Consider the following 57,671-nt stretch of genomic DNA (forward strand, 5'->3'; position numbering starts at 1 on the left):
TAGACTCGATAATGATCTGAGAAAATATTACATTAGAAAAGTTGATCAAGGGAAAAACAAAATGAGTGTTTTAAATGCTGTTAGAAACAAAATAATACATAGAGTTTTTGCAGTAATAAAAAACCAAACCTTTTATGAAAAAGATTTGGTTTTATCATAGAAATCGGAATGACAAAAAACGAAATAAATAAAAAAATATGAAATACATTCTAACCTTATTTTTAATTACAACACTTTCTTTATCAGCTCAAGCGGTCGATAACAAATTAGCATTAACCGTTGCTCAAGATGGTTCTGGTGATTTTAAAACCATTCAGGAAGCGGTAAATAATGTCAAAGACAATTCAGAAATACGAGTTGTAATAACAATAAAGCCAGGAAAGTATGTTGAGAAATTAGAAATTCCTGCTTCAAAACCATTTATCACTTTAAAAGGAATTGATAGAAACAAAACCATAATTTCATTTGATGATTATTCTGGGAAACCGCTTCGCGAACCAGATCCATCGGGTAAAAAAGAATTCGGAACTTCAACTTCTTATTCTTTTTTAATTAAAGGAAATGATTGCAGACTAGAAGACCTTACTGTCGAAAACACAGCTGGAAGAGTAGGGCAGGCAGTGGCGCTTCACATAAAGAGTGATAGAGTTGTTGTGAAAAACTGTAATCTTTTAGGAAATCAGGATACGCTTTATCTATCTGAAGGAAATACGCGAACCTACTTTGAAAACTGTTTCATCAACGGTACAACCGATTTTATATTCGGAGCTGCAACGGCTTATTTTTTTAAATGTACAATTGAAAGTTTAATCAATTCATATATCACAGCAGCTTCAACTCCGCAAGGGCAAGCTTACGGTTTTGTTTTTGCTGATTGTAAGCTTATTGCAAATGACAAATCAGTAGACAAAGTATTTTTAGGAAGACCTTGGAGACCTTACGCACAGACAGTTTTTATCAATACAGATCTTGGTTCGCACATTATTCCAGAAGGGTGGAATGCTTGGATTGATACTCGTTTTCCTGACAAAGATAAAACTGCTTATTATGCAGAATTTGGAAGTAAAGGTTCGAGTGCAAAAAATATTTCTCAGCGAGTATCATGGTCACATCAATTGAAAAAAGAAGATCTTAAAAAATACAATCGAGATTTAGTTTTAAACGGATGGGATCCGAAAAAATAACGTTTTAATTTTACCCAAAATAAATAACCTTAAACAGAACAAAATTTTAATTTAACAAAAACCCGCTGACATCAATGTTTAGTGGGTTTTTTGCTTTTTTGAGGTCAGCAAAAAATGGATAAATTATCCTTTAAGTTTCGTTGGTCAGAATTTACTTTTAAAAAATATTTTTTTTAGTAAAAATTATTCAAACTTTTTTTATGCTATCCTGTAACTATCCTGCTTATTTTTTTGTAGGTTTTTTATCGTAAAATAAATATGCTTTTAGTATTTATCTCTATCGATTTCGTTGAAAAAGCGTTTTTTATAAGCTCTTATTTATCAGGTATCAATGTAATAATTTTGAAGAATAAATACTATATGTCTATTTTTGATATAAATCTTATTGGTTTTTAATTAAAATGAGTTTGTAAATTTTCTTTTAAGCAAACATTTGTCTTAAATATTTAGGTTCGTTTATTTTTTCCGTTCGTTTTTTATTAATATTGTTTTTTTAGTCATATTTTTTTTGACATTCTGCCATTAAAACAGGATAGAGCAGGACGGTTGTAATCTATCATCGTCATATTTTTGGAATATTAAAATAAATGTGTTTTTAACATTTAATAATCTTTATTAAGATTTCTTTAAATAAAGTTTTATTATAATTAAGACATGTTTAAAACATGACTAACTAACATTAATAACCTAACCAAAAAAACATTTATGAAACAAGCACTTATAAAAAGATGTAGTTTTCTTTTGTTTACACTGATGAGTGTATTGAGTTATGCTCAAAGTAATCAAGTTACAGTAACAGGAGCTGTTACCGATAATTTATCTGGTCTTCTTCCTGGAGTAAACGTAACTGAGAAATCTACAAAGAATACAGTTACAACAGATTTTAATGGTAAGTATCAAATTAAAGTAAAACCAGGCGCTACTTTGGTGTTTTCATTTATAGGAATGAAAAAATTAGAAATTGCGATTAATGGGCGTACTGTAGTAGATGCTAAATTAGCTGAAGATTCAAACGAACTTCAAAATATAGTTGTTGTAGGTTACGGTACTCAGAAAAAAGAAAAACTTACTGGGGCAATTGCAACGATTAATGCTGCAGATGTTCAAGATTTACCAGTTTCTAACTTATCTGATGCTTTGAAAGGATTAGTTCCTGGATTAGCTGTTATAGATGGAGGAGGACGTCCAGGTGATGCTGCTTCTTTACAGATTCGTCAAACTTTCAGCTTTTCTAAAGATGGAGGATTCAATACACCATTGATTGTTATTGATGATATGGTGCAGGTAGATCCTGTATCGGGTTTCCCTACGTTAGATGCTTTTAACCGTTTAGATCCTTCTGAGATAGAAAGTATTACCGTATTAAAAGATGCTTCAGCAGCTATTTATGGTTCTCGTGCTTCTCAAGGTGCAATCGTTGTAAAAACTAAAAGAGGTAAAGCTGGTGTTACTAAGTTTTCATACTATAGCCAGTTTGCAGTGAATGATGCTGTGAGCCATAGTAAAACTATGAGCGCTTATGAGTACGGACTTTGGTCAAATAGATTTCTATCAGTTAAAAATTTAAGCAACAATGGAGTAGGTTATTTTTCTGATGCTGAATTGGAGCAAATGAAAGGCTTAAATTATGATTGGTTAAAAGAGGCTTGGAAACCTGCAACTCAAGATAAACATACTTTGACTGTTACTGGAGGTAATGAAAAAATGACCTATTTTGCTGGTCTTAACTATTTTACTCAAGGAGCAAACTTAGGTAAGCAGGATTATCAAAAATGGAATTTCAGAACTGGTATTAATGCGAAAATTTCTAATTCATTAGATTTTTCTGCAGCAATTGCTACCAATTCTGGAGATATAGAAAGATCATTTACAAAAGCTTCGGCTAATATTAATGATAGCAGTTACGGAAGTATTGCTGGTGGAGGAGAGCAAGCAGATTACGGTTATTTGCTACATATGCCAAAATATATTCCTTGGGAAACTGTAGTGGACGGAAAAGATTACTATATGTCTCCTTTTCCTAAAACTACTAGAAACTTAGGAAGTGCAAATGCAAATACAACAATTGCAGGATGGAACTATTTTGCAACTTTAAACAATGGTTCTAAACAAGTTTCGGATGATTTCTCATACAACGTGAACATGTCTTTGAACTATAAAGTTCCTTTTGTAAAAGGACTATCTCTTAAAGGTACTTTTGCAAGAACAGAAAGCACTGGATATACAGAACAAGTTCAGTTGCCATTTGATTTAGCTAGAATTAAAAATTACGAACTTCAAGATCGTCACTTAGCTAGTGCAGCTGTTCCAACAACTGCTTCTACAGGAAATTATCAAATTGATACTAACGTTCGTAACTCTCGTGTGTACTATAATACTTCTCTTAGCAGAAATAATCAGAGTAACTTTTTTGCAAATTATGCTAGAGTATTTGGAAATCATGATGTTAGCGGTATGGTTGGTATGGAGCGTACAGAGGCTGAATACAGAACAACACGTTTAGCATATGAAGGTACAGGAAAAGATTATGCTGGAACTTATCAGACAGCTGGAACAATTTCTCCAAACTCAATTAATACAAAAGGAGAATCAGGAACACTTTCTTATTTAGGTAGATTCAATTATAGCTATAAGTCTAGATATTTGTTAGAATTTCTTTTCCGTAGTGATGCTTCAACAAAATTTGCTCCTGAAAACTACTGGGGATTCTTTCCATCAGTTCAGGCAGGATGGATTGTGTCTAAAGAAGATTGGTTTACTAAAGCATTACCAGGCATAGATTTTCTTAAACTTCGTTATTCTATTGGTAAAACTGGTAAAGATAACGTACAGGCTTGGAGATGGATGCAGTACTATGATGTTATAGTTGATAAAGGTTCTGTGTTTGGAACTGGTGCTACTGGTGGATCTTTAGGTGGTGGTGTTACTCCAAAAGTTAATCCAAACAGAAATGTAGGTTGGGATACAACAATCAAAAATAACATTGGACTTGATGTTAATGTATTGAAAAATAGATTACAAATTAATACTGACTTTTATTATGACAGAACAACAGATATGTTAACTAACATGGCAGGTGCTGTTGGTGTGCCAATTTCAGTTGGTGGTGGTTTTGCTGAACAAAATTATGCAGCTGTTGATGCTTGGGGACTTGAGGTAAGTTTGAACTGGAGTGATAAAATCAAAGATGATTTTAGTTATAATGTTGGAGTAAACTTTGGATACTCAGATAATAAAGTAAAAAAATATCCAGACCAAGCTTTACAACATCCATCATTTAATGTAACGCAAACAGGATCTTCTACTTTCTTCCCATATTGGGGATTCAAAACTTGGGGCGGAACATCTACAGGAGACGGAATTTTACGTACAGATGAAGATATTGCAAACTACTGGGCTTATTTATCAGAAAGAGCGGCTGCGGCTGGAACAACACCAAGCTTCAATAAAATTACAACTATGGCTGGAATGGTTAAAGGTATGCTAGCTTACGAAGATGTTGGTGGAGCATTTGATCCTGCAACTGGTAAACAAGCAGGACCTGATGGAAGAATCGATAAAAATTTAGATTATCAGAAATTAGTAAATGCAAATAGAACTTATGGTTTTACTACTAATTTAGGTATGAAATATAAAGGGTTTTATGCTAGAACTCAAATTTCTACATCTTGGGGCGGATTCCGTGAACTTGATGTAGTAAAACAAGGAACTGCAACAGCACACAACATGTGGGCTCACGAAAGCTACTGGACAGATATGTACGGTCCTGATAATGTAAATGGTAAATATCCTAACTTGGCCTTATATGATGATGAGTTGGTTGGTGCTCCTTCAAACTTCTGGCAATTAAATAATTTCCGTTGTTTTGTTCGTAACTTAACTGTAGGTTATGGTTTACCAAAAGACGTTTTAAATAAATTAAATATCAGCAGTTTAGCAATTGGTGTAACTGGAAATAATCTTTGGGATTTCTATAATCCATATCCTAATCATTATCGCAATATGTATGATTCATCGTATGATACTTATCCAACTTTGAGAACTTGGTCTGTTAACTTAAGTGTATCATTCTAATAAAAAATAAGTAATTATGAAACTAAGAATAAACTCAATATTAACTCTTGTAGTATTACTTATAGTTAGTGCTTCATGTAGTGACAATTTTCTTGAGGACAAGAAAAATTTTGGACAAATTGATGATTCATTTTATCAAAGTCAAGATCGTACAAATTGGTATATAAACAATTTATATTACGACTTTTTCTATGCGTATAAATCTCCACAGGCAACTTTTGTCGGTCAATACACAGATGCATACTCTAGATTAACGGAAGAAATAGGAGGGATTACAGACCTTGTAAATCCAACAAAGACTTTAATAAATTCTGATGATGCTACAAATTATTTTGGAACCAAATTAGAAGATAAAATTAAAAATGAGCCTTACAACCGTATTAGAGACTGTAATAGTTTCTTAGAAGATGTTGATGTAAAAGGATCTACTTTAGATAAAACATTCCGTGATCGTGCAAAAGGTCAGGTATATTATTTAAGAGCAATTCAGTATTTTGATTTAATGCGTATGTACGGTGGTGTGCCTCTTGTTACTTCAACACAAGGAGCATCTTCTACAGATGAAGCAATAAAATTACCAAGAGCTTCTGTTACTGAAGTAGTAAAACAAATTGTAGCAGACTTAGATATGGCAGCTTCATTATTGCCTGGTAACTGGCCAGACGCAGGTGCAGATTATGGACGTTTTACAAAAGGAGCAGCTTTAGCACAAAAAGCAAGAGTATTGTTAACATATGCTAGCCCATTGTTTAATAAAAACTGGGATGGTTCTACAGAAAGATGGGAGGCTGCATTGCAAGCTGGTTTAGCTGCAGAAGCTCAATTGACTGCGGATGGTTATGGTTTATATGGAACCAATGCTAAACAATGGAATGATATGTTTACATTGGAAGGATTTAATAAAGAAGCAATTGTAGTTCAATTATTAGGAAACGGAGCAACACTTTCTGTTAGTAATAACAATTCATGGGAAAAAGCGATGCGTTTAGTTAGCCAAGGTGGTACTGGAGCATTTGAAGCACCAAAAGAAATGATTGACTTGTTTCCAATGTCTGATGGAAAAAGACCAACAGCTGCAAATGGGTACGATCCGTTCTTATTCTTTAAAAAACGTGATCCTAGATTTTACAGAACATTTGCTTTCTCTGGAATGAAATGGGGATATGCAGAAAATGCAAATAGTGTAGCTTGGTCTTATCGTTGGTTAGACTCTGCAGATAAAGATAAACCATATTTTAGTGATAACAATCAAGAAAATAGCCCTGCTTACGTAAGAAAAATGTCGAATGTTACGGCATCAAATGCGACTAATTTCCAATATTCTGTAACGAATATTATCGAGTATCGTTATGCGGAGTTATTATTGAATATTGCTGAATGTTATGCTGCAAAAGGCGATATTGGTAATGCAGTGAATTACATTGGAAAAGTTAGAGCTCGTGTAGGAATTCCAGCTGCTGATAACTACGGAATTGGTATTTTAGCTGATAAATATGCTGCGATTGCGGCTTGTTTATATGAGCGTAGAGTAGAATTAGCTTACGAAGGAAAACGTTTCTGGGATGTACAGCGTTGGATGCTTTATAGCGACGAAGCTCTTCCAGGAATTAACGGAGGTACAGTTTCTAAATTAGGTTTGACGCCAATTAATGGTACGCAACGTACAGGTTATTATTTACAGTATAATAAAACAGCTACTAAAACAGATCCGTTGACTAGTGCACGTGCATCAATTAGTGTAGATCCAGATGCTGCGAATTTTAATGCTCAAATAGATGCTTTAGCAACTTTTTATACTACTAATTTCACATTTACAAATTTATTGACTCCTTTGGATAACGTAAATAACGCTGCTGCTCAAATTAAGTTTAATCCAAATTATTACATAATGGGATTACAAACTAGTATTCTAACTCAGAATACTTGGTTACAGCAAACTGTTGGATGGAACGGTGGAACTGCAGGAACATTCAACTACCAAGAATAAATTTTATTATAAGAAACAGAATATTATATAAAGCTTTTCACCTGTATTCGTCAAAAGATACAGGTGATTTGTTTAAAAAGAATTACCACAACTAGAAATTAACATGAAAAATTCCGCATTATTTATCGCATCATCTCTGCTTTTTTTAGGAAGTGCAAAATGTTTTGCTCAATATCCGAAGATTAGTCCAGAAGTTCAGGCTCAGGAAAAAGCTATCAAAGAAGAAGCTCAAAGGCTTTCTGATGAAGCATGGACAAAAGCTTTAGTAGTTATTGAAGAAGAAGCAAAACATGGAAAACCTTATATTCCGTGGGCTGCAAGACCTACTGATTTACCTCAGGCAGAAATTCCTGCTTTTCCAGGTGCTGAAGGTGGTGGAATGTACACTTTTGGAGGTCGTGGCGGAAAAGTTTACACGGTAACAAGTCTAGAAGACCGCGGACCTGGAACTTTACGTGAAGCCTGTGAACAAGGAGGAGCGAGAATAATAGTGTTTAATGTTGCTGGAATTATCAGATTAAAAAGTCCGTTGATTATTCGTGCGCCTTACATTACAATTGCAGGTCAGACTGCTCCTGGTGATGGTGTTTGTATCGCTGGAGAATCAACTTGGATTGATACGCATGACGTAATTATCAGACACGTGCGTTTCCGTCGTGGAGAAACTTTCGTAGGACGTCGTGACGATGCTATTGGAGGAAATCCAGTTGGAAATATTATGATCGATCACGTTTCTGCAACTTGGGGATTAGACGAAAATATGTCAATTTACAGACACATGTACAATCCAGGGCCAGGTTACCCAGATATCAAAGTTGGAACTGTAAATATTACAATCCAAAACAGTTTATTCGGAGAAGCTCTTGATACTTACAATCACGCTTTCGGAAGTACTTTAGGAGGAGAAAACTGTTCTTTCATGAGAAATATGTGGGCAAACAATGCAGGAAGAAACCCTTCTATTGGTTGGAACGGAATTTTCAACTTCGTTAATAACGTAGTTTTCAACTGGTACAACAGATCTACAGATGGTGGAGATTATACTGCTAATTACAATATCATCAACAACTTCTATAAACCAGGACCGGTAACCGATTTAACACAGCCAATCAGCTACAGAATTTTAAAGCCAGAATCAGGAAGAAGCAAATTGCCTTACATGGTTTTTGGTAGAGCTTATGTAAACGGAAACGTTGTTAATGGAAACGAAAAAGTGACTAAAGACAACTGGGATGGCGGAATTCAGTTAGAGAATAAAAAAGGGGAATTAATGACGTATGATGAAGCAAAAGAATACTTCTCTAAAATGAAAGTAGATAAAGCTTTCCCGATGCCTTGGTTCAACAAATTCATGACTGCTGAAGAGTCTTATGAATTCGTTCTTAAAAATGTTGGAGCTACTTTGCCAATTAGAGATAAAGTGGATGAAAGAATCGTAAGAACAGTAAAAACAGGAGTTCCTGAGTATGCTAAAGGACTAGAGAAAAAGACTTTCTACCAATTCGAACACAGACGTTTACCTATGGATTCTTATAAAAAAGGAATCATTACGGATGTTTCTCAAGTTGGAGGATATCCGGAATACAAAGGAAAACCTTATGTAGATACAGACAAAGACGGAATGCCAGATGCATGGGAGAAAAAATACGGTTTAAATCCGAATGATCCATCTGATGCGCAAGGAGATTTAAATGGAGATGGATATACAAATATTGAGGATTACATCAATGGTGTAAACCCTGCAATAAAAGTAGACTGGAAAGATTTAGCTAATAACAAAGAAACATTAGTTAGACCTTTATTAGATTTAAAATAAGGAACAATTTTTGAAAACATAAAATTGCTCGCAAAGTCGCTAAGGCGCAAAGATTATAAAAGTGAAGCATAAAAAACTTTGCGCCTTAGCGACTTTGCGAGATTAAAAAGTTAAGCAGATAAAAAAATATTTAACTTTTTTAACCAAGGCAAACTATGTTTTAAATCAGATAAAAAAAGAAAACTTATGGCACTAAATAAAATAAATGCTGGTTTATTATCGCTGGTTTTTGCATTTTCAACTTTAAATGCACAACAGCATTTAGATCCTGAATATGTAAAAGTTACCAACGAAAGAGCTGCAAAAATCGTTACCAAATTAGATTTGAAAAACGAAGCAAAAGAAAAAGCAGTTTCAAATATTATCGCGCAGCAATTCAGAGATTTAACTGAAATTCAAGATGGAAGAGATGCTGAAATCAAAAAAGTAAAAGAAGATACTTCTTTGGCTAAAGAAAAGCAAAACGAGAAAATTGATAAATTGAAAGCAAAGGCAGACGAATCAATTGCAAAACTGCATAAATCTTATATCAAAAAATTAGGCAAAGAATTGTCTGAAGATAAAATCACTGAAGTTAAAGACGGAATGACTTATGGTGTGCTTCCAATTACGGTTGCAGGTTACAACGATATGCTTCCGAATTTGACAGCAGAACAAAAAGACTATATCTACAAAGCTTTAGTTGAAGCTAGAGAACATGCAATGGACGCAGGTTCTTCTAAAGAAAAACATGGCTGGTTTGGTAAATACAAAGGAAGAATCAACAATTATTTATCAAAACAAGGTTACGATTTAAACAAAGAAAGTGCCGACTGGCATAAACGTATCGAAGAAAGAGAGAAGAGTAAAACAAAAGATTCTACTGCAAAAGAATAATCTCTTAAAAACTAACTACTATTAACTAGACCACACAATTCAATGCAAAATATTTTTCCCAACCGTACTTTAAAAAGAGCATTTATGGCGTTGTCATTTTGTTCACTTGTGTCATCGGCTTATGCCCAATATCCTGTAATTCCAAAAGACGTTCAAGCTAAGGCAGATGCCCTTTTAGAAGCTGACGAAAAGAGATTAAGCGAAATCTGGAATGCCAACTTGCATATCATAAAAGAAGAAGCAAAACAAGGAAAACCATATTTGCCTTGGGCTTCTTATCCAAAAGATTTTGTTCAAGCAGATATTCCTGCTTTTCCAGGTGCTGAAGGAGGCGGAGCCTATACGCAAGGTGGACGTGGAGGAAAAATATTCGTAGTGACGAGTTTAGAAGATAGTGGAAAAGGAACTTTTCGCGAAGCTTGTGAAGCTGTTGGAGCAAGAACAATTGTTTTTAATGTTTCGGGAATTATCCATTTAAAAAGCAGAATCAGCATGCGTGCACCTTACGTGACAATTGCTGGACAAACTGCTCCTGGCGACGGAATTTGTATTGCAGGAGAAACTTTAGAAATTGACACACACGATGTTATAATTAGACATATGCGTTTTAGACGTGGTGCAACAGAAGTTACAAGAAGAGATGATGCGCTGGGAGGAAATGTAATCGGAAATACTATAATTGACCACTGTTCTGTAAGCTGGGGATTAGATGAAAACATTTCTTTATACAGACATCAATTTGCACCTAACGCAAAGTCGAAATTGGAGAAATTGCCTGCTTGTAATATCACGATTCAGAACACTATTTCAGCAGAAGGTTTAGATACTTATAATCATGCTTTTGGAAGTACAATTGGCGGATTAAATAGTACTTTTATGCGCAACTTATGGGCCGACAACATTTCAAGAAATGCTTCTATCGGAATGTATGGAGACTTTAATTTTGTGAATAACGTAGTATTTAATTGGTGGAATCGTACTCTGGACGGAGGTGATTATCGTTCGATGTTAAATATCATCAATAACTATTTCAAACCAGGTCCAATAACACCTGCAAACGAACCTATTGCACATAGAATTGTAAAACCAGAATCTGGATATATTGAACCTAAACAATACGGAAGAGCTTATGTTTCAGGAAACTTTATTGTTGGATCTCCTGAAGTTACGGCAGACAACTGGAATGGAGGAGTACAATTGGAAAATCTTCCAGAAGCGGAAACGGCAGCATTTTTAGCAGCAATAAAACAGCCAAAACCTTTTTCTATGCCAAAATTCAATATCATGTCGGCAGAAGAAGCTTATGATTTTGTTTTGACGAATGTTGGAGCAACAATTCCGAAAAGAGATGCAGTTGATGAAAGAGTGATCAAGCAAGTTCGTACAGGAAAAATTGAAGTAAAAGACGGTTTAGAAAATTCAATTGGAAAAGAATATATCAAAAGAAGATTGCCGGCTGACTCTTATAAAAAAGGAATTATAACGCATCCTGATCAAGTTGGCGGATATCCAACTTACAAAGGGAAAGCCTATAAAGATTCAGATAATGACGGAATTCCAGATGCTTGGGAAAAGAAATATGGTTTAAATCCAAATGATGCTTCAGACGCTAATAAAGATGCAAATGGAGACGGTTATACCAACATCGAGAAATATTTTAACGGAATCGATCCAAACACTAAAATTGATTGGACGAAAACGGAAAATAATACGGATACTTTAGCGAAATTAAAGTCTTTATTACAATAATGATTTTAATCAGTTAAATATTCTAAACAACAACCTGACAGGTTTTCAAAACTTGTCAGGTTTAATTACACAAAGAATATCCATCTAGTTTGTCATTTCGACGAAGGAGGCTCGAGCGATAGCGAACAGGCGAAGCAAATCTTCGCAAGAAACTCCAAAAAGTATATCAATCTTTGTCGATTTAGCAACGAAGATTTATTTCATCCGTTTGCTATCGCTCGGGTCTCCTTCGTCGAGATGACAAGATTGGAGAAAATAGGATTTTATAAATTTATTGTTCCTTAAAAGGTTAATTTTAAGAATCTAAACTCTGAAATTTAAATTAAGAAAAAAGTGAATTTCCATCAATCAAAAAATATAGTTTCTTCTTTTAAAAACACATTTTCTTTAATGTGTATTACTCTGTTTATTAGCGGAAACATCACAGCCCAAAACAATTTCCCAGACATTGTAAAAACCAAAGAAGGAAAACTTTCTTTTACAACAGATAATCAAGGAAATCAAATCCCAGATTTTTCTTTTGCAGGATATAAAAACTCTGAAGTTGCCATTCCGAATTTGGAAAACAAGATTTTTGTTTCTCAACAAGAAGAAGATGCAACACAGAAAATCCAAAATGCAATTGATTATGTAAGCGCATTAAAACCTGATAAATCAGGATTTCGTGGAGCCGTTTTGTTAGACAAAGGAACTTTCAAAATTAGTGGAACATTATACATTAGAAAATCGGGAGTTGTTTTAAGAGGAAGTGGCAATACCGAAAACGGAACCGTACTTTTAGGAACTGGTTTAGAAAGAGAAGCTTTAATTAGAATTTTAGGTGTAAACGATAAAGTGTATAAAGATTCATTTGAATTTGCAAACGCTTACACGCCACTTGGAACGCAAAAAATTCAATTAAAAAATACATCAAAATTAAAAGTTGGAGACGAAATCGAAATCAGTAAACCTTTAACGGATAACTTCATTAAAGAAGTAAACATGCAAGATTTCGGTGGAGAAACTTCTTGGATTGGATGGAAAAAAGGGGATTGGGCGACAACTTGGAATCGTGTCGTAACCAAAATCAACGGAAACGAAGTGACTGTAAATGCTCCAATCACAATGTCTTTAGATGATGTTTTCGGAACTTCAAAAGTAACTGTTTATTCATGGCAAGGAAGAACTGAAAATAACGGAATTGAAAATATCTTAATAAAATCAACCTACAATCCTTCAAATTTAAAAGACGAAGAACACCGTTGGCAGGCTATTAGCATTGAAAGCGCTAGAAATGCTTGGGTAAAACAAGTTAATTTTAAGCACTTTGCAGGTGGAGTCGTTACGGTTTTAAAAACAAGTCAGCAAATTACAGTTGAAGATTGTATTGCAACAGAACCAATTTCAGAAATTGCTTCATTCAGAAGGCATACTTTTTATACCGAAGGTCAGCAAACTTTATTCCAACGTTGTTACTCCGAATTTGGATATCATGATTTCGCTGTGGGTGGCTTTGGAACAACTGGACCAAACGCTTTCGTACAATGCGAATCACATTTGCCATTCGAAAACAGTGGCGCAATCGGAAGCTGGGCCACAGGAGTTTTATTTGACATAGCGAATATCGACGGAAAAGCATTAAGCTACAACAACAGAGCACAAGGTGGAAGAGGTGCTGGATGGACAGCGGCCAATTCTGTAATCTGGGAGTCATCGGCATCAAAAGTAGAATGTTATAGCCCGCCAACAGCACAAAACTGGGCTTTTGGAGTTTGGGGACAATTTGGAGGAAACGGACATTGGAAAAACGTAAACGAACATATCAGTCCAAGAAGTTTATTCTACACACAACTAGAAGCTAGATTAGGAAAACTTCCAGTTCAGCCTTTTATCTACGATTTAGGCTCAGAAGCTTCTTCAAGTCCGAGTATAGAAGTTGCTGCAGAATTGACTAAAAACTCTGCTACAACGGCAAAAAGTTTACAAGAATTGATTGCAGAAGCTTCAAAAGAAAATCCGATTAATATTGATAGTAAAGGTTTAAAAAATGCAAACGATTTAAAAGTTGCATTAAATAAAACTGAAAAATCGACTTCAAAAGTAACAGCAGAAAACGGCTGGCTAACTTTTGAAGGAAAAGTAATTGCAGGAAAACAGACTAACGTTGCATGGTGGAGAGGCGATCTAACCGATGATTTTGTAAACAAATCAACACCGCATATTACTCGTTTTGTACCTGGGAGAACAGGAAACGGATTGACTGATAAAGTACAGGAAACCGTAGATTATTTGACTAAAAATAATATCGTTGCCTTAGAGCATAATTATGGTTTATGGTACGACAGAAGAATGGACGATCACGAACGTGTTCGCCGAATTGATGACGATGTTTGGCCTCCGTTTTACGAACAGCCTTTCGCAAGAAGCGGACAAGATTTTGCTTGGGATCATCTGAGTAAATACGATTTAACAAAATTTAATGATTGGTATTGGAGCCGTTTAGCGCAGTTTGCAACGCTTGCAGAACCAAATGGACAAATATTAATCAATCAGCAATATTTTCAGCACAATATTTTAGAAGCCGGAGCGCATTGGGCAAGTTCACCTTGGCGTTCTGCTAACAATATCAACAGCACAGGATTTCCTGAGCCACCGCCTTACGCAGGAGACAAACGTATATTTATGGCGGAGCAGTTTTATGACATTACAAATGCTCAAAGAAGAAAATTACACGAAGGTTTCATTAGAAAATCATTCGAAAACTTTCAGGAAAATAGTAACGTAATTCAGTTAACAAGTGCTGAATATACAGGTCCGTTACATTTTATGGAATTCTGGTTAGACCAAGCCCAAAAGTGGAAAGACGAAACGGGCAAAAAAGGTTTAATTGGTTTAAGTGCTACAAAAGATGTTCAAGATGCTATTTTAAATGATGCTAAAAGAAATAAAATTGTAGATGTAATTGATATTCGCTATTGGTATTATAAAGAAGACGGCTCGGCTTATGCACCGCAAGGAGGTGTAAACTTAGCACCAAGACAGCATGCGAGAAAACTAAAAACTGGAAAAGAAACGGATAATCAGGTATATCGCGCTGTTCGTGAATATCGAGAAAAATATCCTGAAAAAGTCATTTTATATTCAACAGACGGTTCTTCAAGATTTGGATGGCCAGCTTTAATGGCGGGAGCCTCATTGCCAAATATTCCGAAAATCGAATTGCCTCAGTTTTATGCCGCTTTAAGCGAAATGAAATTAGTTGAAGGAAATACTTTTTCAGACAATCTCTGGAAGTTGGAAAACAAAGGAAAAAGCTATCTTTTCTATTTGAAAAACGACCAAGATATCACAATTGATTTATCAAATGAAAAAGGAACATTTGAAGTATTTGCAATAAATGCTACAACAGGAAATACAACAAAAAAAGCTAACATTAGCGGAGGAAAACAAGTCATAATTCCACAAGCTGAAATAAAAGAAAAAGTGCTTTTTGTAGTGAAAAAATAGTTAGCCACAGATTTCACAGATTAAAAGGATTAAAATAAAATCTGCCTAATCTGTGAAATCTGTGAGAAAAAATATAAAGACAAAGCTTGGAAAATCCATTAAATCAGTGAAATCTGTGGCAAAAAAATAAAACACAATTCAAAAACAAACCAAAATGAATCTGAAAATTAAATCTTTATACGCTCTTTGTATAAGCTTTATGTTGACAGCGCAAAGCGGATTTTCGCAATCAGCCAAAACAAAAGCATCTCTGCCTCAAATCAAAGTATCTAAAAATCAGCATTATTTTGTTACTGAAAACGAAAAACCATTTTTCTGGCTTGGCGACACAGGGTGGCTAGCATTCGGAAAACTGGACAGAGCAGGAATTGAGAAATATTTTAAAGACAGAAAAGACAAAGGATTCAATGTTGTTCAGGTAATGGTTTTGCACAACATAAATGCAGTTAACGTGTATGGCGATGCAGCTTTGATAAACGAAGACGTTTCCAAGCCCTTGATTACAGCAGGAAATGATTTCAAAGATGCAAAGCAATACGATTATTGGGATCATGTAGATTACACCTTAGACGTGGCTCAGAAAAACGGAATTTATGTAGCGATGGTTCCAGTTTGGGGAACAAACGTTTCAAAAGGAAATAAAGTAAGCAAAGAACAGGCTACTGAATATGCTAAGTTCTTAGCTAATAGATATAAAAACAGAACCAACGTAATTTGGTTAAACGGTGGAGATACTCACGGAAATGAATTCCAAGATATCTGGAACGCCATTGGAAACACTTTAAAAACTAACAATCCAAATCAGTTAGTTACTTTCCACCCATTTGGAAGAACTGATTCTTCAGAGAATTTCCACAATGAAAAATGGTTAGATTTCAATATGTTCCAATCAGGACACAGAAGATACGATCAGGATTCTATAAAAACGAATTTCAAAGAAGACAATTACAAATTTGTGCTAAGAGATTTTCAATTAAAACCAACAAAACCAACACTTGACGGAGAACCATCTTACGAAGGAATTCCACACGGTTTGCACGATACATTACAGCCAAAATGGACCGCAAGCGACGTTCGTCGTTATGGATATTGGTCAGTACTTTCAGGTGGTGCAGGTTATACGTACGGACATAACGCTGTAATGCAAATGTTCAGAAAAGGCGATAAACCAGCTTACGGAAACAAAGAATTATGGACATCAGCCATTAATGCGCCTGGAGCAAAGCAAATGGTTTATATTAAGAAATTAATGGAAGAAGTGCCATTTTTAGAAGGAGTTCCAGATGTTTCTTTAGTTGTAAATCAAGGAGAAAAATACGATTATATTCCAGCGATAAGAGGCGAAAAATATGCTTTACTGTACACTTACAATGGAAGAATAATAGAAGTAAAACTAGGAAAAATTTCAGGTGATAAATTCGAAGCGACTTGGTACAATCCGAGAAATGGCAAGAAAACGAAAATCGGAACATTTGATAATAAAGGAACTCAAAATTTTCAGCCAGAAGGTAAAAAAGAAGATGGTAATGACTGGGTTTTGATTTTGAAATCTACTAAGTGATTAGTGAAAAGTAAAAAGTAATTAGTGAAATGCAATTCGTGAATATGGAATCACGAATTACCCACAATCTTGTCATTTCGACGAAGGAGAAATCTCCGTTAGTAGCTCAGCATAGTTGAGCAACTTTGAAGAGTTTCTTGTGAAGATTTATTTCATCCGTTCGCTATCGCTCGGGTCTCCTTCGTGGAAATGACAAAAAATGAGAGTAAAAATCTGTACTAATCATTTTATCACGATAGCTATTGGGAGTGGCAAAAGAAAAAAACACAACTATGAAAAAAATACTTATAGTACTCTGCTTCATAACTGGATTGAACACCGTTTTCGCTAACGACGGCTGGTTAAACATCCTAAACGAAGGCGGAAACAACAAAGGAATAAAATGTACTCAAGCCATTCAGAATGCCATTGAAAAAGCATCTAAAAACGGTGGAGGAACTATCTTTTTCCCTGCTGGAGAATACTTAACTGGAGCACTAACATTAAGAAGCAACATCACGATTCATTTAGATTCTGGAGCGCTTTTAAAGTTCTCAGAGAACTTCGATGATTTTCTTCCGTATGTAGAAATGCGTTACGAAGGAATTGTTATGAAAAGTTTCCAACCCTTATTTTATGCAAAAGATGTAGAAAATATCACCATCACAGGAAGAGGAGTAATCGACGGACAAGGAAAAGCATGGTGGAATGAAGTGTATAGAATTGAAACGGCAAAAGAACCATTGCCTCCAACCAAATACCAAACCATGTGGGAAGAGCAAAATAAAGGCCTTTACACAGAACCGTATTATAAGAGAACAGTTGATAAAAAGTTTTTCAGACCATCTTTTTTCCAAGCTTACAACTGCAAAAATATTTTAATCGAAGGCGTAACCTTTAAAAATTCACCATTTTGGACAATTAATCCAGAATTCTGTGATAATGTAACCGTTACCGGAATTTCGATTTTTAATCCGCATTCGCCAAATACGGACGGAATCAATCCTTCTTCGTGTACGAATGTTCATATTTCAAACTGTCATATCAGCGTTGGTGATGATTGTATCACGATTAAATCAGGAAGAGATGGCGACGGACGTAAATATGGAAAAGCAACAGAAAATGTAACCATCACAAACTGCACGATGTTAAGCGGTCACGGTGGAGTGGTTATTGGAAGTGAAATGTCGGGTGGAATCAAAAAAATCACAATATCAAACTGTGTTTTTGATGGGACAGATCGCGGAATCCGTATCAAATCAGCACGTGGAAGAGGTGGTGTTGTAGAAGATATTCGCGTCGATAATATCGTAATGAAAAACATCAAAGAAGAAGCAATTGTATTAAGCCTTTTCTACGACAAAGGAACGCAAGTTGAACCTGTAACCGAGAAAACGCCGATTTTCAGAAACATTCACATGAGCAATATTACGGCTTCAAACGTAAACAAAGCCGGACAGATTCTGGGAATTACAGAAATGCCAATTCAAAACATCACTTTCTCTAACATCAATATGGACGGAAAAGAAGGTTTTACCGTAAGTACAGCAACAGATGTTGAATTTCATGATGTGAAAGTAAACGCCACAATTGGTTCTTCTTTCAAAATATCAGATTCAAAAAATATTATTTTAGACAATGTTGGATCTTCAACACCAATAAAAGGAGTTCCGGTTATCAAATTAGATAATGTTTCAAATGCGTTGATCAACAATAATTTTCCATTCAATCCAACCGATATTTTTATCGAAGCCGATGGAAAAGACTCTAAAAATATTTTCTTGAAAAACAATGTTTTAAACAACGTTACAACGAAAATCAAAAAAGGAGCTTCTTTAGATAAAAAAGCAATTACAGAATAAAAACTGGTGAGCCAACTTTGTCAAAGTTTGAAACTTTGACAAAGTTTAAAGACAACGCAACATGAAAAAAATATTCATCATACTAACCCTTTCGCTTTTTGCGATTAGTTATTCGCAGAAAAAGAAAGATTTATATCTTTTTACATCGTTTAGAGAACCCGCAACAGAAGGTTTATATTTGGCATACAGCGAAGACGGTTACAACTGGAAAGGATTAGAAGGATCGTTTTTAAAACCCGAAATTGGAGCCAGTAAAATCATGCGTGACCCCTCAATCACAAAAGGAGCAGACGGAACGTATCACATGGTTTGGACAACCGACTGGAAAGGCGGAAATGGTTTTGGTTATGCAAGTTCAAAAGATTTGATTCATTGGTCAGAACAGCAATACATTCCCGTAATGAAAAATGAGCCAGAAGTCGTAAATGTTTGGGCTCCAGAAATTTTTTATGATGATGTAAAAAGAGAATACATCATTATTTGGGCATCGACAATTCCGTTTAGATATCCAAAAGGAGTGGAAGAAGAGAAAAACAACCACAGAATGTATTATGTAACGACAAAAAATTTCAAAACGTTTTCGGATACAAAACTATATTACGATCCAGGTTTTAGCGTAATAGACTGTGTGATTGTCAAAAAAAGCAAAAAAGATTATGTTTTGGTTTTGAAAGACAATACAAGACCGATGCGAAATATAAAAGTAGCTTTTGGGAAATCGCCTTTAGGGCCGTTTGAAAAACCTTCAAAACCTTTAACCGAATATTTATCTGAAGGTCCGACAGTAGTGAAGGTGGATAAAAACTGGTTGTTGTATTATGACAATTACGGTTCGAAAAATTATAAAGCGTTAAGCACAACAGATTTTGTTCATTTTGAAGATGTATCCTCCAAAATAAGCCTTCCCGAAGGTCATAAACACGGAACGATTACAACAATCTCTGAAGACGTTTTAAAAGGATTAATTGATAGAAAATAAAAGATAATGCCACAGATTTCAAAGATCAAGCATATAAAAAATAATCTTTTTTAATCCGTGTAATCTGTGACAAAAAAATAAATAAAATGATTACTTTCCAAAACATAAAAACCAACATCATTACAGCCACAATCCTTTTGGCATGTACCGCTGTAAATGCGCAGAACGATACTGTACGTTATGTTGGCAAAACACTTTCAAATATCGATTACCATCACGGACAGTTAAGTCCAGCGGTTGGAGTTCACGCTACGCAAATTATGCGTGCAAGCCGTGAACATCCTGAAAAAGCAGATGGTTTTGGATGGACATACAACCACCAGCCCATGATGGCGTATTGGAATAATACATTTTATTTGCATTATTTAAGCGATCCATCGGGAGAACATATTCCACCAAGCCAGACTTTATTAATGACTTCTAAAAATGGTGTAACGTGGACAAAACCAGAAGTTATTTTTCCAATTTACCGAATTCCTAACGGATGGAAAAAAGAAGGCGTTGAAGGCGTTGCCAAAAATTTGGATGCAATTATGCACCAAAGAATGGGCTTTTATACATCAAAAGACAACCGACTTTTTGCTTTAGCGTATTATGGAATCGCAATGGATGAAAAAGATGATCCAAACGACGGAAAAGGAATTGGACGTGTGATTCGTGAAATCAAGAAAGACGGAAGTTTTGGCGAAATTTATTTCATCAGATATAATAAAACTTGGGACAAATCGAAATCGAAATTCCCATTTTATACCGCATCAAAAGATAAAGGTTTGAAAAAGGCTTGCGAAGAAATCTTATCAGAACCATTGGTTTTACAGCAATGGGTGGAAGAAGCCGATTGTGATGATGAGTTGATTCCGTTACAGAAACCTTATAAAGCTTTTAGTTATTATCATTTGCCAAACGGAAACGTAGTGGGGTTATGGAAACACGCTTTAACTTCCATCAGCAGAAATGGCGGAAAATCTTGGGATTATATGCCATTGCGTGCTCCGGGATTTGTAAATAGCAATGCTAAAATCTGGGGACAAAAAACGTCAGACAATCGTTATGCGACGCTTTATAACCCGTCAGAATATCGTTGGCCATTGGCAATTTCTACAAGTGACGATGGATTGAATTACAAAGATTTATTATTGGTTCACGGAGAAGTAAGTCCGATGCGTTACGGCGGAAACTACAAATCAGCAGGTCCTCAATATGTTCGCGGAATTACAGAGAAAAATGGAACTCCGGCAGACGGAAAAATCTGGGTGGGTTATAGCATGAACAAAGAAGATATTTGGGTGGCATCGATTCCAGTTCCGGTTACTTCGGTGGTTACTGAAAATGTAAATGATGTTTTTAATAATCTTCCTGACGGACAAGAACTAAAACTATGGAATACATATGATCTTTCATGGGCATCAACAAAAATCGAAAAGAAAGCTGATGGCAAAAAATGGCTGACTTTAAGAGATCAGGATTATTTTGACTATTCACGTGCTGAAAGAGTTATTCCTTTTGCTTCAAAAATGGAAGCTGTTTTCACAGTAAAACCAGAGCAAAATAATCACGGATTATTGCAGATTGAATTTCAAAATAAACAAGGTTTACCATCGGTAAGATTGATTTTTGATTCGGATGGAGAATTAAAGGTAAAAAATGGTGCGCGTTTGAGTTCGGTTACAAAATACGAAGCAAACAAAGCATATACAATAACAGTTAAATTAGATGCTAAAAACCGTCAATACACTATAAAAGTAAACGATGGAAAAGAATCAACAAAGATATTTTATGCGCCAACAGACGGTTTCGAGCGAATTATGTTCCGCACAGGAGAGCAAAGACATTCGCCAGATCCAGATACAGCGCCAGACACAGATGATTACGATGATCTGCCTCAAACGGGAAAATTAATCCCAGAAGCAGTATTTAATGTCGAATCGTTGATTACTAGAAAGTTGTAAAGAAAAAATAGCCGCAAGCCGAGTGATAGCATAAGGGCGAAGCAATTCACAAATTATTTTTATAATCAATACGTCGTTTTTGTGATTAATTAATCGAATTAAACTTTCGGAAAAAATTAGAGAAATAAAACGCAAAGAATAATTAGAGAAAATTCGTGAATTCGTGGCGAAAAAAATACCATATAAAGTGAAGTTTTTTAAAGACATATTATTAGTTGTTACTTTTTTAATCACGTTCATTTCAAATGGACAAATTCTACCTGTACGTTTAACAACGGAAATGGCCGAAAATCCATTAGCAGTAGTTCAGAATCAGCCGAAATTGAGCTGGCAATTGGTTTCAAAAGAATCCGATGCCTCACAAGTTGCTTATTTGATTTTAGTAGCTTCTTCGGAAGAAAAACTAAAAATGGATGATGGGGATGTTTGGAACAGTGGAAGAGTTAATACCGATAAAAACCTGCATATCGTTTATAATGGAAAACCATTAAAAAGCGAAACCAAATATTTCTGGAAAGTTAAAGTTTGGAATCAGGCTGGAAAAGTTTCAAAATGGAGCAAAACAACTACTTTTAGAACAGCTTCATTAGAATCAGATTTAAATCCAATTTGGATTGGAGCCATTACCAAAGCCGATAGCCATTTACCAGAAGGAAGAAACTACCACACAGCCACTTTCAATAGAGAAAAAAAGAACTCGTTTATCAATGCATCCGATTCGCTGGCACGCAGAAGTATCATGCTTCGCAAACCTTTCGAAATAGAAAAAGCAGTCAAAGAAGCAGTTGTTTACATTTCAGGTTTAGGACATTACGAATTGACTATCAATGGGAAAAAAGTAGGAAACAGCCAGTTTGCACCTCTGTGGACAGATTATGATAAAACGGTTAACTACAATGTTTATGAATTAAGTGCAAAAGAATTTCAAAAAGGCGATAACGTAATTGGTGTTTTGTTAGGAAACGGAATGTACAATACGCTTGCTGAAAGATATACCAAATTCTTCGTAAGTTTTGGTCCACCGACTTTATTCTTTAAAATGAAAATCAAGTATAGTGACGGTTCAGAAGAAATCATAAAATCAGATAGATCTTGGAAATACAGCAAAAGTCCGATTACCTATAACAGTATTTTTGGAGGAGAAGACTACAATGCCAATTTAGAACAAAAAGGTTGGGACCGTAAAGGTTTCAAAGATAGAGATTGGAAAAAAGTTGTCATTCAGGAAGCACCAAAAGGAGTTCTTAGACCACAGACTGCTCCGCCGGTTACCATTCAGAAACAATACGAAATTAAGACTGTAAAAGAGCTGAAACCTAATTTCTATGTTTTTGATATGGGGCAAAATCTTTCGGGATTTCCAACCATCAAAGTAAAAGGAAAAAGAGGGCAATCGATTCGTGTTTGGGTCGCTGAAGGTTTAAATGAAGAAGGCATGATAGCGCAGGGAAGATCTGGAAAGCCATATTATTACGATTACACTTTAAAAGGAGACGGAATAGAAGAATGGACGCCAAAATTCAGTTTCTACGGTTATCAATATGTTCAAATTGAAAATATTAATTATAAAGAAGATAAAAATGCAGCGTTTCCAACTTTGGTTGATTTAAAATCGAATTTCATTTACAATTCGGCAGGAGAAGCAGGAAGTTTCGTTTGTTCAAATGAGATTTTCAACAAAACACACGAACTGATAAATAACTCGATAAAAAGTAATTTCCAAAGTGTTTTTACCGATTGTCCGCAACGCGAAAAATTAGGTTGGTTAGAAGAAATTCAGCTGAATGGTCCAGGTTTAATGTTCAATTATAATCTTCAGACTTTTCTTCCTGCAACGATGCAGAATATTTCTGATTCACAAAGAGAAAACGGTTTAATTCCGACAATCGTTCCTGAATATGTAATTTTTGGAGGTGATTTTACCGATTCTCCAGAATGGGGCGTTACAGGCGTAATTTTACCTTGGATGTATTATGAATATTATGGTGATGCTTCATTATTAGAAAAATATTTTCCTGTAATGAAAAACTATGTGGATTATCTGGGAACAAAAGCAACAAACCATATCGTTTCACACGGATTAGGTGATTGGTACGATTACGGAACACACCCAGCTGGATATTCTAAAAATAGTCCAATTGCGCTTTCGGCGACTTCTCATTATTATTACGGAGCTTATTTAGTAGCCAAAGCATCAAAATTATTAGGAAAAACGGAAGATTTTGAGAAATACAATGCATTAGCTTCAGAGATTAAAACAGCTTTCAACAAAGAGTTTTTCAACGAAGAAACTAAACAATACGGAACCAATAGTCAGTTTAGTAATGCCGTTCCGGTTTTTATGGATATTGTGGAGCCGCAGTATAAAGAAGCTGTAATGCAGAATTTGCTAGCAGATATCAAAGAAAAAGGCGATCGTTTGACAACGGGAGATGTTGGAAATCGTTATTTATTCCAGACTTTGGCGAGAAACGGAGAAAACGAAACCATGTACAGAATGCACAATCATTATGACGCGCCGGGTTATGGTTTTCAGATTAAATTTGGCTTGACCACTTTAACGGAGCAATGGGATCCTAGAAAAGGAAATTCTTGGAATCATTTTATGTTAGGACAAATTGAAGAGTGGTTTTACCAAAGTTTAGCCGGAATTATGTCCGATCCTGAAAAACCAGGATTCAAACATTTCTTTATTCAGCCGGAAGTGGTTGGTGATATGACTTTCGCGAAAGCGGACTATCAATCGGTTTATGGAAAAATTGCTTCTTCATGGGAAAAGAAAGATGGCAAATTTATTCTGACAGTTCAGATTCCAGTGAATACAACAGCGACAGTAAAATTACCAGTTGCTAAAAATTCAGAAATAAAAATGGATGGTAAAAGGGTTAGAGCAGGTTTTGATGAAAAAGCTCAGAAGCCAGTTTTGGAATTAGGATCTGGAATTTATACAATAGAATGTCAATTGTAATTATGAGTTATGAGTTATGAGTTATGAGTTATGAATTGTAACTAAACTCGAAAAAGTAGAAAAAATCAATTGCCTCCAGCTTTAGCTGGAGGTTTAAAATAAAGCAACTCACAAGGCTTTAGCCAAATAATTAAGTTCGGCTAAAGCCAATTAAAAAAATCAATTTGTTTTCCTCCAGCTGAAGCAGGAGGCAAATCAAAAAAATGTAATAATGAAAAAAATAAAATACATCTTCTTACTTTCCATTTTTGCTTTGACATTTGCCAATGCGCAAAGCACTTCTGATACCAATTTTAGAAAACCTGTATCCGAAACACTTAAAAAGATCGAAACTCTTTTTAATGTCACGATCAACGACGACAGAGGTTTATTAAAAGGAAAAGAATTGGATTATGCCGATTGGAGAATTGAACCTGGAAATTTGCCACTTTCGCTAACGAACATTTTAGCGCCGTTTGAATTGATGTATTTTAAACAACCTGATGGAACCTACATTATACGCAAGTATGAAAACCATAAAGTTTCGGTAGATAAAGGAAAAGAACGTTTGTTTTACTTAGAAAGCCTTTACTCGACCAAAGAAGAATGGGAGAAACGCAAAACGGAGTTAAAAGCTTGTATGATTGAATCATTTGGTTTGGATAAGGCGCCCCCTACACCGAAGTCTAAACCACTTTTAACTCCAAAAAGAATTTACAAAGATTACAGTGTCGAGAATATTGCATTAGAAATTTTGCCTGGTGTTTATGCGACAGGATCAATTTACAAACCGTATCCGTTAAATAAAAAAGCAGCTGTTATTTTAACTCCTGACGGGCATTTTGGCGACGGAAGATATAGAAAAGACGAGCAATATCGTTGCGCTATGATGGCAAAAATGGGAGCAATAGTGGTTGGTTACGATTTGTTTGCTTGGGGAGAATCGTTACTACAATTTCCAGAAGAAACGCATAGAAATAGCATTGCATCTACAGTTCAGGTTTTAACTGGAATTCGTTTCTTGGATTACTTAGCAACGGTTAAGAATGCTGATATGACAAGAGTTGGTGTTACAGGTGGTTCCGGCGGAGGATCTCACACGATGTTTTTAGCAGCAATTGATGATAGAGTTAAAGTTTCAGCTCCAGTTGTAATGGTTTCGTCTCACTTCTCAGGCGGTTGTCCTTGTGAAAGCGGACGAGGAATTCACTTGTGTGGAAACGGAACTAATAACGCTGAGATTTCTGCAATGATGGCTCCAAAACCGCAATTGATTGTTTCTGACGGAAAAGACTGGACATTGGCAGTTCCAGAATTAGAGTTTCCTTTTATCCAAAGAACTTATGAATTGTATGGAAAGAAAGATTTAGTAGAAAACGCTCATTTTGCAAAAGAAGGTCACGATTTCGGAATCTCGAAACGTATGGCTTTGTATCCGTTTATGGCAAAATATTTAAACTTAGATTTGAATAAAGTAAAGAACGACAAAGGTGAAATCGATGAATCTACTTGTGTAATTGAACCAAAAGAGAAGTTGTTGGTTTTTGGAGATAAAGGAGAAAAGCTGCCGAAAAATGCTTTAAAAGACATCAACAAATTATATGAAATGTTCGGAGAAAAAAATCTGAAAGTTTACGAGGTTAAAAAGTGATAGCCACGAATTTCACGAATTTACACGAATTATTTTTTTGCCACAGATTAAAGGATTTCCACTGATTAAAAATCTGCTAAATCTGCGGAAAAAATTACTCTCGCAGATTTAGCAGATTATGGAGATAAAAAAATCCAAATAATCCATTTAATCTGTGGCAAAATAAATTAGAGAAATTGAAATAAAAATTAAAAAGTAATTAGTGCGATTTGTGTAATTCGTGGCGAAAAAAAATTATACTATGGAGTTAAAAATTAAAATAACAGCAATCTTTATCGGAATTTTTTCCTTGACTGCAAAAGCACAAAGTGACTTAAAACTTTGGTACGATAAACCCGCATCCATCTGGAACGAAGCTCTGCCTTTAGGCAACGGACGTTTGGGGGCAATGGTTTTTGGAGATCCAGCAGTGGAACGTTTGCAGTTGAACGAAGAAACCATTTGGGCAGGTTCTCCAAATAGCAATGCTCATAATAAATCGATAAAAGCACTTCCAATTGTTCGTCAGTTAATTTTTGACGGAAAATTTGATGAAGCGCAGGATTTGGCAACGCAGGAAATTATGTCGCAAACGAATGACGGAATGCCATATCAAACTTTTGGGAGCGTTTATATTTCATTTGCTGGACATCAAAAATATACTGATTATTATCGTGATTTAGACATTAGCAATGCTACAGCAAAAGTAAAATACAAAGTAAATGGTGTTGAATTTACAAGAGAAATTCTAACCGCATTTTCAGATCAGGTTATTGTAGTAAAACTTACTGCGAGTCAGCCGGGACAGATTACTTGTAATGTTTTCATGAACAGTCCGATTGATAAAACGGTTGCTTCGACAGAAGAAAACCAGATTATACTTTCGGGAGTTGGAACTAACTTTGAAGGTGTAAAAGGAAAAGTTAAGTTTCAAGGCCGATTAACGGCTAAAAACAAAGGCGGTGAAATCGATGCCAGCAACGGCGTTTTAAGCATCAACAAAGCCGATGAAGTAACTTTATACATATCGATTGCTACGAACTTTAAAAACTATCAGGATATTTCGGGCGATGAAATTGCGAAAAGTAAAGACTATTTAGCGAAAGCGGAAACAAAAGATTTTGAAACTATAAAGAAAGCGCACGTTGATTATTACCAAAAATTCTTCAACAGAGTTGCTTTAAATTTAGGTTCAAATGATTTGATTAAGAAACCAACAAACGAAAGAATCAGGGATTTTTCGAAACAGTTCGATCCCCAATTAGCTAGTTTGTATTTCCAATTCGGACGTTATCTTTTAATTTCAAGTTCACAGCCAGGCGGACAGCCAGCTAATCTACAAGGAATTTGGAATGATATGGTCACTCCGCCTTGGGATAGTAAATACACGACAAACATCAATGCCGAAATGAATTACTGGCCTGCACAAGTAACTAATTTGCAAGAAATGCACGAACCATTTGTACAAATGGCAAAAGAGTTAAGCGTTACAGGTGCAGAGACAGCCAAAATGATGTATAATGCAAATGGTTGGGTTTTACACCATAATACTGATATTTGGCGTGTAACTGCTCCGGTAGATTCAGCTGCTTCGGGAATGTGGCCGACTGGCGGTGCTTGGGTTTGTCAGGATTTATGGGAAAGATATTTATATACTGGTGATAAAAAGTATTTAGCAGAAATTTATCCAATTATGAAAGGTGCTGCGGATTTCTTTTTAGATTTTATGGTTATAGATCCAAACACAAAATATTTAGTAGTTGTCCCATCAAGTTCGCCTGAAAACACACACGCAGGCGGAACAGGAAAAGCAACAATTGCGTCAGGAACTACAATGGATAATCAGTTGGTTTTTGATTTGTTTACGCACGTTATCGAAGCTTCGGCTTTGGTTTCTCCAGATGCTGCTTATGTAAAAAAAGTAAGTGATGCTTTGGCAAAAATGCCACCAATGAAAGTCGGAAAACATAATCAATTGCAAGAATGGCAGGACGATTGGGATAATCCGAAAGACAATCACAGACACGTTTCCCATTTGTATGGATTGTATCCAAGTAATCAGATTTCACCAATTAAAACACCGGAATTGTTTGAAGCCGCAAAACAATCTTTGATTTATAGAACAGATGAATCTACGGGCTGGTCAATGGGTTGGAAAGTGAATTTATGGGCGAGATTATTAGACGGAAATCATGCTTATAAATTGATTCAAGATCAATTGCATTTGGTAACAGCAGATCAAAGAAAAGGCGGAGGAACTTATCCGAATATGTTAGATGCACATCAGCCTTTTCAAATTGACGGAAATTTTGGATGTACAGCCGGTTTCGCCGAAATGTTAATGCAGAGTCAGGAAGATGTGATTCATTTACTGCCTGCTTTACCAACTGTATGGAAAGATGGAAGTATAAAAGGGTTAGTGGCAAGAGGTGGATTTGTAATTGATATGACTTGGAAAAACAATAAAGTTTCGGAGTTGAAAATCTATTCGAAAATTGGAGGAAACTGCCGATTAAAAGTTGAGAATACGTTGAAAGGTTCTTCGCTAAAAAAAGCAAAAGGAAAAAATCCTAATCCGTTGTTTTATGATGTAGAAGTGAAGAAACCGATTATTTCTAATGAAGCAAAATTGCCTAAAGTACAATTGCCAACCTACAATATTTACGATGTGAATATGAAAGCAGGACAGACGTATACTTTTTCGGGGAATTAAAAAATATTTTAAAACCATATAAGTACTATAAGAAAATATAAAGTAAAACTTAATTGAACTTATATTACTTATATGGTTTAACTTTAAAAAGATAGAATTTTAAATGTTGACAAATTTCAAACATAAAATAATAACACTTTCAATAGTAATTGCTTGTATAAACAGCAGTTGCAAATCGACTGTGGATCATTCACAAAAAGGAAAATCGGTTATTTTAAAAGAAAAAAACTTTAAGCATTATGTTGATTATTTCAACACGATGGAAGATGAGAATTTAAAATTCGCAATTCCGAATGACAGTGCGTGGGCGTGGATGGAAAAGAATATTCCGTTGTTTGAATGTCCGCAGCAGAATTTTGAGGAAATCTATTATTTCAGATGGTGGAGCGTTCGTAAGCATATCAAAAATACTCCGCAAGGATTTGCAATTACAGAGTTTTTAGTTGATCGTTCGTATGCCGATAAATACAATATGATCAGTTGTGCTTTGGGACACCATATCAACGAATTTAGATGGGTTCATGATCCGAAATATATTGAGCAGGATGTGAAAATTTGGTACCGAGGAAATGATGGAAAACCAATGAACAAATTGTATAAATTTAGCAGTTGGACAGCCGATGCTTTGTACAATCGTTATTTGGTAAATAAGGATGAAAAATTCTTATTTGATTTGTACCCAGACATGGTTACAGATTATGCAGTTTGGGAAAAAGACCGCCAGCGCAAAGATGGATTATTTTGGCAGCATGATGTGAAAGATGGAATGGAAGAATCTTTAAGTGGAGGACGAAAAGTGCAAAATGCAAGACCAACAATTAATAGTTATATGTACGGGAACGCTGTAGCGATTTCTAAAATGGCTGAATTGAAAGGAGATAAGGAAACAGAAAACAAATTCAAAGCGAAAGCTGACGTTTTGCAGCAATTAGTAGAAACGAAATTGTGGAACAAGAAAAGTGAGTTTTTTGAAACCTTAACAGAAAAAGATACTTTGGCACAAGTTCGAGAAGCCATCGGGTTTATTCCGTGGTATTTTAATCTTCCGGAGCAAAACAAAGGTTTTGAAAAAGCTTGGGAACAGATTAAGGATGAAAAAGGATTTTCGGCTCCATTCGGTTTAACAACAGCAGAAAGAAGAAGTCCGCGTTTTAGAACACACGGAACAGGAACCTGCGAATGGGATGGGGCAATTTGGCCTTTTGCAAGTTCACAGACTTTAACGGCTTTAGCGAATGTATTGAATAATTACAATCAGAATTTTGTAGCCAAACCTGATTATTTCAAACAGATGGAATTGTATGTTCAGTCGCAATATTACAGAGGGAAGCCTTATCTTGGCGAGTATTTGGATGAAACAACGGGTTATTGGTTAATGGGCGACAGAGAAAGAAGTCGTTACTACAATCACTCCACTTTCAATGATTTGGTGATTACAGGATTGGTTGGTTTACGCCCGAGAGCAGATGAAAAGATTGAAGTAAATCCGTTGATTCCACAGGAAAAATGGGATTGGTTTTGTTTGGATAATGTTTTGTATCACGGCAATATTATTACCATTCTTTGGGATAAAACAGGAGAAAAATATAAAAAAGGAAAAGGTTTTAGAATCTTTAAAAACGGAAAAGAAATTGCGGTTTCTGAGAAATTGGAGCGTGTGATTTCAAATTAGTTATAAACCCGACAGGTTTTAAAACCTTTCGGGTTTGATACGCTGATAAGTTGATTTAGTTAACAATAAAATTTGAAGAAAACAGTATTAAACTATTCAATCAAAGGTGGTGTATTTCATATTATATGGAATATGGTATTTGTGGTTTTAGGTATTTACTTTTTATCACTTATAAATGTTGAAAAGATTACACTTAAATTTAGCAATTTAGTATTGCCAATTGTAGCTGTTTTGTTTATCATCGTTTATGGGAAAAAAGCGGTAATGACGCTCTTTAATTTTCATAAAAAAATAATATTCTCACAAGAAGGATTAGAACTTGATGAGATTTTTTATGAATGGAAAGATATTGTATTTCCAAGAGTTATTGCCAGAACAGAACACACAGCAAAGTACAATTTGTCATATAAGGAACTCTACCTTACATTTGTTTATAAGCAGAAAACGATCGAAATAAAAATAGATGATTACGATGTATCTGAGAATGAAATTAAGGAACTTCTGAAAAAATATACTCCAAAGTTTACACCAAGCACTATGAGCGAAAATAAAATAGTTTACCAACCCATACATGATTTTGACCAGATCATCACTTTAGAGCAATATTACGATCTTGAACATGAGGATTCAGAAGAAGCGATTAAAGACATTCAAAAATTGGCGGTAAAAGATCTAGAGCCAGTAAAGCGTTTTTGTGAAAACAATCTTTATACACAGCCCGATAAAGTTAGATTTGTCTACTATGCATTGAGTGAGGATGAAGATCTTGATAAATGGGCAGATTTTCTTTCAGATGAATTCAGAAGGGTTTACCAAATAGGATTAGAGCAAAATAATGTTAAGGAACTTTCTTCTGTTATTAATGAGATTATAGTCGAAACAATAGATTCTTATGGTGCGGAAAGAGTGAGAGAAATATTACTTAAAGGTTTAGATCATAAGAATTTTGAAACTCGTTTAAGCGCTTTGGAATTTCTTCCTGATTGGATTGATGAACAGGTTTTAAAGAGTAATCCAACCATTGTATCGAAGCTGAGACAAAAGCTGAAAGACCCAGAGTGGAAAATACGCTGGGAAACAAGTAAGTTGTTAGAACGGAATAAAATAGTTTTTGAGAGTTTAAGCGCATTGGATAAATTAAGACGATTTATAAATCCTTAACAATCTAGTTGTGAGCTTCGGAGAAGCTAAATATTTATAGCGAAATAAAGATCCAAATGATAAAAAGCTCCAGCGGAGCGATATCTATAGAAAATTATGTCACCCCACTGGGGCTTATCGAACTAACTATTATAAAATCTATAAATATATTGTCCCTCAGGGACTTGACTTTATTTAAACAATACCATGAAAAAGTTTTTTTTACATCTTACCTTAATCATTTCACTTTTCACGATTTCGGCGAAAGCCCAAAATAAAATCATTGTGAGTGATTTAAAATGCGAAATGCTGACCAATCCTGAAGGAATTGACGTTTTACAGCCAAGATTGAGCTGGAAAATAAAAGCAGGCATAAATGATGTAAAACAAACTCATTATCAAATTTTGGCGTCTTCGTCTTTAGAAAAATTAAATGCCGGAAATGCAGATTTATGGGACAGCGGAAAGGTACAAAGCGACGAATCTGTAAATGTAATTTATAACGGAAAAAAGCTAAAAGACAGACAAGATGTTTATTGGAAAGTACTTGTTTTTACCAACAAAGGCGAAGTTCAATCAAAAGAAACAGCACATTTCAGCATCGGAATTTTAACTTATGCTGACTGGAAATCAACACGATGGATTGGGTATGAGAAAACTTCTTCAGGAGATAGTATTTCGCAGTATTCGAGATTATCAGCGAGATATTTAAGAAAGGAAATTGATCTGAAAAAGAAAGTCAAAAGTGCCAAAGTTTATATCATGGGAATGGGCTTGTACGAGCTATACATTAACGGAAATAAAATTGGAGATCAGGTTTTAGCGCCCGTTCCTACGGATTATACGAAGAACGTGAAATACAATGTTTTTGATGTGACTTCGCAATTGCAGGAAGGAAAAAATGCATTAGGAACCATTTTAGGAAACGGACGTTTTTTTACGATGCGTCAAGATTATAAACCTTATAAAATCAAAACTTTTGGTTATCCGAAAATGGCTTTGCAGTTGTTTGTAGAATATGCAGATGGAAGTAAAGATGTGATTAGAACCGATGATACTTGGAAAATTACAACCGATGGACCAATCTTATCTAACAACGAATACGACGGAGAAGAATATGATGCCCGCAAAGAAATGAAAGGCTGGAATACCATTAATTTCAATGATAAAAAATGGCTTTCGGCAGAATATGTTCAAGAACCAGGCGGATTCTACGAGGGACAGATGTCGGCGAATATGAAGGTGAAACGTGAAGTAAAACCGATTTCGATCAAACAGACATCAAAAGGAACTTATATCTTAGATATGGGGCAAAATATGGTGGGCTGGTTGCAATTGAAAGTAAAAGGAAACGCTGGCGACAAAATCACCATGAAATTTGCTGAATCGTTACAGTCAGATGGTTCGTTATATATTGCGAATTTGCGTGATGCCAAAACAACTGATATTTATACTTTAAAAGGTGAAGGAGAAGAAGTTTGGGAACCTCGTTTTATTTTTCACGGATTTCGATTTGTGGAGATTTCAGGTTTCAAAACAAAACCTACTTTAGAAAATTTCGTTGGAAAAGTCGTTTACGATGACATTGCCACAACAGGAACTTTTGATTCTTCAAACCCAATTATGAATCAGATTTTTAAGAATGCTTGGTGGGGAATTAGTGGGAATTATAAAGGAATGCCAATCGATTGTCCGCAGAGAAATGAGCGTCAGCCTTGGCTGGGAGACAGAACAACGGGAGCTTACGGAGAAAGTTTCTTATTTGATAATCAGACTTTATATGCAAAATGGTTAGATGATATTAAAAATTCTCAAACTATTGATGGCGGACTTCCTGATGTTGCACCTGCTTTCTGGCGTTATTATGGCGATAATGTAACTTGGCCAGGAACGTATATTACAGTTGCCGATATGCTATATCAGCAGTTTGGCGATAAGAAAGTTGTTGAAAAACAATATCCGTCTATGAAAAAATGGATGGATTACATGGAAGAAAATTATTTGGTTGATGATATCATGACCAAAGACAAATACGGCGACTGGTGCGTTCCACCAGAATCTTTGGAATTAATTCGTTCCAAAGATCCTTCTCGTTTAACGGATGGCGAATTGATTTCGAGTGCTTTTTATTATCAGCTTTTAAACATCATGAAGAAATTTGCGGTAATCGCAAATGCTGAAAATGATATTAAACATTATGATGAATTAGCTTCAAGAATTAAAAAAGCATTCAACGCTAAATATTTTAATGTAGCCAAAAATAATTATGCCAATAATACCGTAACAGCCAATTTACTGCCTTTGACTTTCGGAATGGTTCCAGAAGAATTGCAGCAAAAAGTTTTCGAAAATCTTGTACACGAAGTGGAAGTGACTAAAAACGGTCATGTAAGCACGGGAGTTATCGGAACACAGTTTTTGATGCGAACATTAACCAATTTTGGTCGTGGCGATTTGGCTTTCAAATTGGCTTCAAACAAAACCTATCCAAGCTGGGGTTATATGGTCGAAAATGGCGCAACAACCATTTGGGAGCTTTGGAACGGAAATACTGCCGATCCAGCAATGAATTCGCAAAATCATGTTATGCTTTTAGGTGACTTGCTGATTTGGTATTACGAAAATATGGCGGGAATCAAAAGCAATCCTGAAACTCCAGGTTTCAAACAAATTATTATGAAACCAGATTTTAATGCTGGATTGAATTATGTAGATGCATCATATGAATCGATTTACGGAACAATTAAAAGCGATTGGAAAAAAGATAAAAAAGCTTTGGTTTGGAATATTACGATTCCTGCAAATGCAACGGCTTTAGTATATCTTCCTGCTATTGATATTTCTGCAATCTCGATTAATAAACAAAAGCTGGATAAGACTTCTTATACTTATTCTGTAGAAAAAAATCAAATAATTGTCACTCTTTCGTCAGGAAATTTCGCTATTAACGTTAAATAATTTACATTTTTAATAATTCGGGACAGTACAGGATACATTGTTAATTTTTTAGTGTTATTTTTACACTTAATAAATATTTTTACCTAAAAAAATGTTAGGTATGTATTTATAGTCAGAAAAAATAATTCATAATTTAATTAAGAATGAAGTTAGCAAAATTAGCATTTGTCTTGTTTGGACTTTTCCTTTTAGGAAGTTGTAAATCTGCTTTAGAGAAAAAGACTTGGAAAGAAGGTATTTTAGTAGATGAATTTATTTATGATAAAGCACCTTATCCGTCTTGCCACGCTGTTACAATTGTTGAAACTACAAATGGTGATTTAGTTGCCTCATGGTTTGGTGGAACTCACGAAAGACACCCAGATGTTTGCATTTATGTGGCCATTAAACCAAAAGGAAGTGATAAATGGGGAGAAGGTGTAAAAGTTGCCGATGGTGTGATGAAAGAAGGGCCGAGATTACCAACTTGGAACCCAGTTTTATATCAAATTCCGGGAGGCGATTTAATGTTATTCTACAAAATAGGACCAAAACCATCTGAATGGTGGGGCGTAATCAGAACTTCATCTGATGGTGGAAAAACGTGGTCTGAAGCTCAAAAAATGCCAGACGGTTTCTTAGGGCCAATCAAAAACAAACCAGTTTTATTAAGCAACGGAACATTATTATGTCCGTCAAGCATTGAAGGCGACGGCTGGAGACTTCGTATGGAATCTACTCCAGATTTCGGAAAAACTTGGGTAATGGGAGATACGCTTCCAAGAGGAAAACAAAAAATAAATGCAATTCAGCCAAGTATTTTGTTTCATAAAGACGGAAGTATTCAGGCTATTGGAAGAACTAGAAACAGAGCGATTTTCAGTACATTCTCAAAAGACAACGGAAAAACTTGGTCAGATGTTGAGCTAATCGGACTTCCAAATAACAACTCAGGAACTGATGCTGTAACTTTAAAAGACGGCAGACATTTGTTAGTTTACAATCACGTTCTTCCTCCAGGAAAAGAAGCAAAAGGACCAAGAACACCTTTGAATGTTTCGGTTTCTAAAGACGGAATTAATTGGAATGCTGCTTTAGTTTTAGAAGATTCAAAAATCAGTCAATATTCTTATCCTTCGATTATTCAAAGTTCAGACGGAATGGTGCATATCGTGTACACTTGGAGAAGAGAAAAACTGAAATATGTAAAAGTTGATCCAAGTAAATTAGTGGCGCTTCCAATTAAAAACGGAATCTGGCCAGGCGACGAAGGAAAAGTAGTTACAGCAGTAAAAGCGGAAGAAGAATAAAGAAAAAGTTCGCCACTAATTCCACGAATTTTCACGAATTTTTTTAATACTAATTCGTGAAAATTCGTGCAATTCGTGGCAAAAAAAAATATAACCATGAAATCTAAAAGAAATTTATTTATTGCAATGCTAGTTGTTATGTCAACGACATTCAACAGCTGCGCAACGGCTCAGTCTTCCAAAAAACAAAAATATAAAGTGGCGGTTTGTGACTGGATGATTCTGAAAAGACAAAAACTAGGTGCTTTTGGTTTAGCAGCTGAAATAAAAGCTGACGGAATCGAACTCGATATGGGAGGTTTAGGAAATAGACCAACTTTCGACAGTAAATTAGGAGATCCACTAGAAAGACAAAAATTCTTAGATAAATCGAAAGAAACTGGAGTTGGAATAAGCTCAATTGCAATGTCGGGATTTTATGCACAGTCTTTTGCGACAAGAGAAATAACGCCAATGATTACGGATTGCATTGAGGCTATGAAGAATATGAAGGTAAAAGTGGCTTATCTCCCGTTAGGAACTCAAACTGACTTGGTTAAAAATCCAGAATTACGTCCTGAAGTGATCAAAAGACTGCAATGGGCAGGAAAAGAGGTAGGGAAAATAGGCGGTGTAATTGCGATTGAAACCTCTTTAGGCGCGACAGAGGAGAAGAAACTTTTAGACGAAGTCGGTTCAAAATACATTAAAAGTTCTTTCAATTTTGCAAATGCTCTAGATAATAAAAGAGATATTTCTTCAGAATTAAAGATTTTAGGAAAGAAATATGTAGCACAAATTCACGCTTCCAACACCGATCAGTTTTGGTTAGAAAATGATAAAGCGATTGACATGCCAAAAATCAAACAAACTTTGGACGAAATGAAATGGAGCGGATGGCTAATTGTAGAGCGTTCTCGCGACGTCACACAAGTGCATAATGTAAAAGCCAATTACGGAGCAAATGTGGCTTATTTGAAGAAGATTTTCCAGAATTAAACAATAAACAGTGATCAATATGTAATCGTTAAACAACACAATTTTTCACTATAAATCTGCCGAATTTGCTAAATCTGCTAGAGATATTTTTCACTCAGATCGGGCAGATTTAGCAGATTATTTTTAGAATGAATACCCAAAAACAGCATACTATGAAATATTTACAATTACTTTTTTTATGTCTTTACGTCTCTTTCGCGACAGCGCAGAATATCACAGTAGTTAGTGATCCGAGTTCGCCAAGAGCAAAATTTGGAGCAGAGAAATTATCAGAAACACTTTCAGCAAAAGGATTCAGTGTAACTTCTTCTGATAAATTCAAAAAATCAAAAGATAAAGTAATTGTAGTTGGAGAAAAAGGAACCGATTTCTGGAAGAAAAACGCTAAAAGCGCTAAAATCGACGATAGCAAATTAACTAAGAAAGAAGGTTTCCAGATTCGTACTCAAAATAATGTAATTTATATTGAAGGAACAGATGCAAGCGGAGCTTTGTATGGTGCTTTAGAATTAACAGATAAAATTAAAGCTTCAGGAAAACTTCCTTCAGAAATCAATATTGACGACAGTCCAGAAATGGTTTTGAGAGGCGCTTGCATCGGAATGCAGAAGCCTGTTTATCTTCCAGGGCGTGATGTTTACGAATATCCATATACACCAGAAACTTTTCCTTGGTTTTATGATAAAGCTTTATGGGTGAAATACTTAGATATGCTGGTAGAAAACCGCATGAACTCTTTGTATTTATGGAACGGTCACCCTTTTGCATCTTTAGTAAAATTAAAAGATTATCCGTTTGCAGTTGAAGTCAGCGATGAAGATTTCAAAAAGAATGAGGAAATCTATAAATTCTTAACGGTTGAAGCCAATAAACGTGGAATCTGGGTAATTCAGATGTTTTATAATATTATTGTTTCTAAGCCTTTTGCAGAGCATTACAACATTAAAACTCAAGATCGTTCAAGACCTATTACGCCTTTATTGTCTGATTATACTAGAAAATCTATCGCAGCATTCATTGAAAAATATCCAAATGTTGGATTAATGGTTTGTTTGGGAGAAGCAATCAATACAGTTGATGATGATGTAGAATGGTTTACCAAAACTATTATTCCAGGTGTTCGTGATGGTTTACAGGCATTAGGAAAAACAGAAGAACCGCCAATTATCCTTCGTTCTCATGATACAGACGGGCCTTTGGTAATGGAAAAATCGCTTCCGCTATACAAAAACTTTTATACAGAAAGTAAATACACAGGAGAATCTTTAACGACTTACACGCCGGGCGGACCATGGGGAGAAACGCACAAACAGTTGAGTGCTTTGAAATCAATTCATATCGAAAATGTTCATATATTGGCTAATTTAGAACCTTTTAGATATGGTTCGCCAGATTTTATTCAGAAAACTGTAAAAGCGATGCATAGTGTTCATGGCGCAAATGCACTGCATTTATATCCGCAGGCATCTTATTGGGATTGGCCTTACTCGGCAGATAAAACAAAATCAGGAGAACGTTTATTAGAAATGGATCGTGACTGGATTTGGTACAAAGCTTGGGCAAGATATGCTTGGGACAGCAAAAGGGATCGAAACGAAGAAGTTAAATTTTGGGATAATGATTTAGCTGCGAAATACGGAACTAGTCAGGAAGCAGCAAATAACATTTTAAAAGCTTACGAAGAAACAGGAGAAATTGCCCCAAAAACATTAAGACGTTTCGGAATTACAGAAGGAAACCGTCAGACTTTATTATTGGGAATGTTCGAAAGTCAGTTGGTGAATCCGTCCAAATGGAGAGTATATCCGGGATTCCATGAGTCATGCGGACCAGCGGGCGAATTGCTTTTAGAATATGCTAAAAAAGAATGGAACAAAGAACCACATTCTGGTGAACTTCCAACACAGATTATTGCTGAAATTACAGAACACGGAAGATTGGCTGTTGAAGCAATAGATAAAGCAGAAGCAAGTGTAACCAAAGATAAAGAAGAATTTGAACGTCTTAAAAATGATATTCATGCTTATAAGGCTTTCGCCGATTTCTTTTCAGAAAAAGTAAAAGCAGCTTTATTGGTTTTAAGATATAGTTATTCGAATGATATTACCGATTTAGATAAAGCTTTGCCTCATTTAGAAAAGAGCATTGAGTATTATGAGTTATTGGTAAAACTGACAAAAGATACGTATTACTATGCCAACAGTATGCAGACTGCTCAACGCCGAATCCCGATTGGAGGAGACGACGGAAACAACAAAACTTGGGCAGAATTGTTACCGCATTATGAGCGTGAATTGGCTAATTTTAAAAGAAACCTAGAGAAGTTAAAATCTTCAAAAGATGGTAAAATAGAAACAAAAGAAGGTAAACCATGGAAAACCGCTGATGTAACTTTTATAGATGAAAAACCAGGAACTTATCTAGTTAAAGTAGGCACAAAAGTGTACGGAACAGATATTTCTGAATTGACTAAAATTGCTCCAGAACTTCAAAACCTAAGAGGATTCTCATTTGTAGAAAACGATCAAAACGAAAAAGGAACACATTTGAAGTTTAGAAATACAAAAGCGGTTAAATTAGTGGTGGGTTATTTCAATTCAGATCAGAAGAGATTTTTATTGCCGCCAAGTTTAGAGACAGATGCAGCAGGAAATGCGCACGGTCAAGCCGAAGTGATTTTGGCAAGTGCAATGAATTTAAAAGATTTACCTCGTGTAAATATTCATACGTATAGTTTCCAGCCGGGCGAGAATAAATTAGATTTAGGTAAAGGAAAAGTATTGATTTTAGGTTTCATCGATGCAGATCAAACCATAACGCCACGTGATGTTGGATATATTGATGCAGGAGAAAAAGCAGCTATTGACTGGTTGTTTTATTAAGAATAATTTGGGCGTGTCCCTTCGGGTCGGGCTTTCGGCTATATCTTTTATTCCGCTCCGCTTCATAAAAGGATACCGCCTCAATCCCTCACGCGAATAAACGTAAAGTTAAACCTGACGAGTTTTTAAAACCCGTCAGGTTTGCTCGAAGTAAACGTGATTAGACCTAACAGGTTTTTAAAACCTGTTAGGTCTGTTATCAAGATAACTTAAAACAACCTTATAATCACTTATATGGTTTTGAAAATATGAATAGAATAGTTTTTTTTATTTTTTGTTTTTTTTCAAGTCTTTGCTTTGTTTGGAGTCAGAGCAAAGATTCGGGGAAGTTTCGTAAAGAAATTTCGCTGAATTCGTCTTGGGAAACCATAATATTGGATAATCTTCCGCTGAAAGAAGAAGATTTTGTAGAAAATCCAAAAACTGATTCCAATTGGCAGCAGGTTAGTGTGCCTCACAATTGGGATCAGTATTATGGTTTCAGAAGAACAAAACATGGAAATTTACATGGTACCGCTTGGTACAAAAAAACGCTAAAACTCGATAAGAAAGACAGTTCAAAACAGCATTTTCTTTATTTTGAAGGTGTAAGTTCTTATGCAACGGTTTGGATAAATGGTAAAAAAGTAGGCGAACACAAAGGCGGAAGAACTACTTTCACCTTGGACATTTCCAAAGCGGTTTCTTTCGACAAAGAAAATATCATTTTAGTAAAAGCTTCACATCCCTCTTTTATAGCAGATCTTCCTTGGGTTTGCGGAGGCTGTTCGGGTGAATGGGGATTTTCTGAAGGTTCTCAGCCAATGGGAATTTTTAGGCCAGTTTCTTTGGTAATTACAAACAATGTTAGAATTCAGCCGTTTGGTGTTCATATCTGGAACGATAAATCGGTTTCTAAACAAAAAGCGATTCTTCATACGATTACAGAAATTAAGAATTACAGCACTTCACAACGAAACTTAACTATCGAAAATATCCTTCTGGATGCGTCAGGAAAGAAAGTTGTTGTCAATAAAAGCGATAGCAAAATCAATTCGGGAGAAACAAAGGAAATAGCACTGACACTTCCTGAGATTCAGAATCCGAAATTATGGTCGCCATCCAATCCGTATTTGTATAAATTGGTTACTTCAGTTTACGAAAACGGAAAAATAATCGATCAGTTAACAACGCCTTACGGAATTCGCTGGGTAAGTTGGCCGGTTAGTCGTGACGGAAAAGACAATCGTTTTTTTATTAATGATGAACCAGTCTTTATAAACGGCGTTTGCGAATACGAACATTTGATTGGAAAAAGTCATTCGTTTTCAGACGAAATGATTCATTCCAGAATCGAACAGATAAAAGCAGGCGGATTTAACGCTTTTAGAGAAGCGCATCAGCCTCATAATTTATTATATCAAAAAGAATTAGACGAAAACGGAATCCTGTTTTGGAGCCAGTTTTCGGCACATATTTGGTATGATACTCCAGAATTTAAAGAAAACTTCAAAACTCTTTTACGAGAATGGATTAAGGAACGCAGAAACAGTCCGTCGGTTGTTATGTGGGGATTGCAGAACGAAAGCACTATTCCGAAAGAATTTGCGGAAGAATGCACACAGATTATCCGCGAAATGGATCCGTTATCAGCATCGCAAAGAATCGTAACAACTTGTAACGGTGGAGAAGGAACCGATTGGAATGTCGTTCAAAACTGGTCGGGTACTTATGGCGGAGATCCGTTAAAGTATCATTTAGAAATGACGACTCAATTATTAAACGGAGAATACGGCGCGTGGCGTTCTGCCGATTTGCATACCGAAGGCGAGTTTGATCAAAAAGGAACTTTAAGCGAAAACCGTTTTTCTCAGTTAATGGAAATTAAAGTTAGAGAAGCCGAATCTGTAAAAGATAAAATTGCAGGACAGTTTAATTGGCTTTTTGCTTCTCACGAAAATCCGGGACGAGTGCAAAACGGAGAAGGTTTTAGAGACATTGACAAAGTTGGCCCAGTAAATTACAAAGGACTTTTTACCATTTGGGGTGAGCCTTTGGATGCATTTTACATGTACCGCGCCAATTATGTTTCAAACAAAACCAATCCGATGGTGTATATCGTTTCGCATACTTGGCCAAGTCGTTGGGAAAAACCGGGAATCAAAAACGGAATCGATATTTATTCGAATTGTGATGAAGTAGAATTGTTTAACGATGTGAATAAATCTTCTTTAGGAAAACTAAAAAATCCAGGAATCGGTCAGCATTTTCAGTTTAATAATGTCAATATTCAATACAATGTTTTATATGCTGTTGGTTATGTAAATGGAAAAGCGGTTGCTAAAGATTATATCGTTTTAAATAATTTTCCAAAAGCACCAAGTTTTGATGCTTTAACGTCTGAGAAAACGGATATAACAAAAGCCCAAAAAGGGTATAATTATATTTACAGAGTAAATTGCGGAGGTTCTGAATTGACAGATTCTGCGGGAAATACTTGGTTTACAGATACACATAAAAACGGTCAAAACAGTTGGGGTTCGTTATCGTGGACAGATAATTTTGAAAAATTGCCAGATTTTTTTGCCAGTCAAAGAAAAACTTTTGACCCAATAAACGGAACAAAAGATCCTGAATTATTTCAAAGTTTTAGATACGGAGTTGATAAATTGCGTTACGAATTTCCAGTTCCAGATGGCGAATATTTAATAGAATTATATTTTACAGAACCTTGGTACGGAACTGGTGGCGGAATGGATTGCAAAGGCTGGCGTTTGTTTGACGTAGCAATTAATGATAATGTTGTTTTAAAAGATTTCGATATTTGGGCAGAAGCTGGACATGATAACGCTTTGAAGAAAACATTCAAAGTAAAAAGTACAAACGGAAAAATTGTGATTTCGTTCCCAAATGTAAAAGCTTCACAGGCAATTATTTCTGCCATTGCGATTGCAACAAAAGACATTCATGTAAGACCTGCGGAGGAATCTTCAAAAAACATTCAGAATCTAGTTTTAGATTCTTATGATAAAACTAACAGAGTAACTTCATGGCTAGATATTAATTCAAAACAATATTCAGATTCTGATGTTGTTTTTACCGAATTGCCTTCTGAGGTTTTTGGAGCAGATTATTTACAGTTTTCAGCTAATTCTAAAAATAAAGGTTCATTTACTGCTAAAGAAGATTCAGAATTATATCTTTTTATAGATAAGAAAAATTTGAATTTAGAGCAATTTTCGAAATATAAAAAAATAGAAGAAAAAGCTAAAAATAGCAGTCAAACGGAGTTTGAAGTTTTCACTAAAAAAATAAAGAAAGACGAGAAAGTTATTTTTGATAATTCTGAAACCATTTCGACAATTGCCGTCGTTCCAACTTATGATATGGGCGAAAAAGACGATTCGAGACCTGTTGTGATTATAGAAGCCGAAAAGACAAAAATAACGGGAGCTGGAATAGAAAAAGGAAATTTCAAAAAAGCGGATTATATTGAGTTCACAAAAAAGACAAACAATAGCATTGAGTTTGAAGTAAAACCAGGAGTTGCTGGAATTTACTTAATGCGTTTTCGTTTTATGAATAGAAATGAAACGCCATTAAAAGTGAAATTCAAAATGGAAGATGCCTACGGAATTTTAATGCGAAATGATACGATTGAGTTTTTCCCTTCACCAGAAAAATGGAAGATTTTAAATACGACTTCTGGGGGGTATATTAATGCAGGAACGTATAAAATTACGTTGGAAGGTGATGATTTGAAGGGATTAATGTTGGATAATTTCGAATTTCAGTAAATGGTAGTTTGCCACGAAGGCACAAAGACGCCAAGGTTTTATTGTAGAGATGCACAGCAGTGCGTCTAACACATAGTATGGACAATTGGAGCGTAGACGCACTGCAGTGCGTCTTTACAGAAAAATACGATTAGAATAAAAAACATATTTATGATTAAACATAAAAACACATTTCAAAAAATTACAATTGCATTATTGTTTTCAATATCAGTTTTTGCACAAAAACAAGCCAGAATTGTTGAAGATTTCAACAAAAATTGGAACTTCAAATTAGGAGATTATCCAGAAGCAGTTAATGCCAATTATAATGCATCAGATTGGAGAGCACTTCAATTGCCACATGATTGGAGTATTGAAGGAGCTTTTGATAAAGATGCTAAAACCAAGCAAGCACAAGGATTTTTGCCCGCTGGAAAAGGGTGGTATCGTAAAGTCTTTACTATTCCGGCAAGCTGGAAAAGTAAAACCATTTCAATTGAGTTTGATGGTGTTTTTAAGAATAGCGAAGTTTTTATAAATGGGAAATCATTAGGAATTCGTCCAAATGGTTATATCTCTTTTGGTTATGATTTGTCTCCCTATTTAAATTATGGACAGGCCAATACTATAGCCGTTAAAGTTGATAACGATGCTCAGCCAAACTCAAGATGGTATACAGGTTCTGGAATTTACAGAAATGTGAGATTGGTGACAACTGAAAAATTACACGTTGGAAAGTGGGGAACTTTTGTGACTACGCCCGAAGTTTCAACAGCGAAATCAAAAGTGCATTTAGAAGTTACAATTGATAATGATTATGATACTGCCAGAGAATTTACATTGGTTACTTCTATTTTAGATGGCAATAATAAAGAAGTGGCAAATAAGATTTCTGTAGAGAAAATTGAGGCTAAAGCATTTGAAACGAAGGTGCATAATCTTGAAGTTCTAAAGCCACAATTATGGAATATTGAAAACCCGTATTTGTATAAAGTAATCACAAAAATTTACGAGAAATCTGTACTAGTAGATAATTATGAAACGCCACTTGGATTTAGATTTTTCAATTTCGATTCAGAGAAAGGATTTTCATTAAATGGAGTTCCAACCAAAATATATGGAGTTTGTCTGCATCACGATAATGGTGCTTTGGGGGCAGTTGAAAATATTCACGCGGTTAGAAGAAAACTGACTTTGATGAAAGAAATGGGAGCCAACGCTATCAGAATGTCTCATAATCCACATTCTTTGGAAATGATGCAATTGTGCGACGAAATGGGATTTATCGTTCAGGATGAAGCTTTTGACGTTTGGAAAAAGAAAAAAGTAACCAACGATTACCACAAAGATTGGGATGCTTGGCACAAACAAGATTTAGAAGATTTTATTAAAAGAGACCGTAACCATCCATCAGTAATGATGTGGAGTATTGGTAACGAAATTAGAGAGCAGTTTGATTCGACAGGAATTGCGATTACAAGAGAATTGGCTAAGATTGTTAAATCTTTAGATGTCACTCGCCCTGTGACTTCGGCTTTGACAGAAAATGTAATTGAGAAAAACTTTATTTATCAGTCAGGAGCTTTAGATCTTTTGGGTTTCAACTATAAACACGAAGATTATAAAGATTTTCCAACGAAATTTAAAGGGCAGAAAATATTAGCCTCTGAAAGTGTTTCGGCTTTAGAAACGCGTGGACATTATGATTTTCCAGACGGAATTAAAGCATGGCCAACAAAATACGGCGCTGCGTTTGACGGAAATGCAGATTGGACGGTTTCGGCTTACGATCAGGTGAAATCGTATTGGGGAGCGACGCACGAAGAAAACTGGAAAACGATTAAAAGTCAGGATTTCATGGCAGGAACTTTTATCTGGACAGGTTTTGATTATATCGGAGAACCAGACCCGTATCCATTTCCTGCAAGAAGTTCATATTTCGGAATTGTAGATTTAGCTGGACTGCCAAAAGATGTGTATTATATGTATCAAAGTGAATGGTCGAATAAAACGGTTCTGCATATTTTACCGCATTGGAACTGGAAAAAAGACCAAGAAGTCGAAGTTTGGGCCTATTATAATAATGCTGATGAAGTAGAATTATTTTTAAATGGAAAGTCGTTAGGAAAAAAATCAAAACAAAATGATGATTTGCATATTTCATGGAGAGTGAAATTTGAACCTGGAACATTAAAAGCTGTTTCTAGAAAGAACGGAAAAGTAGTTTTAGAGAAAGAAATCCGTACAGCAGGAGAAGCTTCAAAATTAGACTTGCAAGCTGATAAAACTGCAATTAAAAACGATACTTACGATTTGGTTTACGTGACAGTTTCTATGACGGATAAAGATGGGAATTTAGTGCCAAACGCAATGGATTTAGTCAATTTTGAAGTAACTGGCGGAGGAAAATTAGTTGGAGTCGATAATGGTTATCAGGCTAATTTAGATTCTTTTAAAGCCAATTCTTGTAAGTTGTTTAATGGAAAATGCGTTGTAATTATTCAGTCGAATGGAAAGAAAGAGAATATTAAGTTGAAGGCGACAGCAGGAAATGGAATTTCGGTTGCATCGATTAAGATAAGCGTTAACTAATTTTATATGTCGCTCCCGTTGGAGCTTTGATTCTCTAATCGTTGATTATTTCTATAAATATTAAGCTTCTCCGAAGCTTTATTTTAGATAATTATTCGATTTCAATATTAGCTCTGGAAGAGCGAAATATTTATAGAAAAATGATTCTCTCATAAGAGAAAGCTCCAGAGGAGCGAAATAATATAAACAATCAGAATCCGCTTCAAACTAGAAGCGGATTTTTTCTTTTAAGCATTTAAAATATTGATATATTTATAAAATAATTTAAAAGAAATGACACCAATCTTCTTCCCAAATCAATTAGACTTTAGAAAATGGCTTGAGAAAAACCATCTAAAAGAAAAAGAACTTTTGGTCGGTTTTTATAAAGTTATGAGTAAAAAGCCTTCTATGAGCTGGTCAGAATCTGTAGATCAAGCGCTTTGTTTTGGCTGGATTGATGGCGTTAGAAAATCTATTGACTCGGAAAGCTATACAATTCGTTTTACTCCAAGAAAGCCTTCTAGCATTTGGAGTGCGATTAATATTCAGAAGATAGAAGATTTGACAAAAGCGGGATTAATGACCGATGCTGGTTTGAAAGCGTTTGGTTTTAGAACCGAAAATAAGTCTAAGATTTATTCGCACGAAAAAGAACCAGTTCCGTTGTTAGATGTTTACGAGAAACAGTTTAAAAACAATGAAACTGCTTGGGAATTTTTTGAGAAGCAAGCTCCTTCTTATAAAAAAGTGATGATTCATTGGATTATGAGCGCCAAGCAAGAAAAAACACAGCTTTCAAGACTAGAAAAAACGATTACAGAAAGTGAAAAACAGAAAAGAGTCTTGTAGCTATTTTGAATAAAATGTTTTACTTTAGTAATCTGACTTTTAGTGAAATATGGAGAAAGAAAATACCACAAAAATAAAAGGGGAGATTTTGCTAGGTATTATTTTTGCCCTAGAATTATACGCCTTGCCTGTACAGTTTTATTTGCTATTAAAAAATCCTGAATTCACTTTTTTTAGTGCAGCAGTTCGTTTTTTTAGTTTTTTTACCATTACAACAAATACGATCGTTTTTCTTTGCACTGCTTTGTTGCTATTTGGTGGTAAAAGTAAGTCAAATGCTTTTTTCAGAAAGTGTACTACTATTACGGCCATTACAGTTTATATATTGATTGTCGGAATTGTTTTTAACTTACTTCTTCGTCCAACTCTCCATTTAGAAGGACATCATCTTATTGTAAGCGAAATTTTTCATACGGTCGTTCCCATTTTATTTTTGGTTTTCTTGTTGTTTTTTGTAAGTCCAGAAAAGATCTCTTTTAAAGTTATTTCGTCTTGGCTGATTTATCCAATTATCTACATCATTTATACTTTATTTCACGGAATTGCAACCGAATTTTATCCGTATCCTTTTATAGACGCAACTAAATTAGGTTTTCAAACGGCAATTATAAACGGATTTTTCGTTTTAATCTCTTTTGTGGTTTTGTCTGTGATTTTGATTTTAATTTCAAAAATTAGAACTAAGAAGATTAGCTTGGAAGACTAAAATAAAATATTCAATCTTCTCGTCAGGAATTAACAAAAAAGGGACTTTCTTCTTTCCTTCTTTCTCCTGAAATTTTTCTATAAACTTCACTTTTAGGTTATAATTAATTGTTTCTTAAGTTGTTAAGTATAAAAATTCATTGCCTGAATATTCCGTAATTACTGGCCTGACTAATTAATTAGTATAAATATTAATCAATTAGTTTTGCTACTAATTAATTAGTAGTTATATTTGTCAAAAGAATTTCTACTATGATAAAATTAGCCAAACGAGAAGAACAGATTATGCAGGTTTTTTGGGATTTAAACAAAGCCTTCATCAGAGACATTATTCCATTGTTGCCAGATCCGAAACCACATTATAATAGTGTTGCAACGATTGTCAAAATATTAGAAGAAAAAGGGTTTCTAAATCGGGAAACAATAGGGAATATGCATTGCTTTTTTCCGGTAATTCAAAGAGAAGAATATCAGCAATTTGCATTGAAAGATGTTGTAAGCCACTATTTTGATAATTCGTATCCACGAATGCTTGCCTTTTTTGCTAAAGAGCAAAAATTAACCGAAAAAGAATTGGACGAAATCGTAAACATGATAAAAAAAGATTCTAAATGATACCTTATATTCTATACACAGCGCTTATTCTTTTTGCTTGTCTTATGTTTTATAAGCTGCTTTTGCAGAAAGAGACTTTTTATAACTTGAATAGATTTGTTTTGCTTGCGTGCATGCTAGTAGCTTTTACTTTGCCGTTGCTCCCGATTCCGCAACAATTCTCTCTTCAAAAACAGAAAGCAACTGCAGCTATTCCTTCCATAAAAAAAACAGTTGCAAAAGAATCAACTGCTGAGCTAAAACCACTTCCTGTAAATGAAGTTTTAGTAAATGAAACAAAGCAACAGTTTAATATGGCTTTGGTCCTGCAGTGGATAGTGTATTTGTATTGGTTTGGTGTCATTGTTTTTGCGCTTAATTTTTTGATGCAAGCTGTTATATTATTTTACAGAGCGTACACATCAGAGATTATTAGGGATGGAAAATTTAGGATTGTCGAAATAACAGGCGATAAAGCACCTTGTTCTTTTGCTAATAATATTTTTATAAATCCTGAAAAATACGAATGGGAAACGTACAATCAGATTTTGCTGCATGAAAAAATTCACATTGAGCAAAAACATACTATTGATCTTTTGCTTGCAGAAATCGTACTTGTTTTTCAGTGGTTTAATCCTTTTGCTTGGCAATGGCGAAAAGCATTAGAAAGTAATCTTGAATTTTTGACAGATAACGAAATGCTACAACAAGGTAGCGTAGAAAAAGAAAGTTATCAATTTAGCCTGCTTAAAGTAGCGGCGCCACAATTTCCTTTGAGTCTTACAACTAACTATAATCAATCATTACTCAAAAAACGAATCATTATGATGAATTCAAAAAAATCAAACGTAAACACAACATGGAAATATTTTTTCCTGTTACCATTATTGGTATTGTTTGCCTGCCTTTTTAATCAACCGGCAGCGCAAAGTCAGACGCTAACTTCGAATATTAAAAACGAAGGAACTAAAGCGAGTCCAAACACTCAAAAGGGTGATCAAACGGAAGGAAACTGGTTTGCCACAATCAAAGGCAATAAAGTAGAAATGGAGTTTAAAAACGACGAGAATAGCCATTCTACTCATACTTATGATATTAGCGAGTTTACCGGATTGTCAAAAGATAAACAAGGAACATTTTCTCTAACACGTGAAGCAGGAACAATGAACTTTACTGGAAAATTTGAAGGAAATAGCGGAATGGGAACGTATAAGTTTGTTGGCAATAAAAATTTCGCCAAAGAAATGGCTGCACAAGGAATTACATTGGCAGATGATACAGATCTTATGGTTTTCTTTGCTGTTAATATAAAAACGTCGTATGTAAAAATGCTGCATAAAAAAGGATATAAAAATGTAGACAAAGAACAAGTAATTCCGTTGGCGGCTTTAAACGTAAGTGAAGATTACATTGATTCTATTAAAGATGCCGGAATTGGAAATATAGATATTGAAACGCTGATTCCTTTTAAATCCTTAAACATTGATAAAGCTTTTATTGAAGATATTATTAAATCGGGTTATAAAAATGTTTCACCAGAAAATCTGATCACTTTAAAATCTCAAAATATTGACGGAAAGTATATTAATGATTACCGTTCTTCGGCAAAAACAAAAAAGAATGAAAATGGAGAAGAGGATGAGGACAATATTGTTGCTTTCAAAACTTTAAACATAGATAAAGCTTATATTGATTCTTTTAAGAAAATAGGTTATAATGATCTTTCAAACGACGACTTAATTGCTTTAAAAGCTTTAAATGTAACTCCAGAATATGTTGGTCAATTTGAAAAAGTAGGTTATAAAAACATTTCGTCTGAAAATCTTGCGGCTTTAAAATCACAAAATATCACAGCAGATTTAGTTAAGGAATATAAGGATCTGGGCTTTTCAGATCTAGATTTAAATGATATTGTGGGTGCAAAAGCGGTTGGTGCAACGCCAACTTTCATTAAAGCTATGAGAGAAAAAGGACATAACTTTAAAGGTATTGAAAAGTATATAGCTTTAAAAGCAGTTGTTGGCAACTAAGCTGATATTGCTTTTGATAGTTAAAGCAATACATTTTCTCTGTAAATAAAATATTCAAGTTGTAAGACTACAATCAAAATATAGTAATAAAGCCCAAATCTACAGATTTGGGCTTTATTTTTTAGCAACTTCAAAAAACAGTTATTTTAAAAATAGTATACTCAAACGAATTATTTAAATAAAATCATTTTATACCAAAATGCTGTAAAAAATGTTGTTGGTCGAAATTCTATTCGAAAGATTTCAATTTATACTACATTTATGTTTTATAGATTATTTTAAAGCAAAGCAGCAATGAAAAAAATATTTCTTTCCTTATGTCTTTTGGGTATAATTTCTAGTGCTTCAAGTCAGGAATTGATGAATGCTCCAAAGCCTTTTGGACCACTTCCGACACAGAAACAAATCGATTGGCAGGAAATGGAATTTTATGCTTTTGTGCACTTTTCATTAAATACTTTTACGAATAAAGAATGGGGTTATGGAGACGAATCTCCGGAACTTTTTAATCCGTCGCAGTTAGACGTTCGCCAATGGGCGCGCGTGGTAAAAGAGGCAGGAATGAAAGGCATTATTCTCGTTGCTAAACATCATGACGGATTCTGTTTATGGCCATCGGCTTATACAGAACGTTCAGTTAAGAATTCGCCTTGGGAAAACGGAAAGGGAGATTTGGTAAAAGAATTGGCTGCTGCCTGTAAAGAATACGATTTAAAATTAGGATTATATCTTTCGCCTTGGGACAGAAACCATCCGCAATACGGCAAACCAGAATATATCACGTATTTCAGAAATCAGTTAAAAGAATTATTGACCAATTATGGAGACGTATTCGAAATGTGGTTTGACGGAGCAAATGGCGGAGACGGTTATTATGGTGGTGCAAACGAAACTAGAAAAATCAATTCTTTGACTTATTATAATTGGGATGAAACTTATAAGTTAATCTACGATATCGCGCCAAAAACGCTAGTTTGGGGAGTTGGACCATCTGAAGCAAGATGGATTGGAAATGAAGAAGGACGTGCAGGAAAAACCAATTGGTCGTTACTACGCCAGAAAGATGAATTGGCTGGGAAAGTACATTACTCTGAGTTTATGTCTGGACATGAAGACGGAGAAAAATGGGTTCCTGGCGAAGCTGATGTTTCCATAAGACCAGGATGGTTTTATCATTCTGTTGAAGACGATAAAGTGCGTTCGCTTGACGAAATGGTCGATATTTATTATGAATCGATTGGACGAAATGCTACTTTATTATTAAATCTTCCTGTTGATACGCGAGGTTTGGTTCATGAAAATGACGAAGCAAGATTGAAAGAATTGGTTGCCACTATTAAAGCCGATTTCAAAAAAGAACTATTAGCAGAAACTCAGGTTCAGGCTTCAAACATTCGTGCAAACGATTTTAATTTTGGTCCGCAGAATGTAATCGACGGAAATAAAAATACGTATTGGGCAACTGACGATAAAGTAAAACAAGCTACAGTGGAATTTACGTTTAAAAAGCCAACAGCAATCAATAGAATTTTACTTCAAGAATATATTAAACTGGGACAGCGCATAAAAGTATTTTCTATTGAAGTAAAAGTTGATGGACAATGGAAAACAATCGCCAATGAAACTACTATTGGCTACAAAAGAATCTTACGTTTAGACCGTGTTGCGGCTTCTGCACTTAGAGTGAATATTCTGGATGCAAAAGCTGGATTTGTAATTAGTGCAATTGAGGCTTACAATGCGCCAACTTTTGTAAAAGAACCTCAAATTCTTCGCGATAAAAATGGTTTGGTTACGATTAAATCAGAAGAAGGAAATGCTGTTTATTACACTTTAGATGGAAAGACACCTACTGAAAAAAGCACTTTATACAAAGCACCATTTGTATATAATAATGAAGTAGAAATTAAAGCTATTTCAAGAAACGCTAAAGAGAAAATCAATAGTGCTGTAAAGAGCGCAAAATATGGTGTTTCTAAAGAGAAATGGAAAGTAATTTCGGCTTCGAGCGGTGATAGCAAATCGGTTGAAAGAATTATTGACGGCAATGCTAATACAGAATGGAGTTTTGGAAATGATGAAAACAAATTGCCACAAAGTGTTGTTATTGATATGGGAGAATTGATCAGTATTAAAGGTTTTACTTATACGCCACAGCAGGTTGGCAACAATTTAAATTTGATATCAAATTATGAATTGTATACAAGTGTAGATAGTTTTTATTGGGACAAACAATCAGAAGGAGAATTTTCGAATGTTAAACACAATCCGATCGAGCAGGTTAAAAATTTTGCTGCAGTAAAAGCAAGATTTTTGAAATTTGTCGCCACAGCTGCTGTCGGGAAAACGCAAACAGTTTCGATAGCTGAAATTGGAGTTGTGGAATAAAAGTCCTTTTTTGGGAAAACAAAGTTGTTTTAAAAAGAGTTGATATTGGAATATTTATAAGATTATATTCTACATTAAAACCCCGGAGGGGTGAAATATTTATAGATTACCATAAAGGAAATGAAGAAAGCTCCAGCGGAGCGACATATAATACGATTGTAGAAAAATATGTCGCTCCGCTGGAGCTTTGATTTTGTAATCGTAGATTATTTCTATAAATATTAAGCTTCTCCGAAGCATATAAAAAAGGAGTTGCTTTTTTGAAACTGTCCTATTTTGTCTTTTGCCGAAGCGCAGTCGTTATTAGTCGAATTTTTGTTAGCAACGGATTATATAATTCTACTTTTATCTTAGTAATTAAATGGCAAGGCAAATGATTAAAGAAGATATAGGTTTTAGAGAAGCAGGAAAATTTGAAGAAACACGTTTTGAGAAAACTCATAATGTTATTTTCGAGTCCTCGCAAGAAGCTTCTATATTGGTCGCTCGTGAAATTGCTAATTTAATTCAGAGAAAAAGCGAGTTAAACGAACCTTGTGTTTTAGGTTTGGCTACAGGTTCTTCGCCAATTAAGGTTTACGAAGAATTGGTGAGAATGCATAGAGAAGAAGGTCTGAGTTTTGAGAACGTTGTGACTTTCAATTTAGATGAATATTATCCGATGGATAAAAATGATATTCAGAGTTATTATCATTTTATGCACGAACATTTATTCAATCATGTCAATATTCATCCAGAAAACATTAATATTCCAGACGGGCAGGTAAGCGCAGAAGAATTACAGCAATACTGTATTGATTACGAGATGAAAATTATCTCTTACGGAGGATTAGATTTTCAGCTTTTAGGAATTGGAAGGACGGGACATATTGGGTTTAATGAACCTGGTTCGCATGTAAATTCGGGAACAAGAAGCATTACACTTGATCATATTACGAGAGTCGATGCGGCTTCCTCTTTTTTAGGAATAGATAATGTTCCTAGAAAAGCGATTACAATGGGAATTGGAACCGTTAGAAATGCAAAAAGAATTGTTTTGCTTGGTTGGGGAATCAGTAAAGCAGGAATTATAAAAAAGACTATCGAAGGAGAAGTTTCTTCGCAAGTGCCAGCTACGTATTTACAAGAGCATAACAACACAACATTTGTTCTAGATACAGAAGCTTCATCTGAATTAACAAGGGTTAAAACGCCTTGGCTGGTTAAATCTTGTATTTGGACAGATGAATTAAAATTAAAAGCAGTGGCTTGGTTGAGTGAATTAACCAAGAAACCTTTCCTTAAACTGACTGATAAAGATTATAACGACAATGGAATGTCGAGTCTTTTGACGGAGGAAGGAACTGCATACGATTTGAACATTAAAATGTTTAATAAAATGCAGCAAACCATCACGGGATGGCCGGGCGGAAAACCCAACGCTGATGATACGTACAGACCGGAGCGTTCCACGCCGGAAAAGAAAAGAATTATCATTTTCAGCCCGCATCCAGATGATGATGTGATTTCGATGGGAGGAACTTTTGACCGTTTGATAGAGCAGGGACATGAAGTTCATGTGGCGTACCAAACATCAGGAAATATTGCGGTTTCTAATGAAGAAGCACTGAAGTTTGCTGAGATTTCGAAAGCATTGCACCCAGATTCTAGAATGTCTGATAAAATAATTGACTTTCTTCAGAATAGATCAGGAAATGAGATTGATGCGCCTGAAGTTAGAAAATTAAAAGGATTAATTAGAAGAAGTGAATCTTTTGGTGCCACGCGTTATTTAGGTTTGTCAGATACTAATGTGCATTTTTTAGATCTTCCGTTTTATGAAACTGGAACAGTAAAAAAGAATAATCTTTCGGATGCAGATATCGACATTATGTGTGATATTATTGAAAGAATAAAACCGCATCAAATTTATGCCGCAGGAGATTTGGCAGATCCGCACGGAACTCATAAAGTGTGTTTAGATAGTTTGTTTGAAGCTTTAAAAATTCTAAAACACAATAGTTTTATGAACGATTGCTGGGTTTGGCTTTACAGAGGCGCTTGGCATGAATGGGAATCGTACCAAATTGACATGGCAGTACCAATGAGTCCCGATCAGGTTTTAAAGAAACGACATGCTATTTTTTATCACCAGTCTCAAAAAGACGGCGTAATGTTTCAAGGTGATGACAGCAGGGAGTTTTGGGTGCGAGTTGAAGACAGAAACAGATTGACTGCAGAAAAATACCACAGCTTAGGATTAGCAGATTATTCGGCTATTGAGGCGTTTAAACGTTATCATTTCTAAGTGCTTTTGCAGCAATAAAGATAATAGACTATTTCATGGTTTATTTTGGTTAGTTACCTATAATTGAGAGAAAATGCGGTCGTGGTTGGCCGCATTTTCATTTTTTATATGGTCTGGTGAAATGTGATCTGTAAAATGTGAAATGTGAGTTGACAAATGAGCATAAAAAAAGTTAGATATTTTACATCTAACTTATTACATATAACTTTTTACTAAATAGAAGAGCTCAAAATTTTCTGTTTTACTTCATCAATATAAGATCTTCCAATCACATATCGAAGTCCTTCAATTTCAATACTGTTTCCTTCTACGGCGTCAATTTTATCAATTGCAATGGTGTATGATCTGTGGATTCTGATGAAATCTCTTTCTGGCAATAATCCTGTAAAATCTGATAAAGTGCTGTGAATAATGAATTTTCCTGAAGTGGTGCTTATTTTTAAATAATCTTTTAAACTTTCGATAACCAAAATCTCATTCAGGAAAATCTTTTTCATTTTTTTCTTGTCGATTTTAACGAAAATAAAAGGGTTTTCTTTATTGTTTTCCTGCGGAACTTTGCTGGTATTGTTAAGCCTTTTGTTAATCTTGTTGACTGCTTTCATTAATCTTGGAAACTCAATTGGTTTTACCAGATAATCCAAAACATCAAGTTCGTAGGTTTCGATTGCAAATTGGTCGTAAGCACTCGTAATAATCAATAAAGGCGGGTTTTCTAAACTTTTAATAAAATTAATACCGTCTAAAACAGGCATGTTTATATCTAGAAAAATTACATCAATGGTATTGTTCTTTAAGAAATTTAATCCTTCAATAGAATTACTAAAAGTGTTTACTAATTCTAAATCCTCAATCTGTTCAATATAATTTTTAATAACGTTTATTGCCAATGGCTCATCATCGATAATTAAACACTTTATTTTCATTTGTAAATATTATTTAGGCCGATATTTGGTTTTTTGTAGGTATAGTTTTCTAAACCGATAAAAGCTAGGGCTTAAGTGACTTTTATAACTAGTTTAACGACAAAAATATTCTTTTTATTTTTAAATGAAAGCTTATAGTCATTTTTATTATATCCCAGTTCAAGTCTTTTTTTGACATTTTCTATACCTATACCACTTGCCTTGTTAAAATTATCTTTATGTACGGTAATTTCGGGCATAGGGTTTGAAATTGTGAAATATAAATAATCACCTTTTACTTTAAATCTGATATCAATGAGAACATTTCCAGTATTTTTGTTAACGCCATGCTTGAATGCATTTTCGACGAAAGTCAAAAGTAAGACGGGAGAAATTTCTTTATCATGTATATCTCCCGAAATAGACATATCGACTTCCAAACGTTCTCCGTTTCTAATTCTTTCCAAATCCAAATAATTCTGAATGCAAAGAATTTCATTCTCTAAAGACTGTTTCTTTTCTTTTGTTTCATAAAGCATATAACGCATTAATTCTGAAAGTTTTAAAACGATTTTCGGAGTCTTGTTGGACTTTTCTACAGAAAGCGAATAAATGTTATTTAAAGTATTAAAGAAAAAGTGCGGTGAAATCTGAGATTTTAAAAACAGAAGTTCTGTTTCCAATTGCGATTTTTCTAGATCGGTTACACGTCTTTGTTCCTGTAATAAATCGAGCGTGATTTTAATTGCTGTAACAAACGTCATTACATACAATTCGCCCATCATCATATCAATCGTATAGTTTAATGTAAGGGTATTAATGGTCTGCGGACCTTCTGGCCAAACGTTATGAGTGATTAATAAATAAGTTAAGTTGAATTTTAAAACCACCATGATAAAAATCGCCGACAATACAGTTACTATATATAGGAAGTATTTTTTTTTATAAACGAAATGTGGCATTAAAACCAAAATATTCAGATAACATAATGCCATGTGAATTGGAAATCCAAGTAAAGTGGTTTTTAGAGAGTAGAGGTAATCGTTAAAATAACTTCCCCATCGGAATGTATTGAACACAAAATAGGTCAGCCAGAAGTAAACATGGTAGCGCACAGGTAAGCTGTAAGATTTGCTTGAGTTGAAAATCATATCGAGAGTATAAAATGTCGTTTGTTACTATTTTTTGATGTTTAGAGCTGTTTAAATGTCGTCCGTCTAAAAATATTTTGGTAAAAGTTGAATTTATCTAAATTTAAAGTTAAATTAATATTGTTTTGATATGAGGAAAATTACTCTGCTCTCTTTAACGGTAATTTTTATTGCAAGTTGCAAAATAAAAGTAGATAAAAACAAAGATCCAAAAAGTTTTGCAACAAATTATGTAGATCCTTTTATTGGTACTGGCGGTCACGGGCATACGTATCCTGGCGCGACAGTTCCGTTTGGGATGCTGCAAGTGAGTCCAGATAATGGAATTTCAAGCTGGGATTGGTGTTCTGGTTACCATTATTCTGACTCAATAGTTTCGGGTTTTAGTCACTTACACTTAAGCGGAACAGGAATCGGTGATTTGGCAGATATTTTATTTATGCCGACAAACAAAAAATTAGACTTAACCGCCAAAGCCGCTTCACGCGATTTCCTTCCGTATAAATCAAAATACAATCATGTTAACGAAAAAGCAACACCGGGTTCTTACCAAGTTTTTCTTGAAGATCCTAAAATCAATGTAGAATTAACGTCTACGCAAAGAACCGCATACCATAAGTATACCTATAATAATAACGATACACAATCTGTTGTTGTTGATTTAGGTTTCGCTATTAACTGGGACAAAGCGGTAAAAACGTCTATCAAAATTGAAGATGCCA

31 protein-coding genes (1 of these 31 running past the window's edge) are annotated in these 57,671 nt (G+C 35.0%); 29 read left to right on the top strand and 2 right to left on the bottom strand.

Going from position 1 to position 57,671, the window contains the following annotated elements:
• Positions 1-197: 197 nt before the first annotated feature.
• From AC5ZCW_RS21955 to nagB, 28 genes are all read left to right on the top strand, one after another.
• Positions 198-1,184, top strand: coding sequence for a pectinesterase family protein (locus AC5ZCW_RS21955; protein ID WP_496121778.1), 987 nt, complete (start codon positions 198-200; stop codon positions 1,182-1,184).
• Between the two features lie 705 nt (positions 1,185-1,889).
• Positions 1,890-5,258, top strand: a complete 3,369-nt coding sequence (locus tag AC5ZCW_RS21960) for a SusC/RagA family TonB-linked outer membrane protein (protein WP_496121780.1) — start codon at positions 1,890-1,892, stop codon at positions 5,256-5,258.
• 16 nt (positions 5,259-5,274) lie between these two features.
• Complete coding sequence (locus AC5ZCW_RS21965; protein ID WP_343543914.1) at positions 5,275-7,245, top strand: RagB/SusD family nutrient uptake outer membrane protein; 1,971 nt, start codon at positions 5,275-5,277, stop codon at positions 7,243-7,245.
• 103 nt (positions 7,246-7,348) lie between these two features.
• Complete coding sequence (locus AC5ZCW_RS21970; RefSeq protein WP_496121782.1) at positions 7,349-9,061, top strand: polysaccharide lyase; 1,713 nt, start codon at positions 7,349-7,351, stop codon at positions 9,059-9,061.
• Positions 9,062-9,247: 186 nt separating this feature from the next.
• Entirely contained in the window at positions 9,248-9,937 is a 690-nt protein-coding gene (locus AC5ZCW_RS21975) for a DUF3826 domain-containing protein (protein WP_343543916.1), read from the top strand.
• A gap of 42 nt (positions 9,938-9,979) precedes the next feature.
• On the top strand, positions 9,980-11,686 hold the full coding sequence (locus tag AC5ZCW_RS21980; protein ID WP_496121784.1) for a polysaccharide lyase: 1,707 nt from the start codon (positions 9,980-9,982) through the stop codon (positions 11,684-11,686).
• A 390-nt stretch (positions 11,687-12,076) separates the two neighbouring features.
• Positions 12,077-15,172, top strand: coding sequence for a DUF6298 domain-containing protein (locus AC5ZCW_RS21985; protein WP_496121785.1), 3,096 nt, complete (start codon positions 12,077-12,079; stop codon positions 15,170-15,172).
• Positions 15,173-15,326: 154 nt separating this feature from the next.
• Positions 15,327-16,733 (top strand): glycoside hydrolase family 140 protein, encoded by a 1,407-nt coding sequence (locus tag AC5ZCW_RS21990; protein WP_343543922.1) that lies wholly within the window; start codon positions 15,327-15,329, stop codon positions 16,731-16,733.
• A 272-nt stretch (positions 16,734-17,005) separates the two neighbouring features.
• Positions 17,006-18,574, top strand: coding sequence for a glycoside hydrolase family 28 protein (locus tag AC5ZCW_RS21995; protein WP_343543924.1), 1,569 nt, complete (start codon positions 17,006-17,008; stop codon positions 18,572-18,574).
• Between the two features lie 61 nt (positions 18,575-18,635).
• A complete protein-coding gene (locus tag AC5ZCW_RS22000) occupies positions 18,636-19,553 on the top strand; it encodes a glycoside hydrolase family 43 protein (RefSeq protein ID WP_343543926.1) in 918 nt (305 codons plus the stop codon).
• Positions 19,554-19,639: 86 nt separating this feature from the next.
• Positions 19,640-21,502: a six-hairpin glycosidase gene (locus tag AC5ZCW_RS22005; RefSeq protein ID WP_496121786.1), complete on the top strand. Its 1,863-nt coding sequence runs from the start codon at positions 19,640-19,642 to the stop codon at positions 21,500-21,502.
• A gap of 163 nt (positions 21,503-21,665) precedes the next feature.
• Entirely contained in the window at positions 21,666-24,470 is a 2,805-nt protein-coding gene (locus AC5ZCW_RS22010) for a glycoside hydrolase family 78 protein (protein ID WP_496121787.1), read from the top strand.
• Positions 24,471-24,681: 211 nt separating this feature from the next.
• Positions 24,682-26,100, top strand: a complete 1,419-nt coding sequence (locus tag AC5ZCW_RS22015; RefSeq protein ID WP_343543931.1) for an acetylxylan esterase — start codon at positions 24,682-24,684, stop codon at positions 26,098-26,100.
• A gap of 241 nt (positions 26,101-26,341) precedes the next feature.
• A complete protein-coding gene (locus AC5ZCW_RS22020; RefSeq protein WP_496121789.1) occupies positions 26,342-28,792 on the top strand; it encodes a glycoside hydrolase family 95 protein in 2,451 nt (816 codons plus the stop codon).
• Positions 28,793-28,895: 103 nt separating this feature from the next.
• Positions 28,896-30,464 (top strand): MGH1-like glycoside hydrolase domain-containing protein, encoded by a 1,569-nt coding sequence (locus tag AC5ZCW_RS22025; protein WP_496121790.1) that lies wholly within the window; start codon positions 28,896-28,898, stop codon positions 30,462-30,464.
• A 72-nt stretch (positions 30,465-30,536) separates the two neighbouring features.
• Positions 30,537-31,625: a HEAT repeat domain-containing protein gene (locus AC5ZCW_RS22030; RefSeq protein ID WP_496121792.1), complete on the top strand. Its 1,089-nt coding sequence runs from the start codon at positions 30,537-30,539 to the stop codon at positions 31,623-31,625.
• A 186-nt stretch (positions 31,626-31,811) separates the two neighbouring features.
• Positions 31,812-34,562 (top strand): glycoside hydrolase family 78 protein, encoded by a 2,751-nt coding sequence (locus AC5ZCW_RS22035; RefSeq protein ID WP_496121793.1) that lies wholly within the window; start codon positions 31,812-31,814, stop codon positions 34,560-34,562.
• Positions 34,563-34,705: 143 nt separating this feature from the next.
• Positions 34,706-35,851, top strand: coding sequence for a sialidase family protein (locus AC5ZCW_RS22040; RefSeq protein WP_496121795.1), 1,146 nt, complete (start codon positions 34,706-34,708; stop codon positions 35,849-35,851).
• 96 nt (positions 35,852-35,947) lie between these two features.
• Positions 35,948-36,829 carry a sugar phosphate isomerase/epimerase family protein gene (locus AC5ZCW_RS22045; protein WP_496121796.1) on the top strand — a complete coding sequence of 294 codons (882 nt, stop codon included), beginning with the start codon at positions 35,948-35,950 and terminating at the stop codon, positions 36,827-36,829.
• Between the two features lie 152 nt (positions 36,830-36,981).
• Positions 36,982-39,711, top strand: coding sequence for an alpha-d-galacturonidase (locus AC5ZCW_RS22050; RefSeq protein ID WP_496121798.1), 2,730 nt, complete (start codon positions 36,982-36,984; stop codon positions 39,709-39,711).
• 248 nt (positions 39,712-39,959) lie between these two features.
• Entirely contained in the window at positions 39,960-43,487 is a 3,528-nt protein-coding gene (locus AC5ZCW_RS22055) for a malectin domain-containing carbohydrate-binding protein (RefSeq protein ID WP_496121799.1), read from the top strand.
• A gap of 150 nt (positions 43,488-43,637) precedes the next feature.
• Entirely contained in the window at positions 43,638-46,058 is a 2,421-nt protein-coding gene (locus tag AC5ZCW_RS22060) for a glycoside hydrolase family 2 TIM barrel-domain containing protein (protein WP_496121801.1), read from the top strand.
• Positions 46,059-46,331: 273 nt separating this feature from the next.
• Positions 46,332-46,889 carry a YdeI/OmpD-associated family protein gene (locus AC5ZCW_RS22065; protein WP_496121802.1) on the top strand — a complete coding sequence of 186 codons (558 nt, stop codon included), beginning with the start codon at positions 46,332-46,334 and terminating at the stop codon, positions 46,887-46,889.
• Positions 46,890-46,938: 49 nt separating this feature from the next.
• Entirely contained in the window at positions 46,939-47,595 is a 657-nt protein-coding gene (locus AC5ZCW_RS22070) for a Pr6Pr family membrane protein (RefSeq protein ID WP_496121803.1), read from the top strand.
• Positions 47,596-47,846: 251 nt separating this feature from the next.
• Entirely contained in the window at positions 47,847-48,209 is a 363-nt protein-coding gene (locus tag AC5ZCW_RS22075) for a BlaI/MecI/CopY family transcriptional regulator (RefSeq protein ID WP_496121804.1), read from the top strand.
• Positions 48,206-50,218: a M56 family metallopeptidase gene (locus tag AC5ZCW_RS22080; protein WP_496121805.1), complete on the top strand. Its 2,013-nt coding sequence runs from the start codon at positions 48,206-48,208 to the stop codon at positions 50,216-50,218. Before AC5ZCW_RS22075 ends, AC5ZCW_RS22080 begins: the two co-directional genes overlap by 4 nt.
• 294 nt (positions 50,219-50,512) lie before the next feature.
• On the top strand, positions 50,513-52,606 hold the full coding sequence (locus AC5ZCW_RS22085) for an alpha-L-fucosidase (protein ID WP_496121807.1): 2,094 nt from the start codon (positions 50,513-50,515) through the stop codon (positions 52,604-52,606).
• Between the two features lie 373 nt (positions 52,607-52,979).
• Positions 52,980-54,893 carry a glucosamine-6-phosphate deaminase gene (gene nagB, locus AC5ZCW_RS22090; protein WP_496121808.1) on the top strand — a complete coding sequence of 638 codons (1,914 nt, stop codon included), beginning with the start codon at positions 52,980-52,982 and terminating at the stop codon, positions 54,891-54,893.
• 212 nt (positions 54,894-55,105) lie between these two features.
• Here the strand turns inward: nagB and AC5ZCW_RS22095 are convergent, their stop codons facing one another.
• The gene (locus tag AC5ZCW_RS22095) at positions 55,106-55,819 is read right to left on the bottom strand and encodes a LytR/AlgR family response regulator transcription factor (protein WP_343543960.1); all 714 of its coding nucleotides are present in this window, start codon (positions 55,817-55,819) and stop codon (positions 55,106-55,108) included.
• Between the two features lie 71 nt (positions 55,820-55,890).
• Positions 55,891-56,949, bottom strand: coding sequence for a sensor histidine kinase (locus AC5ZCW_RS22100; RefSeq protein ID WP_343543962.1), 1,059 nt, complete (start codon positions 56,947-56,949; stop codon positions 55,891-55,893).
• A 130-nt stretch (positions 56,950-57,079) separates the two neighbouring features.
• On the opposite strand from AC5ZCW_RS22100, the gene AC5ZCW_RS22105 reads away from it, so the two are divergent.
• On the top strand, positions 57,080-57,671 hold the beginning of the coding sequence (locus AC5ZCW_RS22105; RefSeq protein ID WP_496121809.1) for a GH92 family glycosyl hydrolase. It continues 1,646 nt past the right edge of the window; the window shows 592 of its 2,238 coding nt (coding positions 1-592); its start codon is at positions 57,080-57,082; the stop codon falls past the right edge of the window.

The sequence above is a fragment of the Flavobacterium sp. PLA-DH12 genome, assembly GCF_059511845.1.

Coding starts and splice junctions, on each gene's coding strand:
- AC5ZCW_RS21955 (WP_496121778.1), top strand. CDS start 198: ATGAAATACATTCTAACCTTATTTTTAATTACAACACTTTCTTTATCA.
- AC5ZCW_RS21960 (WP_496121780.1), top strand. CDS start 1,890: ATGAAACAAGCACTTATAAAAAGATGTAGTTTTCTTTTGTTTACACTG.
- AC5ZCW_RS21965 (WP_343543914.1), top strand. CDS start 5,275: ATGAAACTAAGAATAAACTCAATATTAACTCTTGTAGTATTACTTATA.
- AC5ZCW_RS21970 (WP_496121782.1), top strand. CDS start 7,349: ATGAAAAATTCCGCATTATTTATCGCATCATCTCTGCTTTTTTTAGGA.
- AC5ZCW_RS21975 (WP_343543916.1), top strand. CDS start 9,248: ATGGCACTAAATAAAATAAATGCTGGTTTATTATCGCTGGTTTTTGCA.
- AC5ZCW_RS21980 (WP_496121784.1), top strand. CDS start 9,980: ATGCAAAATATTTTTCCCAACCGTACTTTAAAAAGAGCATTTATGGCG.
- AC5ZCW_RS21985 (WP_496121785.1), top strand. CDS start 12,077: ATGTGTATTACTCTGTTTATTAGCGGAAACATCACAGCCCAAAACAAT.
- AC5ZCW_RS21990 (WP_343543922.1), top strand. CDS start 15,327: ATGAATCTGAAAATTAAATCTTTATACGCTCTTTGTATAAGCTTTATG.
- AC5ZCW_RS21995 (WP_343543924.1), top strand. CDS start 17,006: ATGAAAAAAATACTTATAGTACTCTGCTTCATAACTGGATTGAACACC.
- AC5ZCW_RS22000 (WP_343543926.1), top strand. CDS start 18,636: ATGAAAAAAATATTCATCATACTAACCCTTTCGCTTTTTGCGATTAGT.
- AC5ZCW_RS22005 (WP_496121786.1), top strand. CDS start 19,640: ATGATTACTTTCCAAAACATAAAAACCAACATCATTACAGCCACAATC.
- AC5ZCW_RS22015 (WP_343543931.1), top strand. CDS start 24,682: ATGAAAAAAATAAAATACATCTTCTTACTTTCCATTTTTGCTTTGACA.
- AC5ZCW_RS22020 (WP_496121789.1), top strand. CDS start 26,342: ATGGAGTTAAAAATTAAAATAACAGCAATCTTTATCGGAATTTTTTCC.
- AC5ZCW_RS22025 (WP_496121790.1), top strand. CDS start 28,896: ATGTTGACAAATTTCAAACATAAAATAATAACACTTTCAATAGTAATT.
- AC5ZCW_RS22035 (WP_496121793.1), top strand. CDS start 31,812: ATGAAAAAGTTTTTTTTACATCTTACCTTAATCATTTCACTTTTCACG.
- AC5ZCW_RS22040 (WP_496121795.1), top strand. CDS start 34,706: ATGAAGTTAGCAAAATTAGCATTTGTCTTGTTTGGACTTTTCCTTTTA.
- AC5ZCW_RS22045 (WP_496121796.1), top strand. CDS start 35,948: ATGAAATCTAAAAGAAATTTATTTATTGCAATGCTAGTTGTTATGTCA.
- AC5ZCW_RS22050 (WP_496121798.1), top strand. CDS start 36,982: ATGAAATATTTACAATTACTTTTTTTATGTCTTTACGTCTCTTTCGCG.
- AC5ZCW_RS22055 (WP_496121799.1), top strand. CDS start 39,960: ATGAATAGAATAGTTTTTTTTATTTTTTGTTTTTTTTCAAGTCTTTGC.
- AC5ZCW_RS22060 (WP_496121801.1), top strand. CDS start 43,638: ATGATTAAACATAAAAACACATTTCAAAAAATTACAATTGCATTATTG.
- AC5ZCW_RS22065 (WP_496121802.1), top strand. CDS start 46,332: ATGACACCAATCTTCTTCCCAAATCAATTAGACTTTAGAAAATGGCTT.
- AC5ZCW_RS22070 (WP_496121803.1), top strand. CDS start 46,939: ATGGAGAAAGAAAATACCACAAAAATAAAAGGGGAGATTTTGCTAGGT.
- AC5ZCW_RS22075 (WP_496121804.1), top strand. CDS start 47,847: ATGATAAAATTAGCCAAACGAGAAGAACAGATTATGCAGGTTTTTTGG.
- AC5ZCW_RS22080 (WP_496121805.1), top strand. CDS start 48,206: ATGATACCTTATATTCTATACACAGCGCTTATTCTTTTTGCTTGTCTT.
- AC5ZCW_RS22085 (WP_496121807.1), top strand. CDS start 50,513: ATGAAAAAAATATTTCTTTCCTTATGTCTTTTGGGTATAATTTCTAGT.
- nagB (WP_496121808.1), top strand. CDS start 52,980: ATGATTAAAGAAGATATAGGTTTTAGAGAAGCAGGAAAATTTGAAGAA.
- AC5ZCW_RS22095 (WP_343543960.1), bottom strand. CDS start 55,819: ATGAAAATAAAGTGTTTAATTATCGATGATGAGCCATTGGCAATAAAC.
- AC5ZCW_RS22100 (WP_343543962.1), bottom strand. CDS start 56,949: ATGATTTTCAACTCAAGCAAATCTTACAGCTTACCTGTGCGCTACCAT.